Source organism: Photorhabdus tasmaniensis (genome assembly GCF_011189505.1).
GTDB lineage: Bacteria > Pseudomonadota > Gammaproteobacteria > Enterobacterales > Enterobacteriaceae > Photorhabdus > Photorhabdus tasmaniensis.
On record NZ_PUJU01000006.1, the window covers coordinates 67,811 to 125,481 of the forward strand.

Annotated in this window: 49 protein-coding genes and 4 tRNA genes (1 of these 53 cut by a window edge); 17 read left to right on the forward strand and 36 right to left on the reverse strand. The window is 42.5% G+C overall.

Annotated features, from left to right (window positions below; genetic code table 11):
* Window positions 1–2,226: 2,226 nt before the first annotated feature.
* The 5 genes from C5471_RS03930 to recQ all read right to left on the reverse strand — a co-directional run bounded on the left by C5471_RS03930 (window position 2,227) and on the right by recQ (window position 7,279).
* Window positions 2,227–2,412, reverse strand: a complete 186-nt coding sequence (locus tag C5471_RS03930; RefSeq protein ID WP_133813889.1) for a hypothetical protein — start codon at window positions 2,410–2,412, stop codon at window positions 2,227–2,229.
* Between the two features lie 310 nt (window positions 2,413–2,722).
* Window positions 2,723–3,169: an H-NS histone family protein gene (locus C5471_RS03935; protein WP_133813890.1), complete on the reverse strand. Its 447-nt coding sequence runs from the start codon at window positions 3,167–3,169 to the stop codon at window positions 2,723–2,725.
* Between the two features lie 447 nt (window positions 3,170–3,616).
* The gene (gene yigL, locus C5471_RS03940; RefSeq protein WP_133813891.1) at window positions 3,617–4,417 is read right to left on the reverse strand and encodes a sugar/pyridoxal phosphate phosphatase YigL; all 801 of its coding nucleotides are present in this window, start codon (window positions 4,415–4,417) and stop codon (window positions 3,617–3,619) included.
* A gap of 22 nt (window positions 4,418–4,439) precedes the next feature.
* Entirely contained in the window at window positions 4,440–5,438 is a 999-nt protein-coding gene (pldB, locus tag C5471_RS03945; protein WP_133813892.1) for a lysophospholipase L2, read from the reverse strand.
* A gap of 14 nt (window positions 5,439–5,452) precedes the next feature.
* Window positions 5,453–7,279: an ATP-dependent DNA helicase RecQ gene (gene recQ, locus C5471_RS03950; RefSeq protein ID WP_133813893.1), complete on the reverse strand. Its 1,827-nt coding sequence runs from the start codon at window positions 7,277–7,279 to the stop codon at window positions 5,453–5,455.
* A 296-nt stretch (window positions 7,280–7,575) separates the two neighbouring features.
* On the opposite strand from recQ, the gene C5471_RS03955 reads away from it, so the two are divergent.
* The 3 genes from C5471_RS03955 (at window position 7,576) to C5471_RS03965 (ending at window position 9,563) form a co-directional block, all read left to right on the forward strand.
* Window positions 7,576–8,046, forward strand: a complete 471-nt coding sequence (locus C5471_RS03955; RefSeq protein WP_133813894.1) for a thioesterase family protein — start codon at window positions 7,576–7,578, stop codon at window positions 8,044–8,046.
* A gap of 158 nt (window positions 8,047–8,204) precedes the next feature.
* A complete protein-coding gene (gene rarD, locus C5471_RS03960; protein WP_133813895.1) occupies window positions 8,205–9,098 on the forward strand; it encodes an EamA family transporter RarD in 894 nt (297 codons plus the stop codon).
* Window positions 9,099–9,113: 15 nt separating this feature from the next.
* Window positions 9,114–9,563: a GNAT family N-acetyltransferase gene (locus tag C5471_RS03965; protein ID WP_207627171.1), complete on the forward strand. Its 450-nt coding sequence runs from the start codon at window positions 9,114–9,116 to the stop codon at window positions 9,561–9,563.
* A gap of 272 nt (window positions 9,564–9,835) precedes the next feature.
* Here the strand turns inward: C5471_RS03965 and corA are convergent, their stop codons facing one another.
* From corA to lptM, 7 genes are all read right to left on the reverse strand, one after another.
* Window positions 9,836–10,786: a magnesium/cobalt transporter CorA gene (gene corA, locus C5471_RS03970; RefSeq protein ID WP_166295658.1), complete on the reverse strand. Its 951-nt coding sequence runs from the start codon at window positions 10,784–10,786 to the stop codon at window positions 9,836–9,838.
* A gap of 95 nt (window positions 10,787–10,881) precedes the next feature.
* Window positions 10,882–13,044 carry a DNA helicase II gene (gene uvrD, locus C5471_RS03975; protein ID WP_479687632.1) on the reverse strand — a complete coding sequence of 721 codons (2,163 nt, stop codon included), beginning with the start codon at window positions 13,042–13,044 and terminating at the stop codon, window positions 10,882–10,884.
* Between the two features lie 66 nt (window positions 13,045–13,110).
* Entirely contained in the window at window positions 13,111–13,827 is a 717-nt protein-coding gene (gene yigB / locus C5471_RS03980) for a 5-amino-6-(5-phospho-D-ribitylamino)uracil phosphatase YigB (RefSeq protein WP_133813897.1), read from the reverse strand.
* Complete coding sequence (xerC, locus tag C5471_RS03985; protein ID WP_133813898.1) at window positions 13,827–14,738, reverse strand: tyrosine recombinase XerC; 912 nt, start codon at window positions 14,736–14,738, stop codon at window positions 13,827–13,829. The genes yigB and xerC overlap by 1 nt, the downstream gene beginning before the upstream one ends.
* Window positions 14,735–15,439 carry a DUF484 domain-containing protein gene (locus C5471_RS03990; protein WP_133813899.1) on the reverse strand — a complete coding sequence of 235 codons (705 nt, stop codon included), beginning with the start codon at window positions 15,437–15,439 and terminating at the stop codon, window positions 14,735–14,737. The genes xerC and C5471_RS03990 overlap by 4 nt, the downstream gene beginning before the upstream one ends.
* A 33-nt stretch (window positions 15,440–15,472) precedes the next feature.
* Entirely contained in the window at window positions 15,473–16,297 is an 825-nt protein-coding gene (gene dapF / locus C5471_RS03995; RefSeq protein ID WP_133813900.1) for a diaminopimelate epimerase, read from the reverse strand.
* A 47-nt stretch (window positions 16,298–16,344) separates the two neighbouring features.
* Entirely contained in the window at window positions 16,345–16,530 is a 186-nt protein-coding gene (gene lptM, locus C5471_RS25230) for an LPS translocon maturation chaperone LptM (protein WP_133813901.1), read from the reverse strand.
* Window positions 16,531–16,608: 78 nt separating this feature from the next.
* On the opposite strand from lptM, the gene cyaY reads away from it, so the two are divergent.
* Complete coding sequence (gene cyaY, locus C5471_RS04005) at window positions 16,609–16,929, forward strand: iron donor protein CyaY (protein WP_133813902.1); 321 nt, start codon at window positions 16,609–16,611, stop codon at window positions 16,927–16,929.
* 28 nt (window positions 16,930–16,957) lie between these two features.
* On the opposite strand, the gene C5471_RS04010 is transcribed toward cyaY, so the two are convergent.
* Window positions 16,958–19,534 carry a class I adenylate cyclase gene (locus C5471_RS04010; protein WP_133813903.1) on the reverse strand — a complete coding sequence of 859 codons (2,577 nt, stop codon included), beginning with the start codon at window positions 19,532–19,534 and terminating at the stop codon, window positions 16,958–16,960.
* Window positions 19,535–20,126: 592 nt separating this feature from the next.
* Here C5471_RS04010 and hemC point away from each other — a divergent pair.
* From hemC to hemY, 4 genes are read left to right on the forward strand one after another with little or no spacing between them, the layout of a single operon-like run.
* The gene (hemC, locus tag C5471_RS04015; protein ID WP_133813904.1) at window positions 20,127–21,068 is read left to right on the forward strand and encodes a hydroxymethylbilane synthase; all 942 of its coding nucleotides are present in this window, start codon (window positions 20,127–20,129) and stop codon (window positions 21,066–21,068) included.
* On the forward strand, window positions 21,065–21,805 hold the full coding sequence (gene hemD / locus C5471_RS04020; protein ID WP_133813905.1) for a uroporphyrinogen-III synthase: 741 nt from the start codon (window positions 21,065–21,067) through the stop codon (window positions 21,803–21,805). Before hemC ends, hemD begins: the two co-directional genes overlap by 4 nt.
* Before the next feature lie 20 nt (window positions 21,806–21,825).
* Window positions 21,826–22,959 (forward strand): uroporphyrinogen-III C-methyltransferase, encoded by a 1,134-nt coding sequence (hemX, locus tag C5471_RS04025; protein WP_133813906.1) that lies wholly within the window; start codon window positions 21,826–21,828, stop codon window positions 22,957–22,959.
* 3 nt (window positions 22,960–22,962) lie between these two features.
* A complete protein-coding gene (gene hemY / locus C5471_RS04030; protein WP_133813907.1) occupies window positions 22,963–24,171 on the forward strand; it encodes a protoheme IX biogenesis protein HemY in 1,209 nt (402 codons plus the stop codon).
* 104 nt (window positions 24,172–24,275) lie between these two features.
* On the opposite strand, the gene C5471_RS04035 is transcribed toward hemY, so the two are convergent.
* From C5471_RS04035 to trxA, 20 genes are all read right to left on the reverse strand, one after another.
* The gene (locus tag C5471_RS04035) at window positions 24,276–24,578 is read right to left on the reverse strand and encodes a TM2 domain-containing protein (protein WP_133813908.1); all 303 of its coding nucleotides are present in this window, start codon (window positions 24,576–24,578) and stop codon (window positions 24,276–24,278) included.
* 725 nt (window positions 24,579–25,303) lie between these two features.
* Window positions 25,304–25,380 (reverse strand) — tRNA-Pro (locus C5471_RS04040).
* A gap of 17 nt (window positions 25,381–25,397) precedes the next feature.
* Window positions 25,398–25,484: transfer RNA gene (locus C5471_RS04045), tRNA-Leu, on the reverse strand.
* A 15-nt stretch (window positions 25,485–25,499) separates the two neighbouring features.
* Window positions 25,500–25,575, reverse strand: a tRNA-His gene (locus tag C5471_RS04050).
* 67 nt (window positions 25,576–25,642) lie between these two features.
* Window positions 25,643–25,719: transfer RNA gene (locus C5471_RS04055), tRNA-Arg, on the reverse strand.
* 155 nt (window positions 25,720–25,874) lie between these two features.
* Entirely contained in the window at window positions 25,875–27,251 is a 1,377-nt protein-coding gene (gene thrP, locus C5471_RS04060) for a bifunctional threonine/serine APC transporter ThrP (RefSeq protein WP_133813909.1), read from the reverse strand.
* Between the two features lie 241 nt (window positions 27,252–27,492).
* A complete protein-coding gene (gene wecG, locus C5471_RS04065) occupies window positions 27,493–28,230 on the reverse strand; it encodes a lipopolysaccharide N-acetylmannosaminouronosyltransferase (RefSeq protein ID WP_133813910.1) in 738 nt (245 codons plus the stop codon).
* Window positions 28,221–29,600 (reverse strand): ECA oligosaccharide polymerase, encoded by a 1,380-nt coding sequence (wzyE, locus tag C5471_RS04070; protein WP_133813911.1) that lies wholly within the window; start codon window positions 29,598–29,600, stop codon window positions 28,221–28,223. Before wzyE ends, wecG begins: the two co-directional genes overlap by 10 nt.
* Window positions 29,597–30,682, reverse strand: a complete 1,086-nt coding sequence (locus C5471_RS04075; RefSeq protein WP_133813912.1) for a TDP-N-acetylfucosamine:lipid II N-acetylfucosaminyltransferase — start codon at window positions 30,680–30,682, stop codon at window positions 29,597–29,599. The genes wzyE and C5471_RS04075 overlap by 4 nt, the downstream gene beginning before the upstream one ends.
* On the reverse strand, window positions 30,679–31,929 hold the full coding sequence (gene wzxE, locus C5471_RS04080; RefSeq protein ID WP_133813913.1) for a lipid III flippase WzxE: 1,251 nt from the start codon (window positions 31,927–31,929) through the stop codon (window positions 30,679–30,681). The genes C5471_RS04075 and wzxE overlap by 4 nt, the downstream gene beginning before the upstream one ends.
* A 1-nt stretch (window position 31,930) precedes the next feature.
* The gene (rffA, locus tag C5471_RS04085) at window positions 31,931–33,061 is read right to left on the reverse strand and encodes a dTDP-4-amino-4,6-dideoxygalactose transaminase (RefSeq protein ID WP_133813914.1); all 1,131 of its coding nucleotides are present in this window, start codon (window positions 33,059–33,061) and stop codon (window positions 31,931–31,933) included.
* Window positions 33,048–33,785 (reverse strand): dTDP-4-amino-4,6-dideoxy-D-galactose acyltransferase, encoded by a 738-nt coding sequence (rffC, locus tag C5471_RS04090; protein WP_133813915.1) that lies wholly within the window; start codon window positions 33,783–33,785, stop codon window positions 33,048–33,050. Before rffC ends, rffA begins: the two co-directional genes overlap by 14 nt.
* On the reverse strand, window positions 33,763–34,644 hold the full coding sequence (gene rfbA, locus C5471_RS04095; protein ID WP_133813916.1) for a glucose-1-phosphate thymidylyltransferase RfbA: 882 nt from the start codon (window positions 34,642–34,644) through the stop codon (window positions 33,763–33,765). The genes rffC and rfbA overlap by 23 nt, the downstream gene beginning before the upstream one ends.
* 17 nt (window positions 34,645–34,661) lie before the next feature.
* Window positions 34,662–35,732: a dTDP-glucose 4,6-dehydratase gene (gene rffG / locus C5471_RS04100; RefSeq protein WP_133813917.1), complete on the reverse strand. Its 1,071-nt coding sequence runs from the start codon at window positions 35,730–35,732 to the stop codon at window positions 34,662–34,664.
* Window positions 35,729–36,991, reverse strand: coding sequence for a UDP-N-acetyl-D-mannosamine dehydrogenase (gene wecC / locus C5471_RS04105; protein WP_133813918.1), 1,263 nt, complete (start codon window positions 36,989–36,991; stop codon window positions 35,729–35,731). Before wecC ends, rffG begins: the two co-directional genes overlap by 4 nt.
* Window positions 36,992–36,995: 4 nt before the next feature.
* Window positions 36,996–38,117, reverse strand: coding sequence for a non-hydrolyzing UDP-N-acetylglucosamine 2-epimerase (gene wecB, locus C5471_RS04110; RefSeq protein ID WP_133813919.1), 1,122 nt, complete (start codon window positions 38,115–38,117; stop codon window positions 36,996–36,998).
* A 119-nt stretch (window positions 38,118–38,236) separates the two neighbouring features.
* Complete coding sequence (gene wzzE, locus C5471_RS04115; RefSeq protein ID WP_133813920.1) at window positions 38,237–39,292, reverse strand: ECA polysaccharide chain length modulation protein; 1,056 nt, start codon at window positions 39,290–39,292, stop codon at window positions 38,237–38,239.
* 27 nt (window positions 39,293–39,319) lie between these two features.
* On the reverse strand, window positions 39,320–40,390 hold the full coding sequence (gene wecA, locus C5471_RS04120) for a UDP-N-acetylglucosamine--undecaprenyl-phosphate N-acetylglucosaminephosphotransferase (protein ID WP_207627194.1): 1,071 nt from the start codon (window positions 40,388–40,390) through the stop codon (window positions 39,320–39,322).
* Window positions 40,391–40,675: 285 nt separating this feature from the next.
* Window positions 40,676–41,935 carry a transcription termination factor Rho gene (rho, locus tag C5471_RS04125; protein ID WP_023043607.1) on the reverse strand — a complete coding sequence of 420 codons (1,260 nt, stop codon included), beginning with the start codon at window positions 41,933–41,935 and terminating at the stop codon, window positions 40,676–40,678.
* 472 nt (window positions 41,936–42,407) lie between these two features.
* Entirely contained in the window at window positions 42,408–42,734 is a 327-nt protein-coding gene (gene trxA / locus C5471_RS04130; RefSeq protein ID WP_133813922.1) for a thioredoxin TrxA, read from the reverse strand.
* A gap of 118 nt (window positions 42,735–42,852) precedes the next feature.
* Between trxA and rhlB the strand changes: the two genes are divergently transcribed.
* On the forward strand, window positions 42,853–44,139 hold the full coding sequence (gene rhlB, locus C5471_RS04135) for an ATP-dependent RNA helicase RhlB (RefSeq protein WP_133813923.1): 1,287 nt from the start codon (window positions 42,853–42,855) through the stop codon (window positions 44,137–44,139).
* Between the two features lie 8 nt (window positions 44,140–44,147).
* The gene (gene gppA / locus C5471_RS04140; RefSeq protein WP_166295661.1) at window positions 44,148–45,644 is read left to right on the forward strand and encodes a guanosine-5'-triphosphate,3'-diphosphate diphosphatase; all 1,497 of its coding nucleotides are present in this window, start codon (window positions 44,148–44,150) and stop codon (window positions 45,642–45,644) included.
* 57 nt (window positions 45,645–45,701) lie between these two features.
* On the opposite strand, the gene rep is transcribed toward gppA, so the two are convergent.
* Window positions 45,702–47,729: a DNA helicase Rep gene (gene rep, locus C5471_RS04145; protein WP_133813925.1), complete on the reverse strand. Its 2,028-nt coding sequence runs from the start codon at window positions 47,727–47,729 to the stop codon at window positions 45,702–45,704.
* A 221-nt stretch (window positions 47,730–47,950) separates the two neighbouring features.
* Window positions 47,951–49,429 carry a ketol-acid reductoisomerase gene (gene ilvC, locus C5471_RS04150; RefSeq protein ID WP_133813926.1) on the reverse strand — a complete coding sequence of 493 codons (1,479 nt, stop codon included), beginning with the start codon at window positions 49,427–49,429 and terminating at the stop codon, window positions 47,951–47,953.
* 191 nt (window positions 49,430–49,620) lie between these two features.
* On the opposite strand from ilvC, the gene ilvY reads away from it, so the two are divergent.
* Both ilvY and C5471_RS04160 read left to right on the forward strand, forming a co-directional pair.
* Window positions 49,621–50,502 (forward strand): HTH-type transcriptional activator IlvY, encoded by an 882-nt coding sequence (gene ilvY / locus C5471_RS04155; RefSeq protein WP_133813927.1) that lies wholly within the window; start codon window positions 49,621–49,623, stop codon window positions 50,500–50,502.
* Between the two features lie 587 nt (window positions 50,503–51,089).
* On the forward strand, window positions 51,090–51,929 hold the full coding sequence (locus C5471_RS04160) for an AraC family transcriptional regulator (RefSeq protein ID WP_133813928.1): 840 nt from the start codon (window positions 51,090–51,092) through the stop codon (window positions 51,927–51,929).
* Between the two features lie 234 nt (window positions 51,930–52,163).
* Here C5471_RS04160 and C5471_RS04165 read toward each other — a convergent pair whose 3' ends face one another.
* Window positions 52,164–53,249, reverse strand: a complete 1,086-nt coding sequence (locus C5471_RS04165) for a flavin-containing monooxygenase (protein ID WP_133813929.1) — start codon at window positions 53,247–53,249, stop codon at window positions 52,164–52,166.
* Window positions 53,250–53,642: 393 nt separating this feature from the next.
* On the opposite strand from C5471_RS04165, the gene C5471_RS04170 reads away from it, so the two are divergent.
* The 5 genes from C5471_RS04170 to C5471_RS04190 all read left to right on the forward strand — a co-directional run.
* Window positions 53,643–54,812, forward strand: a complete 1,170-nt coding sequence (locus tag C5471_RS04170) for a LuxE/PaaK family acyltransferase (protein WP_133813930.1) — start codon at window positions 53,643–53,645, stop codon at window positions 54,810–54,812.
* Between the two features lie 16 nt (window positions 54,813–54,828).
* Window positions 54,829–55,185 carry an iron-sulfur cluster assembly scaffold protein gene (locus C5471_RS04175; protein ID WP_133813931.1) on the forward strand — a complete coding sequence of 119 codons (357 nt, stop codon included), beginning with the start codon at window positions 54,829–54,831 and terminating at the stop codon, window positions 55,183–55,185.
* Window positions 55,182–56,372 (forward strand): cysteine desulfurase family protein, encoded by a 1,191-nt coding sequence (locus C5471_RS04180; RefSeq protein WP_133813932.1) that lies wholly within the window; start codon window positions 55,182–55,184, stop codon window positions 56,370–56,372. The genes C5471_RS04175 and C5471_RS04180 overlap by 4 nt, the downstream gene beginning before the upstream one ends.
* A gap of 118 nt (window positions 56,373–56,490) precedes the next feature.
* Entirely contained in the window at window positions 56,491–56,727 is a 237-nt protein-coding gene (locus C5471_RS04185; RefSeq protein ID WP_021322826.1) for an acyl carrier protein, read from the forward strand.
* A 154-nt stretch (window positions 56,728–56,881) separates the two neighbouring features.
* Window positions 56,882–57,671, forward strand: partial view of a beta-ketoacyl-[acyl-carrier-protein] synthase family protein gene (locus tag C5471_RS04190; RefSeq protein ID WP_133813933.1) — the 5' portion only. The gene runs 476 nt beyond the window's last position; only the first 790 of its 1,266 coding nucleotides appear in the window; the start codon lies at window positions 56,882–56,884; its stop codon lies off the right edge, out of view.

The following is a 57,671-nucleotide window of genomic DNA, read 5'->3' on the forward strand; positions in this document are numbered from 1 at the left end:
GCCTTTTTCAGGGCTTAAATCCTGCCAAATTAACTGTTTTATCCCTCTTTTTATTGCGTTATCTTTAAGGTTTCCTTCATAAAATAATAACGAGAAAACGCTTAAATACCCATTTATTCGGATAATATTTTTCTACGTGCTGATCTCTTTTCAACTCGCTATTAATGGTTTTCGATTAAATGCAATTAACTCTTTTTCTAAAAAGCCTCACTTATTGAATTAAATCCGCCTCCATTTTTTATATAAAAACTTTACTCTCTCTGCATTCGTGCTTTTAAATGGTTATGGCAGGTTAGGTAAATACAATAACGCGCCAGTTTTAAATATTATTAAAAACCATTGTTTTAACTTAATGGCTTTAATCAGTATAAAGTTTTCACTATTGTTTTTACCACTTTTAATGTCTGCTTTCTATGAAGTTTAATCATCATGGGCTATCGTGTTTTACGTTTAATCAACGTCAATCATACTCACTTTTTTATCTTTACTGACACTGTTTTACCCGCAGTTTTAATCAGCTTTAATAAGTTACCCCTTTTTGTTTTTTCCGATAATCACTGCCTTTTTCAGGGCTTAAATCCTGCCAAATTAACTGTTTTATCCCTCTTTTTATTGCGTTATCTTTAAGGTTTTCTTCATAAAATAATAACGAGAAAGCGCTTAAATACCCATTTATTCGAATAATATTTTTCTACGTGCTGATCTCTTTTCAACTCGCTATTAATAGTTAATGTTTTTCGATTAAATGCAATTAACTCTTTTTCTGAAAATCCTCACTTATTGTGTTAAATCTGCCTCCATTTTTTATATAAAAACTTTACTCTCTCTGCATTCGTGCTTTTAAATGGTTATGGCAGGTTAGGTAAATAAAATAACGCGCCAGTTTTAAACATTATTAAAAACCATTGTTTTAACTTAATGGTTTTAATCAGTATAAAGTTTTCACCGTTGTTTTTACTACTTTTAATGTCTGCTTTTTATGAAGTTTAATCATCATGGGTTATCGTTTTTTATGTTTAACCCGCGTTAATCATACTCACTTTTTTATCTTTACTGACACTGTTTTACTCGCAGTTTTAATCAGCTTTAATAAGTCACCCCTTTTTGTTTTTTCGGATAATCACCGCCTTTTTCAGGGCTTAAATCCTGCCAAATTAACTGTTTTATCCCTCTTTTTATTGCGTTATCTTTAAGGTTTCCTTCATAAAATAATAACGAGAAAACGCTTAAATACCCATTTATTCGGATAATATTTTTCTACGTGCTGATCTCTTTTCAACTCGCTATTAATGGTTAATGGTTTTAGATTAAATGCAATTAACCCTTTTTCTGAAAAGCCTCACTTATTGCGTTAAATCCGCCTCCACTTTTTATATAAAAACTTTACTCTCTCTGCATTCGTGCTTTTAAATGGTTATGGCAGGTTAGGTAAATACAATAACGCGCCAGTTTTAAATATTATTAAAAACCATTGTTTTAACTTAATGGTTTTAATCAGTATAAAGTTTTCACCGTTGTTTTTACCACTTTTAATGTCTGCTTTTTATGAAGTTTAATCATCATGGGTTATCGTTTTTTATGTTTAATCAACGTTAATCATACTCACTTTTTTATCTTTACTGACACTGTTTTACCCGCAGTTTTAATCAGCTTTAATAAGTTACCCCTTTTTGTTTTTTCCGATAATCACCGCCTTTTTCAGGGCTTAAATCCTGCTAAATTAACTGTTTTATCCCTCTTTTTATTGCGTTATCTTTAAGGTTTTCTTCATAAAAGAATAACGAGAAAACGCTTAAATACCCATTTATTCGGATAATATTTTTCTACGTGCTGATTTATTTTCAACTCGCTATTAATGGTTGATGGTTTTCGATTAAATGCAATTAACTCTTTTTCTGAAAAGCCTCACTTATTGCGTTAAATCTGCCTCCATTTTTTATATAAAAACTTTACTCTCTCTGCATTCGTGCTTTTAAATGGTTATGGCTGGTTAGGTAAATACAATAACGCGCCAGTTTTAAATATTATTAAAAACCATTGTTTTAACTTAATGGTTTTAATCAGTATAAAGTTTTCACCGTTGTTTTTACTACTTTTAATGTCTGCTTTTTATGAAGTTTAATCATCATGGATTATCGTTTTTTATGTTTAACCCGCGTCAATCATACTCACTTTTTTATCTTTACTGACACTGTTTTACCCACAATTTTAATCAGCTTTAATAAGTCACCCCCCTTTTTGTTTTTTCGGATAATCACCGCCTTTTTCAGGGCTTAAATCCTGCCAAATTAACTGTTTTACCCCTCTTTTTATTGCATTATCTTTAAGGTTTTCTTCATAAAAAAATAACGAGAAAACGCTTAAATACCCATTTGTTCGGATAATATTTTTTACGTGTTGATTTCTTTTCAACTCACTATTAATGTTGATGATTTTCCTATTAGATGCAATTAATTCTCTTTCTGAAAAGTCGCATCTATTTAGTTAAACCTACTATTTATACAAAACCCTTAATACATCTACATTCACTCTTTTAAATGATCATAGCAGATTAGTTAAATATAAAATAAACCGAGTATGCAATCGCTGATAGATAACTGAATTAATCACCGATAAAAAGAGGCTTGCAATCTCCCCAAGATGGAAATGCAAGCAAAAAGAGAAATCAAGCAATGTTAAAGGATAAGCAATGAGTACAGCAATTCTCATTCCGAGAATTTTCTTATTTTTTAATTAAAAATTCATCTAATAAATGGCCTTCATTGAGCAGTTTTTGTAAACCTAATGGTCTTTTTCCATTTCCTGACCAGTATTTAATCTCTCCATTTTCATTAAACTGATATTTCGGTTTTCTCGTTTTTCCTTTTCCTATATTTGATTTTTTAGGTTTAAAACCAGAGAGGGTAATAGGTATGGTAATGGTATTAATATCAAAGCCCATTTCTTCAATAATTTTTAATACTTCTAAACGTTTTTGTTCTTTTCCTTCTATTTCTAATCTGGCTAATCTAGAGGATTCCCGGCTTTCGTCAACGATTATCTCTAGTTTTTTGTAAACGTCTTCCAGCCAATCAAAATCTTTTGTTTGAGCAAATTTTCTTAATGTGGTTAATCCTGTTAAATATTTTGATACTATTTCATATTCTTGTTCTTTGGTTAATTCTGTCATTTTGTTACCTTGTTAATATATTTAAAATCCGTTGTTCCTAATTTTTTCTCTTTCAATGTCAGTATATCACCGAATTTTCTACCCACTGTTAAAAATCCTTAATCATTTCTGTTGTACCTTTAATAATTAAAGTTTTTATCTGTTTCTTCGTAATAGGCTTGCCTTTTTTTCAAATTCTAAAACCACACTGATTTCGTCTCAAGGTAATAGCCTCACGAATAAATCTAAAACCAACAGCAGTATCGATTTTACGAATCAGATGATTGTGAGAAACAATATTTTCAAGCGATCCCTTTTCAAAAAGAAAAGTTTTTAGCGGGGTATCCTTAACATGGCAGCAAGCTCCGTTTGGTGAACGGAACTTGGTTAACACAAAGTGCCGGATAAATAACCCGCACTTCGTCAGTTATCATTGAGCGCCAATAGCGCTCAATGATAACCGAGCAATTAAACCTGATACATTTTGCATAAATAGCAGGAAACAGCATCATCTGCATTTGAACCTATCACATCCATATCCGGTAAGATATCTTTCAGGCGTTGGTGAGCATCCTGCATAATACAGCCCTTACCAGCCATCGTCAGCATTTCCAGATCGTTCATTCCATCCCCAAAAGCAATGCAATCACTGAGTTTATAACCCATAGATTTAGCTACTTGTTCAAGGGCATGGCCTTTGGAAACGCCACCAGCCATAACTTCCAGACAATTACGTAACGAGAAACTGACATTCACTCTGTCACCCCAACGGGCGTTGATTGACTCCTCCAATGTGAGCAATAGATCATGATCTTCACAGGTAAAGTAAACCTTACATACACCATCCGTCTTAAAATCATCGCGCTTAAAAAGCTGATAATGAAATATTGACTCTTGGAAAAATTCTTCCTGCTCAGGGCTTTCTCGATTCATATACCAGTCATCATGACGGTAATAATTGGTCAGAATATCCGGGTTATCAAACTCCATCAGACACAAGTCATGCACAATATCAGGATCAACATTGTGGCTGAAAACCAGTTCACCCGCCGTATTATGTACCCTGGCTCCATTGGAGGTGATCATATAGGCATCAATACCAAGCCCGTCACGGATTTGGGAAACATCCACATGATGACGGCCAGTAGCAAAAATAAAATGAATGCCTTTGTTTGTGAGTAAATTAAGTGTTTCCTTGGTGTAAGACGTTAATTTGTGATCAGGAGACAGCAAAGTACCGTCTAAATCTGAAGCAACAATGTGATACATAGTTGTAGTTCCTATAATTGAATCAATTTTGGTCAAAAAAGTCACAAATAGCGTTGAGTGCCTGGCTACGTAATTTATCTTTTTCAAATAGGATTTCATGATGTGCCCCCTGAATAATCAAAGGTGACCGCTCTTCAATGAAAGTTCTCTCTTTCCGATGTGATTCACAAAAAGCCCGTAATTGCTGATTATTAACTACTTTATCTTCACTGGCTTTTAAGACCATCAGTGGCGTCTCAATTTTTCCTGCTTTTTCTATCAATATATCGCCAATCCGCATGCTTTCCCGCATCCAATGATATGTCGGACCGCCTATGCGTAATTCCGGGTAATCTACGTAATAACGAAGATAGCGGCTATAACGTTCATAACTGTGTGTCAGAAGATTGATCAAATAAGGCAACGGACGCCATTTTCCAGTCAGTATTGCGTAGTTATTTCGTCTATCCGGTCGCTTTTCTGCCCAATTCACCAGCAAAGCTGCCAACCAGTGTGGCATTGGTAAGTTAATACCAAACATAGGAGCACAAAGGGCCGCTGCATCAAAAATCTGACTGTGACGTAATAAGAATCCCCCTAATATTGCCGCGCCCATTGAATGAGCCAACGCATAACAGTGAGAATAATAACGAGGGAGAATTTCTCTTTCTATAAACGTTTCAACGTCATCAATATAGTCATCAAATTTTTCTACATGCCCTCTTTGTGGATCTTCAAGCATCCTGCCGGATCGCCCCTGTCCACGATGGTCAATGATAAAAACGTCGTAGCCAAGGTGATAAAAGTCAAATGCCACCTCCGGGTATTTGACATAACTTTCACTACGGCCAGGCAAGATAACAACTGCTCTATGATTCTTGGTTGTTGCACAAAAACGGACATAGCGTATCAGCACATTTTCGACACCGATAAACTCATGTTCTTCCCTGCCTTGCCAGAAATCTAACAGAGGCCCGTTAGCAAAAGCAGAAAACTGTATCTCACGATTAAGCCAGCTCTCTTTCAACATTTCGGGCTTCATAAATCATCTCCAAGCTATTCACACTCCTCCAGATGTTTACAGATCAAAGCCATAAAAACGCTACCAAAACGTTCTAGTTTCCGTTGTCCTACCCCGTTGATTAATAACATTTCATCAGCAGTAACCGGGCATTGTTCTGACATTTCAATCAGTGTGACATCGTTAAATACAACAAAAGGCGGGATATTATCTTCGTCAGCAATAGATTTCCGTAATTTACGCAACTTGGCAAATAATTTGCGATCATAATTGCCACTATATGATTTACTTTGCTGACTACGCCCTTTCAGGCTCTGTATCCGTGGAACAGCCAGTTTCAGCGGAACTTCACCACGCAATACTGGCCGTGCAGCTTCTGTTAATTGTAATGCTGAATAATTGGCAATGTTTTGACTGATAAAACCTAGGTGAATAAGCTGCCTCAATACGCTGACCCAGTGCTCCTGGCTTTGATCTTTACCAATGCCGTAAACCGGCAAATGATCATGCCTTATATCGCGGATACGCTGATTATTCGCGCCTCTGAGCACTTCAACAATATAACCGATACCAAAACGCTGACCAACCCGGTAAACACAAGAGAGCGCTTTTTGTGCATCCACCAAGCCATCATAATTTTTCGGTGGATCAAGACAGATGTCACAATTGCCGCAAGCAGTTTGTTGGCTTTCACCAAAATAGTTTAATAACACCAGACGGCGGCAAGTTTGCGCTTCGGCAAAGGCTCCCATCGCATTAAGCTTATGTCGTTCAATATCCTGCTGTGTGTCAGCCGTTTTCTCTTCCAGACAACGGCGAAGCCATACCATATCAGCCGGATCATAGAACAACACCGCTTCCGCAGGTAAACCATCACGCCCGGCACGCCCTGTTTCCTGATAATAGGATTCGATATTACGTGGAATATTAAAATGAACCACGAACCGAACATTGGGTTTATTAATACCCATGCCAAATGCCACTGTCGCTACCACAACCTGCAAATCATCACGTTGAAATGCATCCTGTACCCGCGCGCGTTGGCTATTATCCAACCCGGCATGGTATGGCGCAACACTCAAGCCACGTTTTTGTAAACGTTCTGATATCTCTTCAACTTTATTGCGGCTGTTGCAGTAAACGATGCCGCTTTTGCCTTTTTGACCACGGATAAATAGCCATAATTGATCTAATGGCTTGTATTTCTCTATCAAGGTATAACGAATATTCGGACGATCAAAACTGCTGATATGAATAAGCGGATCATTAAGATTCAGCAGCCGGGCAATATCATTGCGGGTAGTTTCATCCGCAGTCGCCGTCAACGCAATGACAGGTAATGTTGAAAAGCGTTGCCTGAGCTGTCCCAACGCCCGGTATTCAGGCCGGAAATCATGACCCCATTGCGAAATACAATGGGCTTCATCCACAGCCAATATAGCCGGTTGCCATTCCAAAAGCTGTTCAAGGAAGCTATCCATCATCAAGCGTTCAGGAGCGATATACAGCAATTTGATCACGCCCTGACGGCAACGCCGGATCACGTCAATCTGTTGTTCACGCGCCTGAGTTGAATTCAGGCAATCAGCCGCGACACCATTCGCCCGCAGTTGATCCACCTGATCTTTCATTAAAGAGATCAATGGAGAAACGACCAGGGTTAATCCTTCCTGCACCAGCGCCGGGATTTGGTAACACAATGATTTGCCACCACCCGTCGGCATAATGACCAGACAATCACGCCCCTCAAGAATGGTATTGATGACTTGTTGCTGACCAGGCCGGAATTGCAGATAACCAAAGGTTTTCCGCAATACTTGCTCTGCCAGTGATATCGTATTGATGACTTCTGCGGTAGACACGCTTTTCCTCAACCATTAAAAAATCACAGACGCTTAAGCATCTGCGCATTATGTTATCTTACTCTCGCAGTAATTACTTCAACAACAAGCCCGCGACATAATAAACACCGTTGTCATTTATAAAGCACCAAAAAGGCAACACAGGTTATTTTACACACGAACTTTAATTTTGCGCAGATTGTTTCTCGAGACGCCTCGCAAACTGGCAAGATGGGCAATAAAAGCATAATATTAACAATTCATTAACCATGTAAGGTAATATTAATAACACGCACCTTTATTTGGGAATAAATTAAATGTCTACAACGCAAATGACCCTGGAAGAAGCCCGCCAGCTAATCGGTAATTTTTTTATTTACCATATGCCTTTTAACCAGATATTAGGACTTGAACTGCTCCGGTTTGAACAGGATTACGCAGAAATACAGTTCCGTAATCAAAATAAGCTGGTAGGGAATACCGCACAGAAGATTTTACATGGTGGCGTGATTGCATCAGTGCTGGATGTCTGTACCGGATTGGTCTGTGTCGGTAATGCCTTAGCCCGTATAACACCCATTTCGCGAGAAGAATTAGAAAAGCGGTTATCAACAATGGGAACGATTGATTTGCGAGTGGATTATCTACGCCCCGGTCGTGGTGAAGTATTTACCGCCACCAGCAGTATTATCCGCAATGGGAATAAAGTTTCTGTCGCCAGAGCTGAACTGCATAATGAGCAGAGGGCACATATTGCCAGTGTAACGGCGACTTATCTGGTCGGTTAGCAAAAACCGCCCCCCGTCCAGTGTGAAGCCGTTACAAAAGACGGGGAGCAGTCCTATATTAATCCCTTGCGTAATATTCAGCCCGGTGACATATTATTTTTAAGTTAACGAGCTAGAAACCTATTACACCTTTTCCACTTTATTAACATTAGGATAACATGAATAAGCAACAAACCACCAAAGGCGTTCTGTACGCCTTCGGCGCCTGTTTTATCTGGGGAATTGCCCCCGTTTATTTTAAGTATATTCAGCAAGTACCTGCCGACGAAATCCTGACACATCGTATTATTTGGTCATTTTTCTTTATGTTACTGCTGCTAACAGTAACCCGTCACTGGTCACAGGTATCCCATGTTTTTCGTCAACCTAGAAAAGTACTGTTATTGGCCGTGACAGCGACCATTGTTGCCTGTAACTGGCTGATTTATATCTGGGCAGTGAACCACGGTCATATGCTGGAAGCCAGCCTGGGTTACTTCATTAGCCCACTGGTTAACGTTTTGTTTGGTATGCTGTTTCTGAGTGAACGTTTCCGCCGGATGCAATGGGCTGCTGTTGCGCTGGCCTTCACTGGCGTGTTAATCCAGCTATGGCAATTTGGCTCTGTACCTGTTATTGGATTAAGTCTGGCTGTCACTTTCGCTCTGTATGCCCTGCTTCGTAAGAAGATGAATGTTGATGCTCAAACGGGTATGACGATTGAAACATTATGGTTACTGCCTGTTGCAGCTATTTACTTGTTTGGTTTTGCCAACACCCCAACCAGCGATTTAAGTGCCAACTCAATGGCACTGAATTTACTGCTGATTTCCGCAGGCATTATCACCACGGTTCCATTACTGCTATACACTGAAGCCGCTGCCCATCTGCGTCTATCTACGCTGGGTTTCTTCCAGTATGTCGGCCCAACGTTGATGTTCCTGCTAGCAACCTTGGTTTATGGTGAACAAATAGGCATCGACCGGCTGATTACTTTCGGCTTTATCTGGGCTGCATTAGTGCTGTTTACACTGGATGCGCTTTATACACAACGCAGGTTGAAAAAAGAATAGAGCTAAGTTTACTACATGGAAATCACCATCAGACTGGCAAGAATCACAGAACAAGCCGCCCTTGAAGCACTCCAGTTACGTGCATCTCTCATGTGGGAAGAAGATCGAGAATTATTATTAGCCAACCCCCACATGATAGAACTCCCTATAGAACATATTGCCGCGGAATATGTTTATGTTGTAGAACAAGCCGGCGTCATTTTGGGGTTCAGTGTTGTATTGCCACGATCTGATGGAGATGCAGAACTTGATGGATTATTTGTTGAACCCACTGTCTGGCATCAAGGTGTTGGCAGACAGTTAGTAAAAATAGCACTGAATAACGTGCATACAGAAGGAGGAATATCATTGCGGGTGCTGGCTAATCCTCAAGCCGCAGGGTTTTATATTGCTCTTGGCTTTGAACGCCTGGAGGAAGAAAACACGCAATTGGGCACAGCGATTCTTATGATTAAGTACATATGATAAAATGATTAAAATAACAACAGGATTTACGACGAGCAAGGAATGTATTTCTTGTCATTCGAACATATCATGAACATTCATTTTTGTTACTAATTTCTGATTATCTATACCGGATCGATGGCAGGTCGGCCATTATTATGGCAATACAAAGGAACAACTAATTCGCGGATAAATTCGAAATCAATGGCGGCAAGCTCCGTTTGGTAAACAGAACTTGATTAAAACAAAATGCCGGATAAAAAACCAGCATTTTGTCAGTAATCTGTAATACATTACAACCAATTCTTCCGCTTAAAGTAAAGATATGGCGCAAGACCCGCCGCGATCATTAGCCCGATCGCGCCCGGATAACCAAATGGCCAATGCAGCTCCGGCATAAAGTCAAAGTTCATACCATAACTGGAAGCCACCAGCGTTGGCGGCAGGAATATCACAGAGACCACCGAGAAGATTTTGATAATCCGGCTCTGTTCGATATTAATAAAGCCCATTGCTGCCTGCATCAGGAAGTTAACTTTCTGGAACAGGGATTCATTATGTGGCAACAGGGATTCGATATCCCGCAGAATTTCACGGGCCTGCTCGAGCTGATCGCCCGGCAGACGGGCACGCCGCACCAGAAAGTTGAGCGCTCGCTGAGTATCCATAAGACACAAACGCACCTTCCAGCCGATATCTTCCTGTTCAGCAAGGCTGGATAGGGCTATATCAAATTCATCCCCCTGTTTCCCTTCCATAATGACCCGACTCAGGGATTCCAGAACACTGTAAATATTTTCGATAACATCAGCCAACTGTTCGATTTTGGTTTCAAACAGATCCATCAGTACTTCATAGGCATTGCCATCAACCAATGTCTGGTTACGGGCACGCATACGGTACAATCGGAATGCAGGGAGTTCACGCTCTCGCAATGTATAGAGACGACCATCACGAATAGTAAATGCAACGGTTGCGTTGCCAGCATGGTCTTCCGCATCTTCAAAGTAGAAGAACGAGTGAACGTGTATCCCGTCTTCATCTTCAAAAAAACGCGCCGACGCCTCAATGTCATCCAGTTCCGGTCGGGTCGCCAGAATTTGGCCTAGTTCATTTTGAACTTGAAGCCGATCTTGCTCTTCCGGTTCAACCAAATCTACCCACAAGGAATCAGATAACTTTTCTCCCTCTCCAAACTCAAGACGGAGCAGGCGATTATTCTCTAACTTAAATGCGATCAGCATGTATCATAAGTCTCCTTTACTCCCTACGTGATCGTAAGGCGCGAATGTTACGCTTAGAGGAAAAAGCCTGTCAACATTCAACCTGGCTATTATTTTCAGGCCATTTCAAGCCTGGCATAAGCAGCGACTAGCCACTTAATGCCTTCCCCATGAAACGCGATTTGCAGCCGACTATGTTCACCACTCCCCTCCATATTGACAATGGTTCCTTCACCAAATTTAGGGTGACGAACACGTTGTCCAAGGGCATAACCGCTATCATTAGCACTGATTGGTGTACCTAATCGACTATGGTTAACCGGGCGAGATACCGTCGCACGTAACCGTACTTCTTCAATACATTCTGACGGCAGCTCACCAATAAAACGAGATGGACGATGATAAACTTCTTTGCCATATAAGCGACGACTTTCTGCATAAGTGATTGTCAGCTTTTCCATTGCTCGTGTCAGGCCCACATAAGCCAGACGGCGTTCTTCTTCCAAACGCCCACCCTCTTCAATCGACATCTGGCTTGGGAACATGCCTTCTTCCATTCCAACAATAAATACCTGCGGGAATTCCAGCCCTTTGGCGGAATGCAATGTCATCAGTTGCACCGAATCCTGATAAGCATCAGCCTGACCTTCTCCCGATTCCAGCGCCGCATGGGAAAGAAATGCCTGTAATGGCATCAGATCTTGGTCCTCATCCTGATAACTGAACTGGCGAGTCGCCGTGACCAGTTCCTCAAGGTTTTCGATACGGGCCTGGGCTTTTTCACCTTTTTCCTGCTGGTACATTGCACGCAAGCCGGAATCGCGAATAACTCTGTCAGTCTGCACATGTAACGGCATATCACTGGTTTCCGTCGATAATGCCTCTATCAGTTCAATAAAGCGCTGTAAGGAAGATGCTGCTCGCCCAGCCAGTACTTTCTCCTGAAGCAATATTTGACAGCACTCCCACAATGTTTCCTGCCGTTCACGAGCAGCCTGACGCACTATATCCAACGTTCTGTCACCGATGCCACGGGTAGGTGTATTTACCACTCGTTCAAATGCCGCATCATCATTGCGGTTAGCAATCAAGCGCAGGTAAGCTAACGCATCTTTGATTTCCTGGCGTTCAAAGAACCGCTGACCACCATAAATACGATATGGCATTGATGCCTGTAACAACGCTTCTTCCAGTACACGAGACTGGGCATTACTGCGGTAAAGTATGGCGCAGCTTTTCAGTGCACCGCCATTTTCAAGCCAGCTTTTGATCCGGTTGACCACATAACGGGCTTCATCCAGTTCGTTAAATGCACAATACAGGGAAATCGGTTCACCTTCTATACCATCAGTCCACAGATTTTTGCCCAAGCGATCACTGTTATTGGCAATCAGTGTATTGGCAACTTTTAGAATATTACTGGTGGAACGGTAATTTTGCTCCAAACGAATAGTTTCAGCACCGGAGAAATCTTTCAGGAAGCGCTGAATATTCTCAACCTGCGCCCCACGCCAGCCATAAATAGATTGATCATCATCCCCGACAATCATCACTTTGCCCGTTTCCCCCGCCAACAGATGGATCCAGGCATATTGAATGCTGTTGGTGTCCTGAAACTCGTCCACCAGAATATTGGTAAAGCGACCACGGTAGTGTTGCAGGATCTGCGGTTTATTCAACCACAATTCATGAGCCCGTAGCAGAAGCTCTGCAAAATCGACCAATCCCGCGCGATCACACGCCTCTTGGTAAGCCTGGTAAATTTTCTGCCATGTCCCTTCAACAGGGTTACCATAACTTTCAATATGCTGTGGCCGTAACCCCTCATCTTTTTTACCGTTGATGTACCACATCCCCTGACGAGCCGGCCATTGTTTATCATCCAGATTCATTGCCTTGATAATGCGTTTGAGCAGACGATGCTGATCTTCGCTGTCAAGAATCTGAAAATCCTGCGGCAAGTTGGCATCCAAGTGATGTGCCCGTAACAAACGATGAGCCAGGCCATGGAACGTACCAATCCACATTCCTCCCTGGCTGGTACCGATCAAGTTTTCAATCCGGTGGCGCATTTCCGCCGCCGCCTTATTGGTAAAGGTCACTGCCATGATGGAAAATGGCGAAGCATTTTCCACAGATAATAACCACGCAATTCGGTGCACCAGAACCCGGGTTTTACCACTCCCTGCTCCGGCCAATACCAACATGTTTGTCCGCGGAGCAGCTACGGCTTCACGTTGTTTGTCATTCAAACTTTCGAGCAGATAGGAGATATCCATAGTTACCATCAGTTGATTAAACAGCGACCACAGCCTGCTGTGTTTTTATACAGAATAATTTCATGATTATATCAATGCTGTCAAAGAAGCCAAATCGTAAATCTCAATATGCGGCAACAGGCGGCTCTCAATCGTCTGCAATAGTTCTTTATTTTCTGTATTAATCCAGCAAGCCTGCATACCACTACGAAGTGCCCCTTCCACATCAGTATTCAGGTCATCACCAATATGCAGAATTTTCCCAAGTGGTAAACCCAGGCGTTCTGCTGCCAGACGGTACATATCACTGTGAGGTTTTGCGCGCCCATCAGGGCCTGCTTTCAGCACAAATTTAAAATAAGGAGCAAGACCACAGGCCGCAGGTTCTGCATTACCGTTAGTAATGGCGACCAATGGCATCTGTTTAGCAAGGGCAGCAAGGGTTTTATGTGTTGATTCCGGCACATCAATCCGGCTGCGCCAGTGTGTGAAATGGGCCATGATATCATCCGCACCCCGGCAGGCATCTTCACGGCTAAAACCGTAATGGCAAAACATCAGCTTTGCAGACTGCCAACGCCACAAGGTCATGTCATGGCAGATTGCAGGATCTTGCTCAAATATCACTTCACGGAAAGCATACAGATCCTGACGATCAAGGTGACTGAACTTAGGATCATATCGCTGTATAAAATTCAGTACCTCTTGTTCCGTCTTATCTAGCACTGGACGATTGTCATAAAGGGTATCATCCAGATCAAATGTCATTGCTGAGACTGGCGCAAGAGGCCGGTAAAAACGCATTACGATTTCCCCCGTTTGGCTCTGGGATGGGCCACATCATACACTTTTGTCAAATGCTGGAAATCCAGATGGGTATAGACTTGTGTGCTGGATAAGCTGGCGTGACCAAGCAGTTCCTGAACTGCGCGCAAATCACCACTGGATTCCAGAATATGTGTGGCAAAAGAGTGACGCAATTTATGAGGATGGATATGGCTGTTTACCCCCTGACGTATGCCCCATTGCGCAAATCGTTTCTGTACATTACGGGTTGATATCCGCCGCCCGCTGTTTGAGATAAAAACCGCATTATCCTCCGGTTCGAACAGTTCCCTCATCTCCAGCCAGCGATTAAGCCATTCAACAGCAGTTTTCCCCAAAGGGACCTTCCGCTCTTTACTGCCTTTACCTGAAACCCAGACTTCCCCACTTTCAAGATCCAGATGCTGGCAATCAAGCCCCACCAGCTCTGACAAACGCAACCCGGCACCGTACATGACTTCCAGCATAGTCCGGTCACGCACTGATAATGGATCATTGAAATTGATGTTCAGCAGTTGATTCACTTCATCCACATCAATATTTTTCGGTAAATGTCGCTTGGTTCCCGGCGTACTGATGGTCTTTGCCGGATTAACGGCAATCCCGCCCTGAGTAACCAGCCAATCCAAAAAACTGCGCAGAGAAGATAAGCGTAAAGCCAAGTTAGCCGACTGTAAGCCAGCACGACGACTACGTGTTACCAACATTCTGATTTTCGCAGGATCAAGATCTTTCCATTGCCTGACACCGATGACTAAAACCATCTCAGCCAATATGGCAAGATGACGCCGGTAATTAGTGATAGTCACCAGACTTAGCCGGCGCTCTACCCTGAGATACCGCAAAAATGCCTCAACCGGCTCCAGTAACAGGTCAATTTCTTGCATCATATCCGTTTAATCCAACGAGACAGTATATCCGGCAGTAATTTCGCCAGATGATCAAGCATGTCTGTTCCCATGCCATCTTGATAATGCTGATAATTACGACTGTTAAATATCACGGTACCCAGTTCTCCCCTCGTTCCCAGCAGAGATACAGCAACCGAACCGACATGACGAACCCGTGGCAACAACAATAAAATTTCCGGCCCGTTCAACATACCGAGATAGTGGTTACTATTACCAAAACGATGAATGCGGATTGGCTCAAAAGCATTGCGGGAAAGTGCTAAATCAGGTGCATTAAGCGGCGCACCAATATGCCATTTATCACTGAAAAGACGGATGTTGGCGCTATTTAACCCCAGATTCTTAGCCCATAAATTCAACCGACTAAGCATATCTTGCAAACTCTCCGCCGCCGCTAAATCAACAAGTAATTTAAGCAACTGTTCGAACAGTTGCTCATTCACTCTAGCCTGCTCCATGAGCAGGGTGATATTTTCTTCCAGATAAGCAATACGTGTTCTCTGGCGGCTCATATACCATTCAACCAAAGAAACCGTCTCTCTTACCGGGTGAGGAACCCGTATCTGTTCAACGACACATGCATTGCGGATAAAGAAATTGGGGTTTTCCAACAAATAATCCACAACAGTTTGATCATCGAATGTACCACTGATGTTTAACTGCTCTTCTTTTTTCTCCATCTTCCGATGCCCCGCAGTTCAAAACAAAATCGATTACAGATGAATTGTGCCATCATAAACATGCGTCGCCGGCCCAGTCATATAGAGAGGATTTCCCGGCCCTTCCCAACAGATAAACAATGAACCTCCCGGCAAGTCTACCTGAACATGACTGTCGAGCAGTTGCTGCTGAATGCCAACTACTACCGCAGCACAAGCCCCACTACCACAAGCCTGAGTTTCCCCAACACCACGTTCATAAACCCGTAAGCGAATATGACCACGGTTTAAAATTTGCATGAAACCAATATTAGCCCGTTCAGGAAATCTTTCATGGCTTTCCAGCGCGGGCCCCAGAATTCCCACTTCGGCAGTTTCTACATCGGCTACCTGAATCACACAATGAGGATTCCCCATAGAAACCACACCACAGAGAACCGTTCTTTCTACCACTCTTAAAATATAGGTTTTTTCTGCCTTTAACGCGCGAAATGGCACATGATGTGGCTCAAATTCAGGTTCCCCCATATTAACGCAAACCTGATCATCATTGGTGATACTCAATACCATACGTCCCGATTGCGTACTGACTTTAATATCACGCTTATTTATCAACCCTTTAAGGCGGACAAAACGGGCAAAACAACGCGCCCCATTGCCACACTGCGCCACTTCACTGCCGTTAGCATTAAAAATGCGATAGTGAAAATCTAGATCCGGATCATAAGGCGCTTCAACAACTAATAACTGATCAAAGCCCACACCAGTATGCCTGTCGGCCAAACGGCAGATCAGTTCTGGTGAAAAATAAACATTTTGGGTCACAGCATCAACGACCATAAAGTCATTACCAAGACCATGCATTTTGGAGAACTGCATATAATGCTCCACCGTAAGCCGCAGTACTAACTACCAGCTTATCTCGCTTATTTCTGAGTGGCGCTATCCACTTTATGCCCTTGCTGCACAGTCTTCACGGGAGTTTGAACTGCGGTTGTCGTCTTCTCTACCGAGGGTTGTTCTGGAGGAAAATAGAGCGGGCCTTTTAGGCCACAGCCGGAAAGTACAAATATAGTTATGATAGCCAGAAACCCGCGTAATTTTTTCTTCATTGCATTAATGCCTGTAATTCATACGTCAATATTCTCTATAATCGCAGTTAGGCCCCGAAAAGCAAATAGGAATTGAAGATGAACGACAGTGAATTTCATCAGTTAGCTGACCAACTGATGCTTTATATCGAAGAGCAACTGGATAATTATGATGGCAATGCTGATATCGACTGTGAAACCAATGGCGGTGTCATGACCTTGAGCTTTGATAATGACAGCAAAATTATTATCAATCGTCAGGAACCTTTCCATCAAATCTGGCTGGCAACCAAAAACGGTGGTTATCATTTTAGCTATAAAGATAGCCAGTGGATTTGTGACCGTAGCGGTGGCAATTTCCTGACCATGTTGGCGCAATCCATCACACAACAGAGTGGTGAGCCATTCAATTTTTTATGATTGAACCTACCCCGCGTAGCGGGGTAAATCAGTAATGCGACACAGAACGATAAAGTTCTTGCTGCTCTTCTCCGCCTGTTTCCACATCATCAGTCACACACAAATGTGAAAAAGAGGATCCACTGAATGGAATCACCTGAATCTGGTCTTTCATTTGAACAATCTGATAAAACTGTGGCAGGTTAAAGTTGATAAAACTTGATCCATAAGTAAACCGATCATGCGATGAAGAATAAAACCGACTGACGTCACGTACCAATTCTTCCTTACTTCCCTCACAATGAGAGTAAATTTCCACCCGGTTGGTTTCATCCAGGATATAAATATTAAAGCTTTTATTATCTTGAGTATTTTCGAAGAAAAATTGGATGATACCCTCGCTGGCAAAACCATCAACCACAGCAGGCAAATGTGTCTCTTTGGTATTAATTTTCACCGGCAACCCCTGTAGTTTGTTATTAGAAATTGCCCCATAAAATTCCACGGCATTCTCCAATTTCTGCACAGAGACGTTAAGACGTTCAAAGAATAGCCCCCACGTCTGGCCCGCAATGCGCAGTGCTTTAAAGCGGCCCGGATCATGACGATTGCTGGATAAACGCAACTCAATACATTCAGATACCAGTTGCTGGATTCGGGTGCGGATAAGCCCACGTAAATGTTCGCTATAACAGAAGACTTCAACAGCCGTCGGCGGTGCAGCATCTTGATGCATTTTACCCAATATGGTTTTCAATGCTTCCAGAACAGATTGCTCGCCACTAAAATGTAACGTTCTCACTTCATTCCATGAATTGCGGTAAAGCAAGTCGATGCTTCCCACCAAGCACTGTTGCGATTCTCCAAAGCTGAATACATCAAGTTTGCGGAAATCAAAATGCACAACCTGATTAGAAAACGCAGCTGTCGGATCTTTCTCCAGATTAACAATAATCGCCAAATGGCGGATTTCACACGGACTATAGAGCGCTTTTGGCGTCGGTGCGGGTAAACGGATAGGAAAATGAAGGGAAATATCGTTAATCAATTCATGCAACTTCAGTTCATCACACTGGGCTTCACCATTATGAATATGAATACAGGATTTTTCTGTCAATAAGCCGTTAAAATAAGTCCACGACACCAGTTTATTGAGGTAACGATTATATTCCAGAGGCTGATGGCCGATAATTGATTTAATTATCGGTGCCTGATTGTAAAGATACCAGCCGCTGCGATTTGCGCGTCCTTGGGGCACATAAATAAATGTTAAATGTTTCTCTGACAAGTCCGGTGAGATCTGTGGATTAACCAGCGTCACCTTACCCGGCAACGCTTCAAATGCAGCGTAGAGTTTACGGGTCAGCACACCAATATCCTGTGGGCTGGCACTGACACTCAGATTATTACGGCGGGCAAAACGGATAAGGTTACGGTAACTCTGCATCATGGTATCAAGCAGTTCATTATGGGCATCACGAACCTGTGCAATTTTCCATGAGTTGCGGTTATCCAAAATTCCCAACCGCTCTGTATCCCACTTCCACTCATATACCAACTGAGTCAAAACCTGACGTCGCCAACCGGTACAACCTTCATCATCCTGGTTTAGAGAGAGCTTTTCACAAACTTTTAAATAGAAGCATCGACGTATTAAATCTAAGCGAGTCGTATCATTAATTTCTATCAGATAGCGGGTAACACGCTCAAGCATCATGCTGTATGCATCAAGGCCAAATGAAACTATTTCACCCGCATGCAGACGCTGTTTCATCTCCATTGCCAGTAACTTACCATTGGGATATTCCCAGGAATATGCCTCCAGCAACAAGCTTTTCAATACGGCTTTATAAGGCGAGTCGATACTTTTATAAAGTTGCCATAAGCTGGCGCCAAAGTATTCTTCAGCAGATAGTTCACCTAATCCACCAAGATCAAGCCACTCATTCGGCGTCAAAACACCTTGCGCATAAAGCGATAAAACGTATTCGTCATAATGACGCTCTTCTTCTACAGGCACCATTTCCCATAACAAACGCTTACCTGCCATACGCACAGCAGTACGGTAAAATTCATCAAGTAACAGAATATGCTGAGTAGAACCGCAATCCTCACCGCCAAGACTACCACTGGCATTATGGCGGAAGCGGTTTTCATCAATAAGAAAAAAATTGACTTCGATACCAAGCGCTGATGCCCATTGTTCAATAAGCGTACACTTACGTTGCAGCAGGAGGCGCTCATCATTATCAAGCCATGACTGATGACATACCCAAATATCCAAATCAGAACAACCGCTTTGCCCGATTGACGAAGTACTCCCCATTGAGTAAATACCGGTAATAGGAAGCTGACCATTGGCAGGCTGTTCTATGGCGTGTTCTAATTTACTTTCTAAATCATCAAGATAAGATTTTTGTGATTCATCATGCACGAAAAAACATACGCCATAGGGAACATTACCATTAATGTAACCTGGCATCATCGGATGATGATAATGCAATAATACTGGCAGTAAACTGTATACCTGTTTAAATTCCGCACTCATGGCGGTAGAGGCGCGTTCTAACCTGAGTTGGTTTATCGCATCCAGTCTCTGCTTCAGTGTTTCGATATAAAGGTACAAGACGTCTCGCCCGATTGAGTTCCAGTGCCCAGATAAATCCCCCGCTTCCGGCTGTTATAACTTAATGGAATTCTTTAGAATGATTTTTACCAATTTATTACCGGAAACGTGATCAATTTAACATCTTGTAGATAAACCGTAAAGTCAGTAAAGCAATTGAATTGCGATGTGACACCCGTTGAAAAACCAAATAACATATTGTTATATATATGAATAATCATAAAAACCATACTTTTTATACTTTCTTTTATGAAGGAAATTTTCTCTGCCCATTTTTCAAGTAATGTATCTAATGTTTTTTTATCAGTAACCTTATGAAAATTACCCATTGGCTATATTTTAGTGCGTCATTCTTTTCATTCAGGATTTTATAATTACAGAAATAATTTACTGAAAAAGTTAATTCATATTTAAATCGATCTACTTATAGCGATATAAAATAATTTAAAAATTAAAATTTATTTTATACTTTAACCTAATCTGTCTACTTTCTTCTCTGGCCTTAACTGGAAAAAAAACGGCTGAAGTGTTAAAACAAGTGCTAGTTTTTCATTTATATGACGGCTGAAAAGTCTGAGAAATACCAACATCTATGTCAACAAAAACTATCCGTATCGCAACCCGTCAAAGCCCTCTGGCTATGTGGCAGGCACTTTATGTTCAACAAAAATTACAACAACATCACCCAGATCTGGAAGTTCAGCTGGTTCCGATGGTAACCAAAGGCGATATCATTCTGGATACCCCTCTGGCAAAAGTGGGCGGAAAAGGTCTATTTGTCAAAGAGTTAGAACTGGCTTTACTTGGAGGCCAAGCCGATATCGCTGTTCATTCAATGAAAGATGTGCCCATCTCTTTCCCTGAAGGATTGGGCTTGGTCACTATTTGTGAACGTGAAGATCCGCGTGATGCTTTTGTTTCTATCAAATATAACTCTCTTAATGAATTACCAGTAGGCAGCATTGTTGGCACATCAAGTTTACGCCGTCAGTGTCAACTCCGTGAGTTACGTCCCGACCTGATTATCCGTGACCTTCGGGGTAATGTCGGCACCCGCTTGAATAAACTGGATAATGGTCATTACGATGCCATCATTCTCGCTGTTGCAGGGTTAAAAAGGTTAAAACTGCATGAACGTATCAATACGCCATTGTCTGTAGAACAATCATTACCTGCCGTTGGTCAAGGTGCCGTGGGGATTGAGTGCCGCCTTGATGACCAGCAAACACAAGCTCTGCTGGTGCCATTAAATCATCATGATACAGAAATCTGTGTTCTTGCCGAACGAGCAATGAATACCCGTCTGGAAGGAGGCTGCCAAGTACCCATAGGCAGTTATGCCATCTGGCAGGATGGAAAAATCTGGCTACGGGCATTGGTTGGCGCACCTGATGGCAGCATGGTTATCCGTGGTGAGAAAACAGCCTTACCAAAGGATGCCTGCCAGGCAGGCGTTAAGCTGGCAGAAGAGTTGCTGGAACGGGGAGCGAGAGCAATTCTGACCGAAGTTTATCGAGGAAATCCCCCTACATGAGCATTCTGGTAACGCGCCCCTCTCCTGCCGGAGAGGAATTAGTCAGAAAATTACAAGCAGCGGGGAAAACTGCTTTCAGCACACCTTTAATCAATATTCACCCTGGCTCAGAGTTGCCACTACTGGCTGACAAACTCAGTCAGCTGAATACCGGTGATATGGTATTTCTGCTGTCAAAAAATGCAGTTCATTATGCAAATTCACAGTTAAATAAAATTAACCTGTCATGGCCTGACAAGCTGATTTATTATGCTATTGGCAGATCAACCGCACTGGCTTTTCATCAATTGACTGATATAAATACTATCTGGTCATTAGAGGGTGAAACCAGCGAAATCCTGCTGGAACTACCATCATTACATCAGGTTGAAAATAAACAGGCTTTGCTGCTCAGAGGAAATAGCGGACGTGAACTTATTGCCCGCACGCTGACAGAAAGAGGGGCCTCAGTTAGTTATTGTGAATGTTATCTTCGCCAGCCAGTAGACTATCCGGCAGCAGAATTCAGTGCCCACTGGCAAAAATATGGAGTACAGACTTTAATTGTAACCAGTGGCGAAATACTGCAACTGTTATATAACTTAATACCCGAAAGCGATCGAAATAGATGGTTATTAAATTGCCGCCTTGTTGTGGTAAGCGAGCGTCTTGCACACACCGCCCAGAGCCTAGGCTGGCAAGATGTTAAAGTTGCAAAAAGTGCAGACAACGATGCCTTAATTGAGGCACTAGAATAAACTGACATGGGATGCCCACTATGACGGAACAAAAACAGTCCGCCGAGACGGTTGAAAAAACAATAAATACGGTTGAAAACGCGCAACAGCCCGAAACCACGCCTCAAAAACAAGAACGTTCTGGCACTCTGAGAAGTATCATTACTATTGCAATTATTCTGGCAATCGGTGGTGGTCTTTATTACTACGGACAACAACAAAGCCATCTACTAAGCGCGGAAAACCGTGAACTACGCCAACAATTGGAGTCATTGAAGCAACAACAGTCACAAGATAAACAACGTATTGAAATTCTGTTCAAAGAACAATCGCAAGCTTTAAACCATTTTGCCGCCCAAGCTGCACAAAATAATCAACTGGATAATCGCCTGCAAGAGTTACAAGCCAGAATCTCTTCGTTATCCAGTTCTGACGTAAAAAGCTGGCTACTGGCGCAAGCTGATTTTTTGGTCAAAATGGCTGGCCGGAAACTATGGAATGATCAAGATGTCGTCACCGCCGTAGCCCTACTAAAAAATGCAGATGCCAGTCTCGCTGAAATGAATGATCCAAGCCTGATTGAAATCCGTCGTGCTATTACACAGGACATCAGCGCATTATCTGCTATCAATCAAGTTGATTTTGATGGTGCCATCCTGCGGGTTAATCAACTCTCTAACCAGGTAGATAACCTGCGTCTGGCTGACAACACTATTGATGGTTTACCTATGGATGAAGACAATGATGAATTAACCGGCTCATTATCTGAATGGCGTCAGAATCTGAATAAAAGCTGGAACAGCTTTATGGATAATTTTATTACTATCCGTCGCCGCGATACCACAGCAGAACCATTACTGGCGCCAAATCAGGATATCTATCTACGAGAGAATATCCGTGCCCGTCTGTTGATTGCCGCTCAAGCAATACCGCGTCATCAAGGTGAAGTTTTTAAGCAGTCACTGGAAACGGTTTCAACTTGGGTCAGAGCTTACTTTGATATCAACGATCCAAATACCAAAGCATTCCTGGAGGAGATTGACTCACTAAGTCAACAACCTGTTTCCATGACGGTACCCGATCATCTTTCAAGTCAACCTTTACTGGAAAAACTGATGCAAACCCGGGTTCGCAACTTGCTGTCCCAATCTTCTGAAACCCATCAGGAGGGCTAAGTTATGCTGAAAGTTTTGTTCCTGTTTGTTGTGCTGATTGTTGGTATTGTGCTTGGGCCAATCGTTGCGGGTCATCAGGGATATGTTCTGATCCAGACGGACAACTACAACATTGAAACCAGTGTTACCGGCCTGTTCATTATATTTGTTCTTTTGCAATTGCTCCTCTGCTTGCTTGGCTGGTGCTACCGCAGAGTTATGCGCACAAGTTCCCGTACCCGTGGTTGGTTCCTCGGACGCAAACGCAGCCGCGCTCACGCTCAAACAAAAAAAGCGTTAATTAAACTAGCCGAAGGTGATTTTAAACAAGTTGAGCAATTACTGACCCGTAATGCTGATCATGCAGAACAACCTGTAGTCAACTACTTGCTGGCAGCCGAAGCAGCTCAACAACGTGGAGATGAATTCCGTACCAATCAGTATCTGGAACGTGCAGCAGAAGTCGCAGACAATAATCAGTTACCTGTGGATATTACCCGTGCACGTATTCAACTGGCACAAGGTGAAATTCATGCTGCTCGCCACGGCATAGACAAACTTCTGAATCAAGCTCCACGCCATCCGGAAGTTTTGCGCCTGGCCGAACAAGCTTATACCAGATCAGGGGCTTACCAATCACTGATTGATATACTGCCGATAATGGCAAAGACCCATCTGCATGATGAGTCACAAATTCATAAACTGCGCCAACAAGCCTATATCGGTCTGATGAATCAGTATATGGCAGAACAAGGCAGTGAAGGTTTAAAACGCTGGTGGCATGATCAAAACCGTAAAATTCGTCATGATGTGGCTTTGCAAATTGCAATATCTGAGCATTTGATTGAATGTGACGACCATGAGACCGCACAAAAGATCATCTTGGAAAGTTTAAAACGTCAATACAATGAACGTTTGCTGCTGTTGATCCCTCGGTTAAAAAGCGAAGATCCACAGCCGGTACAAAAAGCGCTGGACCATCAATTAAAGCAACATGGAGCAACCCCTCTGCTAAACAGTACTCTTGGACAGGTTGCTTTACGTCACGGAGAATGGGAAAAAGCAACAAAAGATTTTAAAGCCGCATTAGCTCAACGCCCTGATGCTCATGATTATGCCTGGTTAGCAGACGCGTTGGATAAGTTACGTAAACCAGAAGAAGCGGCACAAATTCGCCGTGAAGGATTAGTGCTAACTTTAAAGCGCGAGAGTGATGTAGCTAATAGCCAATAGTGTCAATTAACATTTAACACCAGAGTCTTATGATCTATCGATCACTATTCCTTTACACGTTATTCATGCCATTGATTAAAAATGCCCTCCATGAGGGCATTTTTCTAGCCATATTTTCTGGCAAAATCTTCATCAGAAGTGCAAAGATAAATAATAAATTCAATAAATGAGATCAACGAAGGGATAAATGTCCAGAAAAATAACAGGTATAAAATCCCCATGCCAATTTTACCCAGATAAAATTTATGAGCACCAAAACCGCCAAGAAAAAATGCCAGTAATGCAGCAACAATTCTGCTTTTACTGCCAGAAGAATATGCCTTTATCACCGCACCACAATGCGGGCATGATTGCGCAGATTCATGCAACATTTGTCCACAACCAAGGCACCCGATCATTTTTGACATCTATATTTCCTTTAAATAAGTTAGGAAGAAGTACTGTAAGTAACTGCTCCCCGCCCAATCGAGGGTTTACGGGGCAATTGCTAAACAGCATATAAATCTATCAGAGATATCCCTAACGATAACAAAAAAACACCTACCTTAAAATAAAGATAGGTGTACAAATAATACAATCAGGTCTACAGACGGATAGTGCCTCACTCAACGTTAAGCCCGGTCGGCGATGAAAATACTCATCTGTGACATGGACAATAGGCACTGATAATCGGCTCTGCATCATCCCTGGGTTTATGAAGCATATGCTGTCATAAGAAATAGGATGAGCATCTACCCTTGCGATAATGCATTTAACATGCCAACTTTTATCCGGATGATCAGTCGCTTCGACTCATCGGTTATTTCTCTATTTATTACAACAAGAAAGCAAATCATCACAAAATCCACTTCATTAACTGTCTCTTATTTGAGACAACGTATAACAAATTTATTATTTTTCACTTTAATTCAATATGTTACAAGTCTCTTATTTGAGACAGCTAATATATCAATCGTCGTCAAAATACAACAAGATAAAAAATTATTATATAAAACAATTCGTTAATGTCAGGAAAATAATTCACTGAATTAAAATCGAATAAAGTACACACTGCGAGTAATAGACGGGAGAGGAAACAAAAAATAGGAAGGGAGAAAGCAAAAAACCCTGCATCACAGGGTTCTTCAGAATTTGGTCGGCGAGAGAGGATTCGAACCTCCGACCCACTGGTCCCAAACCAGTTGCGCTACCAAGCTGCGCTACTCGCCGAAATTTTATCTTTTTTATGGTGCGAAGGGGGGGACTTGAACCCCCACGTCCGTAAGGACACTAACACCTGAAGCTAGCGCGTCTACCAATTCCGCCACCCTCGCGTGTCATAAAAAAGATGGGGTGGCTAATGGGACTCGAACCCACGACAACTGGAATCACAATCCAGGGCTCTACCAACTGAGCTATAGCCACCATAACAGCTATTTTACTACTACATACTTACAACAAAAACATCACCGCAGCTCTTGCACGCAAATAATGGCGCGCCCGACAGGATTCGAACCTGAGACCTCTGCCTCCGGAGGGCAGCGCTCTATCCAGCTGAGCTACGGGCGCTTAACGCCGTTGCGGATGGGGATAGTACGGATTTAATGATATACTGTCCAGTGCTTTTTTAAAGAAATGATGCATTTGATTACACCTTGCTCACTTAGTTGATAAAGCCAACGCTTATTCCCCACCCACTACCGCTGTAACCGCAAATCAGTCCATCAGGATTTTAGTTTTTTACTGCCAAAAAACCTCACTAACCAATAAATCAGCGACACTATCAGCAGAAAACCTCCACCTACCAGTAATGAGAAACGCGTATCTGGATTAATTGCCATGCCTACCAGCACACAGCATAAAAATGCTAGTGTCAGGTAATTTACATAGGGGAACAGGATAGATTTAAAACTATGTTGTTTCAGTGCCTCTTGATGGTACTGACGAAAACGCAACTGGCTCACCAGAATAACAAACCACGGAACCATTCCCGGCAATACACTGGCACTGTAGACATAAACAAAAACGGCCTGTGGATTTGGGATCAGGTAATTTAAACTGGAACCTATCAGCAAACACAGAATTGTAATAGCAATACAGATTACCGGTACGCCATTCTTTGACAATTTCGTCAGCGCTGGAGGTAACTGACGGTTTTGCGCTAACGCATAGAGCATCCGTCCACCACTGTACATGCCACTGTTACAACCAGAAAGCGCAGCGGTCAAGACAACAAAGTTAATCACGGCTGCCGCTGAAGTGATGCCCACTTTGGTAAATGTCATCACAAACGGGCTGCCCTGCGAACCAACCTCTATCCACGGAAACAAAGTCACAACAATAAAGATCGCACCCACGTAGAAAATCAGAATACGCCAAAGAATATTGTTAATCGCTTTTTTCAATGTCACTTGTGGATTTTTAGCTTCACCCGCAGTGATGCCTACCAGTTCCACCCCCTGATAAGATGCAACAACAATACAAAGCGCAAACAGAAACCCTTGCCAACCACCGACAAAGAAACCGCCATGTGCAGTCAGATTATCCAATCCAATGGGTTGCCATTGATTGCCGAAACCGAAAAATATCAGCCCCAGACCAATCAGGATCATGACGATAATGGTGGTCACTTTAATCATGGCAAACCAAAATTCCAGCTCACCATAAAGACGTACTGCCGCAAGGTTCGCTAAAGCGACTAATGCCACCGCAATCAATGCTGATACCCATTGAGGAAGTTCAGGAAACCAGAACTCGGCATAAACGCCAATAGCCGTTATTTCTGATATCCCTACCGCCACCCACATAAACCAATACCCCCAAGCCGTCAGGCACCCCCAGTATGGACTGAGATATTTATGCCCAAAAGAAGCAAAAGAGCCTGTGACAGGTTCAAGAAACAGCATTTCGCCCATAGATCGCATGATGAAGAAAACAAAAATTCCGGCAATAATGTAAGCCAGCAAAACAGAAGGACCAGCCCATTTCAGTGTGCTGGCTGACCCCATAAACAGGCCAACACCAATAGTGCCGCCTAATGCAATTAGCTCTATATGACGGGCTTCTAAACCCCGTTGCAGGCTCTGTTGTTGATCAGCCATAAATTCCCTGTCCATTGTTATGTGTTGTAATTTGCAATAAAAAATATACAAGACCGATTTCAATCAGCCATAAAAAAGGTCCGGATCAAAACATGTTTTTCTACTCAGTGGAATAAAAAATTACCCAATAATTAGTATAGATGACAAAAGCTCGGCAGGATCAAACGGTTATATAGAGGCTGAAAAATGAATTTTTTGTGCGGCCTGCCGCAAACTGCTATACGACAGGCAGGAAACATATTTACAGACGATTGCCGTAGTAATATCCCAAAAACTTCAATAATTTGAACTGACGACCAATGCGGCTTGGTTGTGATAACAGACGATAAAGCCATTCAAGCCCCAGGTTCTGCCATACTTTTGGCGCACGTTTTACATGACCGGTGAATACATCATAAGTCCCCCCAACGCCCATATAAAGCGCATCAAGATGAACCTTACGGCAGTCACGCATAAAAACTTCCTGCTTAGGCGATCCCATCGCAACTGTCACAATTGCTGCTCCGCTAGCATGGAGCCGAGCGAAAACCGCGTTACGCTCTTCTGGCGTGAAATAACCATTCTGGCTGCCAACAATATTGACGTTCCACTGAGCCCGCAGTTTGTTTTCTGTCTGTTCCAATATCTCTGGTTTACCCCCAACCAGAAAAACAGGTGTACCTTCTTTGCCAGCACGCTCCATGATAGCTTCCCACAGATCAGCACCCGCTACGCGAGAAACTTCAGCGCCAGAGTATTTACGACGGATAGCACGTACAATGCTGATACCATCGGCATACAGGTATTCTGCGTCGCCCAGCAATGTGCTCAACGCATTATCTTGCTCTGCTGTCAGAACTTTTTCCGCATTAATCGCCACCAAAGTACCCGTCTTTACCCGCCCACGCTGAAAAAGATGGTCAAGAAAGTGTGCCATATCGCGGAAACCCCAAATATTCAAACCACGAATACTATATTTGGGAATATTGTTTAGCTCCATTTTCTTTCCTTACATTGCAACGGACGTTTTTGCGATACAACCAGGTTGCTGGTCAGGTATTTTCTAATAAGCCCTGCACTCTCAAATAGCCAATACAACAACTTAGCAACTACCAAACATAAACCAAAAATAATACAGAAAAATACCACACGGGAAACAAATGCATCTAATCCTTCACGAGCCAGCACGATGATGTTAAAGATCGCGCCAAAGCAGAATGCCTGCAAAATAGCGGCTTTATAACGATTAGTCTCCTGTTTACCTAACTCATAAATCCAGTCAAACCATTTAATTATCAACCCAACAACAATCGCACCAACCGGAACAAACAGCACCCCACCCATAACAACCAGGGAACCTATCAACGTCGGAGAAATTGCCAAACCAGAGTGGTTATCCAACACCTCCCAGGTAAAGTAATTCGCAGAATTCAACACAACATCAGGGCGCCCAGGCCAGAGCCAGCTTGGAATAAAAACATAGAAATCACGGATAATCGGTGCCAGCCCCTGAAAATCGATTTTGTCGTAGTTATTCAGCAATAACGCAAGATTTTCCCACGGCGAAAAAGTATCCCTAGTGAGGTAGAGAAAAGTATAAAATGCTTCTGCACCATTAACATCCAGGCTATAACGTTTGAGCGCCAACCAGAACATGCCAACAATTCCCATTGCGCCCGCAGTCATCAGCATCCACAAGGTTATCCAGCCACGAACAATGCCGATAAACAGGAATAACGCAAACGCAATGATAATATTCGCCCTGGTTCCCCCAACAATGACATAAGTCAGAATCCCAAAAGCAACAGTGCTCATCAGAAAAAATAGCCAGCGTAATTGTGTCGGTTTCAGGAAATAAACCACTAACATGGCGGGGATAAAGAAGTAAAAGAACCGTTTCAGAGCAACACCGGAAACCTGACTGGAAAAAATCTGACTGTACGACTGTAACTTAAACAATAGAAAACCGTTTTGCATAAAGAACAGCCCAACTGTCACCGCCGCAACTAATACCAGCAATAACCATGTGAAGTTAGTTTCCACCCGGTTCATGGTGAATACGGGTGTTTTAGGCTGCATAGACGGCTTTCTTAGCCGGGTTTTATAACTGACGTAATAAATTCCATAAAAACCTGTTGAAGCCAGTAGAGCATGTAATAAGGCATCTACAGGTACCACCTCAACATCAAATTGAAAAACCAACAAACATGTCAGTGGGAAACCAAAATAAAATGTCAGCAAATAAAGCAATGAGAAAAACACATTAAAATTAAAACGTACACGCCGAAATTCCTGATAAGTCAACGTCAGGATAAAAACCAGTGATATCAGATAAACAACAAATAATCCGCCAAATTGCGTTAAAGTCATTGCTGATCTCCTGCCACTTTTACTAACGCCTGCCGCCAGCCATCAACAAAATTCGGGCTGAAAAAGGATATTGCATTTCTGTCCAGAGAAAGTATTTGTCGTTGTGCTTCTGTAATGAGTTGGTTATCCAGAGGATCACCGAAGAAAAATACCGGAACCTGCTGTTCTGTTAAATCCTGCCAAAAAAGATTCTGACGACTAATCACAAGCGGCACACCAAATTGTATCAACAGACAAATTGTTCCAATCCCCTGCTGGCGGTTAAAAATGAAATACCCTAAATCACAACCACGCAGCAATGCCAGATAATCATCAAATGCCATATTTTGCTTAAGAATTGTTAAATTTTCCGGCCGGAACAACGATAGAGCAGATTGCTCAACCTGCTCAATATAAGCCTGATTATTTTCCGGATAACCCATTGGGATGACTATTTGTACCTTATCACCAAACTGCTTATGAATAGCTTTCAGTGCAGCAATATGACGGTTTGATCGATCACCGGAGTTCCCCAACAAAATTGTCATCTTGCCATCATCAGAAGGTTTTTTTTCTGTAATCGTCAAAGCTGGGTCCATTCTGGTTGGGAAATAGAGCAATGACGTTGGTACTTTCGGATGATGTTGAGAATAAAAATAGAGATCTCCACGAACCGCAAATACATGCCCTACCCGACGCTGCGCCAGACGACGCAGAAAATAAAACAGACGGAATGTTAACTGACAAGAGTCTTCATAAAGATCAGCACCCCAAGCATGCCACCAGAATTGATTGCGTTTGATTTTTCCTGATAACAACGCTAACCACAAACCCGCATTAAATTGCCCATGAAAAAAAAATCGGCAATTCCTGTCTGACTGCGCTTTAGCAACCACAGCTTGAGACAGAGATTTTTTACTGTCGAAAAATGTTATATCCAATGCCAGGCAATCATCCAATGAAGCGCGATCCCTAGCCACTACCATAAACTCCGGTTTGGCTGAAAAACCAATTTCTTGCGCTAAAACGTCATTAAAAAAGCGCAATACCGTTCGATTATGATGGGGGATATCAGATCCCAGAACGTGAATTAGGGTTGTCATGCTCGCCTGCGATAAATAAGAAATGCACCACAACAAAGGGTGAAATAAACAACATAAGTTGCCATATAAGCTTGCGCTGCACCTAACGCTCCATTAGCAGGAATCAGCCAGTGGGCAAAACCAGTAAGCAGCAAAAACTGGCTGACTTCAGCCAGCACATAAAAACGCAACGCCGCTTTGGCAATCACCAGATAACCAAAAACATAAGCGCCCACTTTCAAGACATCACCAATCAATTGCCAAGCAAACAAATCGCGCATAGCAGTAAATTTGTCAGAAAATAGCAACCAGATAGCAAAATCGCGCAACAACCATACGGTAAAACTTGCAAATGCCACCGCAGGCAAAACAAATTTCAGCGCCTTAACTATCTCATTTGATATTTCACCCTTACCCTGCAATCGTGAAAGCGTTGGCAACAAATAAACACTGAAAGAAGCAGTGATAAATTGCAGGTAAGCATCGGAAATACTGCTTACACCTTGCCAAATACCCACATCATCCCAGCTATAATGCGCTGCCAGCAGGTTTCGCATCATAATGTAAGCAACCGGCAAGGTAATGGAAGTCAACAGAGCCATCAGGGTAAATTTGCCAAGCTGGCTAGCCAGTACCGTATCCCACATGGGCTTAAGATATGAGAATGAAATCTCTTTGCGACGCCAAAGCATCAATCCCGCTGGAAATATTATCAGTGCCGGCACCAAGGCCAGACCAGCCAAAGCACCTTCATACCCACCAAGGGTGAAACAGAGATAATAGGCAATCACGCCTATCAAACTACCAAGAATAATCGCCAGCGCATTCCCCTGAGCATCCCGGTATCCTTTCAAAATAGCCAGAAAATAGTTGGCACAAGCAATACCCATTTGAATAAATGAGAGCGCCTGCACAACTGGCTCATAATCCCTATGACCAAATAACCCAATACTGATCGGCCCGCTAAACAACAGAAAAATCACGGCCAGTAGAGTGGAAAACCCTAGAATAATGGCAGAAGAAGTCCCCAGTACCACACGCAACCTTTCCGGCTGCTGTTGATACTCAGCAACATATTTAGTCACACCATTAAAAATACCGCCGCCAGCCAACACCCCAAGGACAGTGATCAGTTGACGGAAATTACCCGCCTGCCCAACCCCGCTGGGGCCGAAAGTAACCGCCAGTAATTTAACGATTAAAAGCCCCGCGCCGATTTTTATCAGTGTAGAGCCGGCAGTCCATATTGATGTTTTAGCCAATGACATATCAGGCGAAGTATTCTCTGATATGCTCGATAACAATCTGCTGTTCAGCATCCGTTATGTTGTAAAACATTGGCAAACGTACCAAGCGATCACTTTCGCTGGTAGTGAAGCGATCCTCTCCGTGGAAACGGCCAAATTTTTCACCACCCGGGCTGATGTGCAGAGAAACATAATGAAATACCGTCAGTACGCCAGCATCTTTCATATAGCTATTGAATGCAGAGCGTTCTTCAACATCTTTCAGTTTGATATAGAACATATGCGCATTATGCTCCAATCCTTCCGGTACTATAGGTAATGTTAGGTAACCAGCATCAGCCAGCGGTTTTAATGCCTGATAATAGGTATCCCACAAAGCAAGACGACGCTCATTGATTTTCTTAGCTTCTTCGAGTTGTGCCCACAAATAAGCCGCTTGAAGATCTGACATCAGATAACTGGAACCAATATCGCGCCAAGTGTATTTATCAACTTGACCACGGAAAAACTGGCTACGATTAGTTCCTTTTTCACGGACGATTTCCGCACGGGAGATCAATGCTTCGTCATTGATCAGTGCTGCACCACCTTCACCACCAGAAGAGTAGTTTTTGGTTTCATGGAAACTGTAGCAACCAATGTGTCCGATAGTTCCTAGTGCGCGCCCCTTATAAGTAGACATTACCCCCTGGGCTGCATCTTCCACGACAAATAGATTATATTTCTCTGCCAAAGCCATGATGGTATCCATTTCACAAGCCACGCCAGCGTAATGAACCGGAACAATCACTCGTGTTTTAGCTGTAATAGCCGCTTCGATTTTGGTTTCATCAATATTCATGGTATCTGGACGGATATCCACGAAAACAACAGTTGCCCCGCGCAGTACAAACGCATTAGAACTGGAAACGAAAGTGAAACTCGGCATAATCACTTCATCACCGGGCTGGATATTCAGCAAAATAGCCGCCATTTCCAGAGAAGCTGTGCAGGATGGTGTCAGCAACACTTTCGGGCAGCCGAAATGTTGTTCCATCCACTCTTCACAACGTTTGGTAAAACCACCGTCCCCGCAAAGCTTACCGCTCTCCATTGCCTGCTTCATGTAATCTAATTCAGTGCCGACTACTGGTGGTCTGTTAAATGGAATCATTTCGTCCCCTATATAACCAATAAGCAGTGTTTTCAATAAATGCACCACTGCGTGTATAAAGGCGCAAAGCAGCGATGTTGCTGGTTTGTGTCGCAATTCTTAATTGCTGTATTTGATGGTGTTGACACCACTGTTGCGCCACCGACATTAATTTTGAACCAACCCCACGGCCGGTATTTCCTGGAAATACTGCCAGCAACCCCATACGAGCCTTACCATTCCCTAAATCCCGCAAAGTAACAAACCCTGCGGGCTGCCCGTTATCTCCGTTTACCAGTAAACATTGATGATCAAATGTCCCTAATACCGCTTTCTCAACCCAAGTAGCATAGAAACGGCCACTATCCTGCGGCTGATACCACGGGGCACGGAAACGGCTTAAAGAAAATATTTTGGCAGCTACCTCTTTCAGCATCGGGATATCCCGCTGTTCCGCCGGGATCAGCACATTCTGAGTGTTGTTACTATAAGCAATATAAGCATTTTCTATGCCAATCCTTAAGGAAAGATCGATTTCTCCCTCCACCAGCGAAAAACCCAACGCGGATAACCCATCAATAAGATCTAATCGCTGTGCGGGCACTTTGGCCTGCACCAAAGCATACTGTTTTAACTGAGGTAAAGTTAACAACCTGGCATCAGGTGTGAAATCAAGACGAGCAGTAGGCAGCCCGAAGTAGTGGCTATCCCACTCTAATGGTTCAATACTGGCGCGAACGGACATGAAGCAGATCCAGCAGATATTGACCGTAGCCCGTTTTTGACAAGGATTTTGCTGTCTTTCTTAACTGTTCATCATCCAACCAACCATTACGCCAAGCAATTTCTTCAAGACAAGCGATTTTAAAACCCTGACGTTTCTCAACAGTCTGCACAAAAGTGCTAGCCTCAATCAAGCTGTCATGAGTACCCGTATCCAGCCAGGCAAAACCTCGCCCTAACAGTTCAACATTCAACTCACCACGTTCCAAATACATCTGGTTAATACTAGTAATTTCCAACTCACCTCGTGCAGAAGGTTTTACCTGCCTGGCAAAATCCACAACCTGACTATCATAGAAATAGAGACCGGTTACCGCCCAGTTTGATTTTGGTTTTGCTGGTTTTTCCTCAATGGAAAGAACATGGAACTCGTCATCAAACTCCACCACACCAAATCGCTCAGGATCCATCACCTGATAACCAAAAATGGTCGCCCCTTTTCTACGGGAAACCACCTTCTTCAGTTTTGGGCTAAACGCTTGTCCAAAGTAGATATTATCTCCCAATACCAGACAACTGGGTTCCCCGTTAATAAACTCTTCACCAATCAAAAAAGCCTGAGCTAAACCATCTGGTGATGGCTGTTCTTTATAACTCAAGCGAATACCAAATTCGTCACCATTGCCAAACAGGCGGCGGAAAGAAGGTAAATCTTCTGGCGTGGAGATAATCAGAACATCACGTATCCCAGCCAGCATCAGTACTGACAAAGGATAGTAAATCATCGGTTTATCATAAATTGGCAGTAGTTGCTTGGAAACACCTCGTGTTATCGGATGCAACCGGGTACCTGAGCCCCCTGCCAGAATAATACCTTTCATGTTACCTCCAGAGTAGCTTAGTTTTCACCCAACCCAAGACGTTCACCAGCATAAGATCCATCCTGAACTCTACGCCACCAATTTTCATTTTCCAGATACCATTGAACTGTTTTGCGGATCCCGGATTCGAAGGTTTCCTGTGGTTTCCAACCCAGCTCATGCTCAATTTTCGCAGCGTCAATGGCATAACGCATATCATGGCCAGGACGATCTGCGACATGAGTAATCAAATCACGATAATAAGCCGTACCTGCTGGCTTCTCAGAGCAAAACTCTTCCAAAAGCTCACAAATGGCACAAACCACATCAATATTTTTGCGTTCATTATGACCGCCAATATTATAGGTTTTACCCGGTTCTGCTTCTGTTACAACCAAATAAAGCGCTCTGGCGTGATCTTCCACGTACAGCCAATCACGGATTTGCTTCCCTTCGCCGTATACCGGCAAAGATTTGCCTGCTAATGCATTCAAAATCATTAATGGGATCAATTTTTCCGGGAAGTGGTAAGGACCATAGTTATTTGAACAATTGGTAATAACTGCCGGTAAACCATAAGTACGGTACCATGCTCTTACCAGATGGTCACTGGATGCCTTGGACGCTGAATATGGACTGCTTGGCGCATAAGGTGTCGTTTCAGTAAAGAAACCATCCTCACTATGCAAATCACCATACACTTCATCCGTTGAAATATGATGAAAACGAAAGGCAGTTTGTTTCTCTTTACTCAGTTTCTGCCAAAAAACCCGGGCAACTTCCAATAAAGTATAGGTACCAACAATGTTGGTTTCGATAAATGCCGCAGGGCTATCAATAGAGCGATCTACATGGCTTTCTGCCGCAAGATGCATCACACAATCCGGCTGATACTGTTCAAAAACCTGATCCAGCGCTTCACGCTGACAGATATCAATCTGTTCAAACGCATAGCGTGTGCTATCCGCAACAGAGTCAAGAGACTCTAGATTACCAGCATAAGTCAGGCTATCAACAACAACCACGCTGTCTTCTGTATGATCAATGATATGCCGCACAACAGCGGAGCCAATAAAACCTGCTCCACCTGTGATTAGAATACGTCTCAACGCCAGACTCCTTTTGTATCCACAATCCATTTCTGTTTAATTTCACAACCACTTACAGCTTTAAACTGATTATGATCCACCAGCATCAACAAGATATCAGCTTCTTCCAACGCTTTTTCCAGGTTAACCAATCGCGTCATTCCTTTCAAGGAAGCGGGTAATTCATGGACATTAGGCTCTACAGCCAATGTCTCCCCTGCATGCCATTGAGCAATCATACGAGTGATATGTACCGCTGGACTCTCACGTAAATCATCAATATTTGGTTTAAATGCCAGGCCAAAGCAGGCGATTTTCACTTCGCTTGCACGCTTTCCACTTTCAGCCAAACAATCCGCAACCGCCGCTTTTACTTGATCCACAACCCACAATGGCTTGCCATCATTAACCAGACGTGCTGTATGGATAAGACGTGATTGTTCCGGGTTTTGAGAAACAATGAACCACGGGTCAACAGCAATACAATGCCCCCCCACTCCAGGGCCGGGCTGAAGAATATTTACTCGGGGATGACGGTTTGCCAGACGGATAAGTTCCCACACATTGATGCCTTGTTCAGCACAAATCAGAGAAAGTTCATTGGCGAATGCAATATTCACATCCCGGAAACTGTTTTCTGTCAGCTTACACATTTCTGCTGTTCTTGAGTTAGTGATAACACATTCACCTTCAAGGAAGATTTTATACAGTTCACTGGCTCTGGCCGAAGATTTTGACGTCATACCGCCAATAACGCGGTCATTCTTAATCAGCTCGACCATAACCTGTCCCGGTAATACACGTTCAGGACAGTAAGCAATATTAATATCAGATTCCTCTCCCACCTGTTGTGGGAAAGTCAGATCAGGGCGCGCTGCTGCTAACCATTCTGCCATCTGCTCTGTCGCGCCCACTGGTGAGGTAGATTCCAGAATAACCAAATCGCCTTTTTTTAGCACCAGCGCCACAGATTCAGCGGCGGAACGGACATATATCATATCCGGCTCATGATCACCTTTAAAAGGCGTTGGAACAGCTATCAGAAAAGCATCTGCGGGTAACGGAGAAACCACTGCTTTCAGGTAACCATCTTCCACAGCAATTTTCACCACTTTGTCCAGATCTGGTTCTACAATATGAATTGCGCCTCGGTTAATAGTTTCTACCGCATATGGGTTAACATCTACCCCGATGACTTTCTTATTGCGGGATGCAAACGCTGCCGCAGTTGGCAAACCAATATAACCAAGACCGATAACTGATATAGTTTCAAAACTCATAGTGTCACCTGATTTTTTTCAAAGCGTCGAGAATACGTCGACAGGCATCGCCATCCCCGTAAGGATTATGAGCGCGGCTCATTTGCTGATAGGCAGCATCGTCTGTCAACAATCGAGTCACCTCCTCCACAATAGTTCTTGTTTCTGTTCCTACCAGACGTACCGTTCCCGCATCCACCGCTTCTGGCCGTTCAGTAGTATTACGCATCACCAGCACCGGTTTTCCTAAAGAAGGTGCTTCTTCCTGAATACCACCGGAATCCGTCAGGATCATATAGGCATGGTTCATCAAATAGACGAATGGTAAATAGTCCTGTGGTTCGATGAGAATGATGTTATCAATATCATGCAAAATACGCTTTACCGGCTCACTGACATTCGGGTTTAGATGGACCGGGTAGACTACCTGTACGTCTGGATGGACGCGGGCTATCTGTGCCAATGCTTCACAAATTCGCACAAATCCGCCACCAAAACTTTCACGACGATGACCCGTTACCAAAATCATTTTTTTATTAGTATCAATAAACGGGTAATGTTTCGCCAATTTATTCCGCATAGCTTCATCATTCATTATTCGATCACGTACCCACAACAACGCATCGATCACCGTATTACCCGTGACAAAAACTCGATTATCTGCAATGGATTCTTTCTGTAAATTCTTGCGGGAGTTTTCCGTCGGAGCAAAATGATACATTGCCAAATGCCCGGCAATCTTACGGTTTGCCTCTTCCGGCCAAGGGGAATAGAGATCACCGGTTCTTAGTCCAGCTTCAATATGACCAACAGGGATACGCTGGTAGAACGCAGCCAAACTGGTCGCCATCGTTGTTGTGGTATCTCCATGAACTAATACAACATCAGGCTTAAATTCTGTCAAAACGGGCTTCAACCCTTCCAGAATACGGCATGTAATATCCGTTAAATCCTGCCCTGATTTCATAATATTGAGATCAAAATCGGGAGTAATCTCAAAAAGATGTAACACCTGATCCAACATTTCGCGGTGTTGGGCGGTGACACATACTTTTGCTTCGAAGGCTTCATCCCTTGCCAATGCGTGTACCAAAGGTGCCATCTTGATAGCTTCCGGCCGGGTACCAAACACAGTCAACACTTTCACAGTGACTCTCTTATTGGTCAGTAACTTGCAGGCTTTCCTGCAAAAAATACTCTTTGATGCTACTTATTCCTGCTTTTGGAATTGCAGAAAATATCTCTGAGAAGCCGTTCTTCATATAATTATTTACGCGAACGTTGTACCAATGCCACACCGGCACCAACCAAAGCACCAACCGCTCCCCACATGATCATCAAAAACATTCTGCGAGGACTGTCTCTGGTAACAGGTTCCTCGGGTGTTCTCAAATAGCGGTAAGTCTGGAATTGATCCTGTAATGTCGGGCCAACATTTAACGTCGCTAACATTGCAATATTTTGGTCATAGTCCACATTATAGTCAGGGCCCGTCACTTCCAGAGTTTCAAGTTGAGCCTGTAACAGCGGCGCTCCTAACATAAACATTTTTGAATCAGGTAATTGATCCATCGGAGTATCAGTTTGGTTACGCCGAATCCCTTGTTTTTCTGCAACTTTCAACGATTGCTGTAACACATTCATTTCGCGGTTATAAACCGCTTTAGCGACCATTTCCTGGCGCTTAACCAATGCTGCCATAGATTGAGTGCGAGTAGCCCATGCACTTTTTACTTCATTATTCAAATGAGTGCTGGCGCGACGGTTAGCAAAAGCAATGTACTGGCGCAGGAGTTGATTTGCTTGTGCAGAAGACTCTGCTGTCAGTTTAATACTGTCATTCAACACTTTTTTATCATCATGAGGAATGAACTGAATATTGTTGACTAATTCATCTAATAAGACCGCATCAACCCTAGTGTTACCTTCCTGATGCTGCTTGTAATAATCAGATTTTGACCAGAATTCACGACGAGTATCATATGCCGCGACCTGAGTAACGAATTCCTTATAAGCTTCTTCCTGAATAGACGGTAACTGAGTTTCCGGTGAAATGTTAATGTGAGTATCCAGATTGCGCAAAAACTGCTGCTGAGAGTAATAGCTCCCCAAATGACGAGTGGTAGGCAGGTCAGTAGTGGCCGTTGCACTCCATTTTTGTTGCATCAGATATGTCACACCAAGCGCTATAGCAGCGAAAATAACTGCCAGTACGACAATCCATATCTTTCCGCGCCATAAAGCACTGCATAAAGCTCTGATATCCAGCTCATGTTCCAGAGCTTGTTCATCCTGAATGGATTTCGTTTCTGATTTTATCACTGCACAAAACCTCTGTTAGATAGATGTTTAATGGTTAACTGAACGGCGCATACGACGTTTTTGCCGTTTGATGAAACGAGCCACCCTCCATGCATGCTTGATGCAATAGCCATACAACATAAATGCAAGCAAAAAAAGTGCCAACATTACCCATTCAGGCACAAACTCCAGCCATTCCCCGGTAATTCCAATAGCAGCGAATAAAGCAGCAGCAACAGTAATCAAGATAAATGCCTGACGTGATGAGAATCCAGCCCGCATAATCAGATGATGGATATGTTGTCTGTCAGGAGAAAATGGACTCATCCCTTTACGTAATCGACGGTACATAATGGCAACCATATCCATTAATGGAATGGCAATAATCCATAATGCAGTCACTGGATTAACAGGGCGCTCATTCCCCTGAGTAGATTCAATAAGCAACCAGATAATGGTAAAACCAATCAATGTACTGCCTGCGTCCCCCATAAACACTTTGAAACGCTGGCTTAATAAACCAAGATTAAAAATAATATAAGGGAGAATGGCAGCAATAAATGCAAAACACCATAATGCCAGTGCAGTGTTACCACTTTGATATAGTAAAATCCCTAAGGCTCCGAAAGAGACGCAGGATAACCCACCCAATAATCCATCTATTCCATCAACCATATTGAATGCATTGATGGCAGCCCAGACAGCAAATAAAGTCACAACATAACTGAACGGCCCAAGTGTCATGTCCCAAGGGCCAAAAGCATAACCAAGACTATTTAATTTCAGGCCAGCAAAATACATCATCGCAATACCAACCAGAGCCTGGATAGTTGCCCGAATCTTAACGCTGATGTCAAAACGGTCATCCAATGCACCGATAAATACCAGCACACCGGCACAAACCAAATATAACCACTTGTGAGGAATAAATTCTTTAGTGATAACAAAAGCAAAACAAACCCCGGTAAATACTGATATTCCTCCAACCAGAGGCACCAATCCCTGATGACACTTACGATAATTGGGTTTATCAACGAGACCGATTTTCTTTGCTACTTTGCGCGCTATAAACAAAAACGCAAATGAAAACAAAAAAACGCAAAAAACTTCGATATCCATGCTGAAAATATTCACGATAACAACTCTCTGTAAGAATAAAGACACCCTGATTATTTATTGTCCAAAACCCAATTCCACAGGCACCCCAGCTTGCGAAGACACTGCTTCATTATGGAAAAATTAATGGCCTTTATATCATTTTTGTGACATTTAATTTTAAATAGACGGCAGTATATGAAATGTTTGCAAAATACATACCATATTTACATAACACCATAATCGTGGATGCAAAAAACGCCACGAAATCGTGGCGCTTACTAAAATCATCGTAAACTGAGTTAAAAACTACGAACGTTTCATCATGTCAAAGAAATCGTCGTTTGTTTTGCTCATAGCCAACTTATTGATAAGGAATTCCATCGCATCAATTTCTCCCATCGGGTGAATAATTTTGCGCAGAATCCACATCTTCTGTAGCTCTTCAGTCGTGGTGAGTAGATTTTCTTTACGTGTGCCAGAACGGTTGTAATCGATAGCCGGGAAGACACGTTTTTCAGCAATTTTACGGGAGAGGAGCAGCTCCATGTTACCAGTGCCTTTGAACTCTTCGTAAATCACTTCATCCATCTTAGAGCCCGTATCCACCAACGCAGTCGCAATAATGGTCAGACTTCCACCCTCTTCCACATTACGTGCAGCACCGAAGAAACGTTTTGGACGATGTAATGCATTAGCATCTACACCACCGGTCAGTACCTTACCGGATGCAGGGACAACCGTGTTATAAGCACGAGCCAAGCGGGTAATAGAATCAAGCAGGATAATAACGTCTTTTTTATGTTCAACCAGACGTTTTGCTTTCTCAATGACCATTTCTGCCACCTGAACGTGACGGGAAGCAGGCTCATCAAAAGTAGAGGCAATAACTTCACCTTTCACCAGACGTTGCATTTCAGTGACTTCTTCTGGACGTTCATCAATCAGAAGTACCATCAATACACAATCTGGATGATTGTGAGCAATGTTAGCAGCAATATTTTGCAGCAACATAGTCTTACCCGCTTTTGGTGGAGCGACGATAAGACCACGTTGTCCACGGCCAATCGGTGCAGCCAGATCCAGAACACGGGCAGTCAGATCCTCAGTGGAACCATTACCACGCTCCATACGCAGGCGATTATTAGCATGCAGAGGAGTTAAGTTTTCAAAAAGGATTTTACTACGGGCATTTTCTGGTTTATCAAAGTTAACTTCGTTAACTTTCAACAGTGCAAAATAGCGTTCACCTTCTTTAGGTGGACGGATTTTACCTGAAATTGTGTCACCGGTACGGAGGTTAAAACGGCGGATTTGGCTGGGAGAAACGTAGATATCATCGGGACCGGCAAGGTAGGAGCTGTCTGCTGAACGGAGAAATCCAAATCCATCCTGCAAGATCTCCAGCACACCGTCACCGAAGATATCTTCTCCACTTTTCGCATGCTGCTTAAGGATAGAGAAGATAATATCTTGTTTACGCATACGGGCCAGGCTTTCCAGCCCCATCTTTTCGCCGAGTGTAATCAGTTCAGATACCGGCGTATTCTTTAATTCGGTAAGATTCATAATGGTGGGTTCTTAAACTCGGGGTATATCTCGAACTATGAACGTGAATAGTATGGCAGCGTCATCGATGCCTGTTTATTTTGTACAAAAAACAAATAAGACCTTTAATACATTATTCATATAAAAAGGTAGTAATTTGAAGTACTAAGATTGAGCTCAAATAAGACTGACAGGCTGTCAAAAACGCTGTTGAGATAATGCTGAAACATTACTGATTTCTATAAAAACTATCTCAACGTAACGAGCTATACGCCAGATTTTTCCCGTATAACCCATTGGATACTTTAGACTATCCAGAGATAACAGACTTATCAGACACTACAGATTGTTCAGTATGCAACATACGCCTAACAGATGTATGTGATACAAGCAGTGGCGCTAACTTATCACGCTTCTTTACGGACGTCTAGCGGTCAATGAAATAAATAATAGTATACGCTAAACGTCCGGTATTAATGTGATCTTACTTCAATCAGAGATTAGCATCCAAAAATTCTTTCAATTGAGTTTTTGACAGTGCTCCCACTTTGGTAGCGGCAACCTGACCGTCTTTAAACAGTAACAGTGTAGGAATACCACGGATACCAAACTTAGGAGCCGTTGCCGGATTATCATCAATGTTCAGTTTAGCAATCGTCAGTTTACCTGAATATTCTGGGGCAATTTCATCTAAGATAGGTGCAATCATTTTACATGGTCCACACCATGCAGCCCAAAAATCGACAAGAACCGGGCCAGCGGCTTTAAGCACATCAATATCAAAGCTAGCATCACTCAAATGAATAATTTTATCGCTCATTTTTTACTCCAAAGAATAATTTTTTACCATGCTAGTGTAACATTACTGACATAAGCTTGCCTTTATTTCAGTGGATACACTTTCGTAAAACAATGGTTAACTGATATTCTACCACACTATGAGTAAAACACACTTGACAGAAAAGAAGTTTTCCGACTTCGCCTTGCACCCCAAGGTCATAGAAGCTCTTGATAACAAGGGTTTTTCTAATTGTACGCCGATACAGGCACTGACATTACCTTTCACTGTCGAAGGTCGTGATGTCGCGGGGCAAGCGCAAACCGGTACTGGGAAGACGTTAGCATTTTTAGCGTCTGCTTTTCATTATTTACTGACTCATCCCGCAGCGAAGGAGCGTCAGACCAATCAGCCAAGAGCGCTGATTATGGCTCCTACCCGCGAACTGGCTGTACAGATTTATTCTGATGCAGAAGATCTGGCACAGGCAACCGGATTAAGGATGGGCCTTGCCTATGGCGGTGATGGTTACGACAAGCAGCTGAAAGTGCTGGGATCCGGTGTTGATATTCTTATCGGCACAACCGGACGTTTGATTGACTATGCCAAACAAGAGTATATCAACCTGAATGCAATTCAGGTTGTCGTTCTTGATGAAGCTGATCGTATGTACGATCTGGGTTTTATCAAAGATATTCGCTGGCTATTCCGCCGGATGCCTCCCGCAAATGAGCGTATGAACCTGCTGTTTTCTGCCACCCTCTCTTACCGGGTCCGGGAACTGGCATTTGAGCAAATGAATCATGCAGAATATGTAGAGGTGGAACCGTTACAGAAAACAGGACACCGCATCCGCGAAGAGTTGTTTTATCCCTCTAATGAAGAGAAGATGCGTCTGCTTCAAACGTTATTGGAAGAAGAGTGGCCTGATCGCTGCATTATTTTCGCCAATACCAAACATCGTTGTGAAGATATCTGGGCTCATCTGGCTGCTGACGGACATCGAGTTGGTCTGCTAACCGGTGATGTGGCACAGAAAAAACGATTACGCATTCTGGAAGAATTCAGCAACGGCAATATTGATATTTTAGTTGCAACTGATGTAGCAGCCCGCGGATTGCATATTCCTTCCGTAACCCATGTTTTTAACTATGACTTACCCGATGACTGCGAAGATTATGTTCACCGCATTGGCCGTACTGGTCGTGCAGGTGAAAGTGGTCACTCAATCAGCCTAGCCTGTGAAGAATATGCTCTGAACCTGCCTGCGATTGAAGATTATATTCAGCACAACATTCCTGTCAGCAAATATAACAGTCATGCATTGCTGAAAGATTTACCGGTTCCTAAACGCCGCCACCGCTCGCGTTCAGGGAACCATCAGCGCCGTAATAATTTATCGCATCGCAATAATACACCACGTAATAACCGTAAACGTTCAGGCTGAATTAAATGATGCTGAGTTCTTCTTCGCTCTATGCGGCTATCGACTTGGGTTCAAACAGTTTCCATATGCTGGTTGTGCGCGAAATATCTGGCAGTATCCAGATACTGGCACGAATCAAACGTAAAGTAAGACTGGCCACAGGACTGGATAAAAATAACCACCTATCTCAACAGGCAATGGAGAGAGGTTGGCAATGTCTCAGGATTTTTTCTGAACGTTTACAGGATATACCGCCATCACAAATCCGCGTTGTTGCTACAGCAACTTTGCGTATCGCCGAAAATTCAGGTGAATTTGTGAAAAAAGCATCAGAAATCCTGGGTTGCCCGGTTACCGTAATCAGCGGCGAAGATGAAGCTCGGCTTATTTATCAAGGTGTTGCTCACACGACCGGAGGCCCTGAAAAACGTTTAGTTGTAGATATTGGCGGGGCAAGTACCGAACTGGTCACTGGGAATGGTGCAAAAGCCACCCAGTTATCCAGCCTGAGTATGGGTTGTGTTACCTGGCTTGAATGCTATTTTCATGACCGTAGCTTAACGGAAGAAAATTTTGCCAAAGCCGAAGCGGCCGCACATGAAACGCTGAAACCTATTGCTTCAAAGCTTATCAAACAAGGCTGGCAAATTTGTGTCGGAGCTTCCGGTACCGTTCAGGCTCTGCAAGAAATCATGATTGCTCAGGGTATGGATGAGCTGATCACTTTGCCAAAACTCCAGGAACTCAAACATAAAGCAATTAAATGCGGTAAGCTGGAAGAGCTGGAAATAGAAGGATTGACGCTGGAGCGGGCTCTGGTTTTCCCAAGTGGTCTTGCTATCTTGATAGCTATTTTTCAGGCATTAAATATTGAAAGTATGATCCTTGCGGGCGGCGCTCTACGCGAAGGTCTTGTCTACGGCATGCTGGATTTACCGATAGAACAAGATATTCGCACCAGAACCCTACGTAATATCCAACGCCGTTTTCAGTTGGATGCTGAACAGTCTCAACGAGTCAAACAATTAGCTGAACACTTCTTACAACAAATTGCTAAACCTTGGGAGCTGGATAGCCGATGTCATGAATTATTACAGAGTGCTTGTTTGATACATGAAATTGGGCTGAGTGTTGATTTCCATCAAGCCCCATCACACGCAGCCTACCTTATCAATTACCTCGATCTCCCCGGCTATACTCCAGCACAGAAAAAACTATTAGCCACATTGCTGAAAAACCAAAGTGGCACGATTGATTTGATTTCTTTCAGTCAACAAAACGCTTTGCCTCTGAGACAAATTCAACGTTTATGCCGCCTGTTGCGGTTAGCTATCATATTCACCAGCCGTCGCCGAAATGACACACTCCCTGCTCTGGTTTTAAAAGTGAGCGGAGAAGCGCTGGTGGTAATACTGCCTCATGGCTGGCTAATGCAACACCCTTTGCGGGCGGAATCTTTACAGCAGGAAATTCAGTGGCAAAGTCATGTTCAATGGCCACTTGTTTTGGAAGAACAGATTAACTAAAACCTAAACTCAATCATTTTCCCTGTATCTCTGTGATACAGGGAGTCTTTAATATACTTACTGCTTATTTTTTTGCCCAAGACCTAAACGCGACTTGATATCCGCAATACGCGACTGCCCTTTTTGCATTCTCTCCTCAGCAGTAACGATTTTTTTATCTTGCGGCCAATGTAAGTCGTCTTGGGGCAACTCATGTAAAAAACGGCTTGGTTCAGGACGGATTAATTCACCATATTGGCGACGCTCTTTACATAAAGTAAAAAATAACTCCCGTTGGGCACGAGTGATCCCCACATAAGCCAATCGTCGTTCTTCATCAATATTCTCTTCATCAATACTGCTCTGATGAGGTAACAGGCCTTCTTCCATACCGACCAAAAATACATAGGGAAACTCTAATCCTTTAGAGGCATGCAGAGTCATCAATTGCACCTGATCAAACTCTTCACCCTCTTCACCCCGCTCCAGCATATCCCGCAATGTGAAACGCGTGACTACCTGAGATAACGTCATTGGTTCGTTCAGTTCATCACCCTCCAGCATTTCACTCATCCAAGTAAATAGCTGATTAATATTTTTCATCCGCATTTCAGCAGCTTTTGGGCTTGGTGATGTTTCGTACAGCCAACTTTCATAATCCATACCATGCAGCAAATCACGTACTGCCAGCAAAGGTTCCTGCTCAACCTGACGGGCTATCTCATCCATCCAGTGGGTAAAACGCTGTAGTGCTGCCAACCCACGACCAGTCAGACTTTGTTCCAAACCAAGGTCAAAACTGGCCTGATAGAGGCTTTTATTACGCTGATTAGCCCATTCACCCAGTTTTTGAATAGTCGCGGCACCAATTTCACGCCTTGGCGTATTAACAATCCGCAGAAATGCACTGTCATCCTCAGGATTAGTCAACACCCGCAAATAAGCCAGTAGATCCTTAATTTCAGGGCGGGCAAAGAAAGAAGTACCGCCAGAAATCCGGTAAGGAATGCGGTTTTGCATCAGCATTTTTTCAAACACCCGGGATTGATGATTTCCCCGATAGAGAATAGCGTAGTCTTGATATTGAGTTTTATTGATAAAGTGATGTGCAATCAGCTCCCCGACAACTTTTTCCGCTTCATGCTCTTCATTATTAGCCATAATGACTTTCAGCGGATCACCATAACCCAGTTCAGAAAAAAGCCGCTTTTCAAACACATGAGGATTATTAGCAATCAAAATATTAGCCGCTTTCAGAATACAACCGGAAGAACGGTAGTTTTGCTCTAGTTTGATCACATTAAGCTTCGGGAAATCCTCTTTCAGTAACACCAGATTTTGTGGTTTTGCGCCGCGCCACGAATAGATCGACTGGTCATCATCACCCACCACCATAAAACGGGCCCTTTGTCCCACCAGCAATTTAACCAGTTGATATTGACTGGTATTGGTATCCTGATATTCATCTACCAGCAAATAACGGATACGATTTTGCCAACGTTCCCTTACCTCTTCATCACGCTGCATCAGCAATGTCGGTTTGGTAATCAGATCGTCAAAATCCAAGACATTACAGCTCGCCAGGTGCAAATCATAACGGCGATAACATTCAGCAAACTGATGCTCTTGAGCAGAACGAGCCAATGCCGTGGCTTGTTGTGGGGAAAGCAGATCATTTTTCCAATTTGAAATGGAAGAGATTAATTTTTGTAGTAAATCTTTATCTTCTTCCAGTAAATCGGCTGTCAAATCTTTCAGCAGAGCCATTTGGTCCTGATCATCAAACAATGAGAAATTGCTTTTCATCCCCAACGCTTTGTACTCGCGCTTAATGATCTCCAATCCCAACGTATGGAAAGTAGAAATCATTAACCCCTTAGCCTCTTTGCGTCCCAAAGTTTGTGCTACACGCTCTTTCATTTCCCGGGCTGCTTTATTAGTAAAAGTAACAGCAGCGATATGACGAGGCTGATAACCACAAATACGGATAAGATGGGCAATCTTATTCGTGATCACTCTGGTTTTGCCGGAACCTGCCCCCGCCAGAACCAGACAAGGGCCGGTAACAAATTCAACTGCTTGTTGTTGGCTGGGATTTAATCGCATGATGTTCAATGAGTTATATCAGGACAGTGCTTCGGGGCTGGAATTGTAGCAGAAAGAGGGAGAAGAAACGCCGTTTTCTTTAATTAAGGAGCAGAAACCCTACAGGTTGATAATAATCACTTACTACTCAGCACTTGGTACATCTTTCATCTCAGCAACTATTTGTCATTAAATTTAAAGGGGAAAATTTCTTCCCCCTTTATCTTTAACTCAATCTGATATTAACCACCAACAGAAATACGTTTCATATCTGTCATGTAACCACGTAATACACGACCAACGACTTCAATGGGATGGTTACGAATAGCTTCGTTAACATCACGTAACTGGGCGTTATAAATACCGTTATCAGCAACAGGCTTACCTAAATCACCTGCCTGTAGTGAATCCATAAATTTCTCTTTCAGTAATGGAACCGCAACATGGGAGAACAGATAGTTACCATATTCGGCAGTATCAGAAATAACTACGTTCATTTCATACAGACGCTTACGAGAGATTGTATTCGCAATCAACGGTAATTCATGCAGAGATTCATAATAAGCAGATTCCGCAATAACACCGGTATCAACCATAATTTCGAATGCCAGTTCAACCCCGGCTTTCACCATAGCAACCATCAAAACGCCATGATCAAAGTATTCCTGTTCACTGATTTTGCCATCATATTGCGGTGAATTTTCAAACTGCGTGTTCCCGGTTTCCTCACGCCAACCTAACAGGTTCTTATCATCATTAGCCCAGTCAGCCATCATACCGGAAGAGAATTCACCCGAAATGATGTCATCCATATGTTTCTGAAACAGTGGCGTCATGATCTCTTTCAACTGTTCAGACAACGCATATGCCCGCAATTTTGCCGGATTAGACAAACGATCCATCATCAGGGTAATACCGCCTTGCTTTAGTGCTTCCGTGATGGTTTCCCAACCAAACTGGATCAGCTTTCCTGCATAACCTGATTCAGCGCCGTCTGCTATCAGCTTGTCATAACACAACAGTGAACCCGCCTGTAGCATACCGCACAAAATAGTTTGTTCACCCATCAAGTCAGATTTCACTTCCGCAACGAAAGAAGACTCCAAAACGCCAGCACGATGACCGCCTGTTGCCGCTGCCCATGCCTTAGCGATCGCCATACCCTCACCTTTCGGATCGTTTTCCGGGTGAACCGCGATCAAGGTAGGAACGCCAAAACCACGTTTGTATTCTTCACGAACTTCCGTACCAGGACACTTGGGCGCTGCCATTACAACCGTGATGTCTTTACGGATTTGCTCACCCACTTCAACAATATTGAAACCGTGAGAGTAGCCCAGTGCAGCACCTTCTTTCATCAACGGCTGAACTGCGCGAACAACAGAAGAGTGTTGTTTATCTGGCGTCAAGTTAATAACCAAATCAGCCTGCGGGATCAGCTCTTCATAAGTACCAACCTGAAAACCATTTTCAGTTGCTTTACGCCATGAAGCTCGTTTTTCTTCAATCGCCTCTTTACGCAAGGCATAAGCGATATCCAAACCGGAGTCACGCATGTTCAGGCCCTGATTCAACCCCTGCGCACCGCAACCGACGATGACTATTTTTTTACCTTTTAAATATCCTGCCTCATCAACAAACTCTTCCCGCGCCATAAAACGACATTTACCTAACTGTGCCAACTGCTGACGCAAGTTCAGCGTATTAAAATAATTAGCCATTAGTGACTCCGTTATCATGTTGTGTTCAGCAATCAAGTGCTGCGACTATTTTTTAGATTTCCCCACCTGATTAGGTGGTTGCATATTTTCAATATATGACATGAAAGGCATTGCTTAAATTGATATATTAACAATACTACATTGCATTTTATGCAACACTGATTATTAGGCAGGAATAAGGTGAATAGACTATGGATATACGTGATCTCAAACTGTTTCTGCATCTGGCTGAAAGCTGTCATTTTGGCCGCACAGCAAAAGCAATGCACGTCAGTCCATCCACCCTATCCCGCCAAGTCCAGCGTATTGAAGATATATTGGGGCATTCATTACTCTTACGGGATAATCGCACCGTAAAGCTAACGTTTGCCGGCGAGCAATTTAAACAGTTCTCCCAACAAACGCTGTTACAATATCAGCAACTACAGCACTCATTAAATCAACAAAATCCTTCTCTAAGTGGCGAATTACGCCTGTTTTGTTCAGTGACTGCGGCTTACAGTCACTTACCACAGATCCTTGATCGTTTCCGTGCAGAACATCCTCTGGTTGAAATCAAACTCACTACCGGTGATGCCGCAGATGCGGTCAATAAGATACAGTCTAATGATGCCGATTTAGGCATCGCCGGTAAGCCGGAAAAATTGCCAGATAATGTCAGTTTCACCAAAATCGGTGAAGTTCCGTTGATACTGATCGCGCCTTCCCTTCCCTGTACTGTACGGGCACTCGCCACACAAGAGAGCCCCGACTGGAATAACATTCCCTTTATTTTGCCGGAACACGGTCCTTCACGTAAGCGCATTGAGTTCTGGTTTCGCCACCATAAAATTAACAACCCATTGATTTACGCTACAGTGTCCGGTCACGAAGCCATTGTTTCTATGGTTGCATTGGGTTGTGGCATTGCATTAATTCCCAACGTAGTGGTAGAGAACAGCCCCGAACCAGTACGCAATCGCATATCGTTACTGAACAATATTTCTCTGGTGGAGCCATTCGAATTGGGTATATGTGTACAGAGAAAACGACTGAATGAACCCTTGATTAAAGCGTTTTGGGGGTTGTTATAAGGAACTGCATTAGCAGGTGTTTTTGTTCATTACAAGTCTGATATCACCCACTTTTGGCATTATGCCAATATACTTATGATTCATGTGACATAATTCACAAAGAACATAAAAAAATAACCATATTGTTTTCATGATAATATGTTTAATATAAGTTATAAGTAATCAATAATAATTATATGAAAAGATTAGTCCTCATTAAATTTTTGGTCATTAATTATGTTACTAAAGAAAATACTTTTAATTATATCAATTGAATAATAGCCATTTAACTCTGAGAAATTCAGGCGTTGTTGAAATTGGCTAGTAAAAACAACAATATTGAATATTCCACCGTCTGAAAACACAGTGGGAAGTGATTCTTTTTCCATGTCATAACAATATCTTATAATAATGAAATAATTTCTTTCCGGATATTACAGGAGGTATTTTTAATTTCAGAGAAAACATTTAATAATATTTCCATGATATAGTTATCAATAATAATCACTTAAGATTTAATTTAATTGAAAAATAATATCATTAATTTATCATAACTAAATAAAACAATTAATTCAAACACACAAAATGATTTAATAAAGGACAATATTATGTTACATAAAATAGACAAAGCGCCATATTTTATTAAATTCTATAAATTCCACCTACAAGATCTCGTTTTCTCTTATAATATGAACACAGAGTGGCATCACCATCCTTGTATACAATTAAGTGTATCACCACATAATTCACTCATGAGGATTGACACTGAAAATGAATCGAAACAAGCGCATGGATTCATTATTTCTTCTAATATTAAACATAAATTACATTCAGAAGGACAACTCTGTTTTAATTTACTGATAGATCCAGCCAATCCTCTATGCCATCTCTTATCACATCAGATGATGGGTTCAGATATAATATATTTAAGTCAAGAATCATCCGATTTGATAGCAAATTATTTTATTAATTGTTTACAATCAGAAACGGCTCCAGATATTTTTATCCTAAATAACCTATTAGGTGAAATAGAAGACTGTCATTGTTATCAGGATAAACGGATCATGAAAGCAGCCTCTCTTATCACTGAATTACCTGTTAAATGTATATCTTCCCGTGAAATATCAGATCAGCTCTATTTATCTGAAAGTCGGTTCTTACATCTATTTCGGGAAAAAATGGGGACTAATTTCCGTAGTTATCTATTATGGAAACGCCTACATCATGCTATTAACCAGATACATTTATCGGACTCACTGACTTTATTAGCTTGTAATAGCGGATTTTCCGACAGTGCACATTTCAGTCGTACCTGCATGATGCTATATGGGTTAAGGCCTTCTGAATTAAAAAATGCCAGTATGAATAAAACGCAACAAGCACAAAGAAAACAATCCAATTTACCATCAGTGTTAGCAGGTTTAAATTTTCCAAAGCAGAATATCTGACTCACGAATAAATAGTATTTTTGATAAATTATCCAAAATAAATAAATTCTATTTATATTTGTCATTATCAAATCCAATATGTTAGCGATTCTGTATCATTCTATTCCTAATATTATGCAATTTTAGTAATGATACAGAATTCAGGATAGCGCCATAGCAATACCATCCAATAATTCATGAATTCACAACAAATAAAACATACAGAGTGAAATATCACTATCCTGTATTAATTATTCATTTTAATGATACATGCTCTTTTAAATAATTTTCTACCCATTTAGCTACTCGACTTGTGTCTTTATAAGCACCTAACATAAGTTCAGAACCACGGCTACTCAACCATTTCCGCCCGACGATAAATAACCCAGGATAAGGTGTTTTCCCACCTTCTTCATGCCCATTTTTACAAACGAATCCATTGGCATCCGCAGCACCGGGAAGAGTTAACCACACCGTATTGTCTTTATACCCCAAACACCAGATAACAGTATCGACCTCATATTGATTGCCAGACAAATCACATAATTTATTATCTTTTATATCAACTAATCTATTCGCTATTTTTATACCAAAAGCGGCTAATCGGTGGTTTTTCAGCTCTCCACAAGGAATGGGATTACGCCGCCGCATGATTTTCCCTACCAGACTGTAATAATTGGCAAACAACAGACCGCTTTTACTTAACCACCAAAAGATATCTTTACCCATTATTCTATTAGGTAAGAGAGGACGGGAAGAACCACAAAATAACGTCACCTTCGCCGTCGCCGCTAAATCTTTGGCAATCTGGCGACCACTGGCACCATCACCAACAATAGCGACTCTGCTGCCTGCTTTAATTTGTTTAGGTTCCTGATATTGATCCGCCCCAATTTGTTGTATATCAGTAGACAGTTGCTCAGAAAGTCCCGGAATATCAGCTAATTGATTAGCACCTGTTGCATTAACCAGACAAAGTGCATTAAATATTTTCCCATCTTTTGTTTTAACGCTATAGCCACTTTTATCATGTTTCACTTCAATCACTTCAGTTTGAGTATGTATCGTTAGATTATGGTGTGAAGCATAACGCTCAAGGTAATCAGCAACTTCATGCTTATCTGGATAGCCATCTTCAATTCCAGGAAACGGCAAGCCATGAAGCTGAGTCATACCACGTGAAGTGAATAACAGCATATTATCAGGGCGTCTGCGCCACACATCACCAATACGCGCCTCTCGCTCTAATATGCAGACATTAATATTCTTAGCCGCGAGAATAGCAGCTAAACTTAATCCGGCTTGACCGGCACCCACAATTAAGCAATCCATTTTCATCATACGTACTCGTTTTTAATTCGGCATTTATCTATATTTTATTTTTATCACTATCTCAATCTTAGGACAATGAAAAAATCCACAAAAAAACATTCAATAGATCAAAAAACAACGAACTTCACAAAAATATAAAACACAATGAAAGAAATCACTTGAATTAACTGGTCATATTCGTATTGAAATGGTCATTTTGAATAAACCAGCTGTTTTTATCATAATTTTAACAAAATTAACAAAGCCATATAATGATCGGAACAATAATATAGCCAATTTATTCAATAAAATGTAATTATTAATCACTATCCTTTTTCCCTACGTAATTTATGCTTTATTGCTATAACTTATAATAAACAAAGATGAGTTTATCGACTCTTTACCCGTACCGGAGATGAAAAAATGGAAAATATCAAAAATATATATGATGGTATAAAATCCCGTGGAGGCAATCCGCTGAAATGGTTAATGGCAGATGTCGACTTTCTCTATAAGCTGTCCAAAGAAGAGCAACAAGAGTTAAAAACCTGCCTGCTTAAGGATGCGTTTGACTTTCATTATCACAATAACCCTTACTATAGAGATATTTGTGAGAAACAAAGTATTAAGCCAGAAAATATCCAGAGTTATAATGACTTAGTTCGCATCCCACTGATACCTGTTGCAACTTATAAATCAGCCGAAAGTCATCGTTTATTAAGCAAACCACTCTCTGAAATCGAACATGAAATGCGTTCAACCGGTACGAGTGGAATTCCCAGCGTTTATCGTCGTTGCCACGATACAATGGACCACACAGTACTGGCTGTTTATTCTAATTATCGCAGCATGTTCAAATTATCTGGTGGTGCAGGCCTATGCTTATGCCCTTCAACAGAAGATATTCCAGAAATGGCGCTGGTCAAGATCTTTAATTTCCTGACAGGTTTGTTAGATACCCGACGCTATATGATTAATCAGGATCGTTTTTCCCCAGAAGACGCACTGAATCAATTAATCCAATGGAAAGGCAAATTCACCCGGCATTTAATTGGCCCTCCATTCATGATCCATCGTTTTATTACTTTCTTAAAAGAGAATAACACCAAACTCACTTTAGATCGCGATAGCATGGTAATTACGATGGGAGGATGGAAACGTTTTTCCGGAGATATGATCTCCCGCAGCGAATTAAATGCAGATATCGAAGAATGGATGGGAATTCCAGTATCCCGAACTCGTGATATGTATGGTCTGGTTGAAGCAAACGTTCTCGCCATAGAAGATGAATATAACCATAAACATGTTCCTCCTTATATTCATTTCTCCGTCCGTGATCCTAATGATTTATCACGCGAACTACCTGATGGTGAAACAGGGCAATTGGTGATCCTGGATCCACTTTCTGTTTCCACCCCAGGTATGTTACTGACAGAAGATTTGGTCTACTTGCGTACCGACCCTAACAAATCCTGGCGTAATTCTCAGCGGATTCAGTTTGTTATGCGTACTGCTGCTGCTAAAGAGTTTGGTTGCTGTGCAGTCAATCTTGAGAGAAAAATGTCAGACGATGAAACTACACCCGCTGTATAAATAGCAAGGTGGAATTATGTTTAACAACATCATTATTGACAACTTTTGCAATCCTGACTGCCAAGGGACGTTATCCAGCCCCACAATTAAACTGGCGTTAGGCAATCCTGTCTGTGGTGACAAGGTTGATATCGACCTGACACTGGATAGCCAAGGACGGGTAAATAATGCCTGTTTCCGCGCATGGGGATGCACAGCATCCCTGGCAATGTCAAACCAGTTTTGTCGCCACGCTAAAGGTAAGACTCTCGAAGAATTGAACGCATTATCATCTGAGGGTATTAATGCGTTATTAGGCGAGTTAGAACCCGCCCAACAGCACTGCCTTGATATGTTGCATAAACTATTTGAGCAGCTAAAGGGAAAAATATGACCAGCCTATACTTTGACTACAACGCCACGACACCGCTCAGTGTTAAAGCCCAGTTGGCGATTAAAGATGCTTTGTCTGTTTTTGCTAATCCGTCCAGCCACTACAGTTTAAGCAACATGGCTAAAAACTTGCTCGCTGACGCCAGAAGCTCTATAGCGTCATTAATGGGCACGGTACCAGAACAAGTCCTGTTTACATCTGGAGGAACCGAAAGTAATAACCAAGCAGTATCCAGTTTGTTAGCCACGCTTCCCGGTTCGGATCTGTCTGCACATCATGTTATTAGCTCTTCTATTGAGCATCCGTCTGTCCTGGCACCGTTACTCTGGTACCAGCAACGCGGGCTGCAACTGACGCTGATCGATCCTGATAATCAAGGGCGGATATGTGTACAAAGCATCCGGGAAAACCTGCGGCCACAAACCCGCCTGATCACATTGATGGCGATTAACAACGAAACCGGTGTAATACAGCCCTATGAAGCTGTCGCCTCTTTAGCAAAAGAGGCCGGTATCTATTTACACATAGATGCAGTACAGGCTATTGGTAAACTTCCTTTTAGCTGTGACACGCTTTCTGGCATAACGACGGTCTCTTTCTCCGGCCATAAGTTTAATGGCCCTAAAGGTATTGGTGGGCTCTATCATGCTCCAGGTATTCAATTAAACCCCTTGCTGCACGGTGGCGGCCAAGAACAAGGAATACGCAGCGGCACTGAAAACACTCTGGGCCTTGCAGGACTGGCGGCGGCAGCTAAAGAATCACTGAATGGATTGCAAGAACATTTCAATACTTGCAAAACGCGCAGAGAAACCTTGCTATCTCTGCTGGAACAGCACCATGTTAACTACTTGATTAATGGCAATATAAATCCAGAATTTCAGGCTCCGTGGACACTGAATTTAAGTTTCCCTGGGGTCCGTGCTGAATCATTAGCCAGCAGACTGGATTTATGTCACGGAGTCTCTTTATCTTTAGGATCAGCCTGTAGCAATAACAAATCAACACAACGTTCTCATGTTCTGGCGGCAATGGGGCTACCTAATGATCGTATCGATAGCGCAGTACGTATCAGCTTTGGGTATACCACCAGCCAAAATGATATTGAGATGCTGGCTAGCGCGATCAAACAAGAAACTGATAACTTGCTGAAAATTTCAGGGAAACTTTTAAACTCTCAGGAATAACAGCAAAACTGTATTTAAAAGACGGTGTAGCAGAAATAACTTATTTATTCATCATGAATACCGATATTACTGCATTTAATCTCCGCCAACATTTTTTAGCTTTTAAGGGGATATTAATATGAAACTATTCGAATTACTGCAATCTCAAATTACCGAATTAACTGATATCGAACCAGAGGATATTACTCTTGACACCCTGCTTGATGATATTCACCTAGTCAGTCTGGATTTTGTCTCTATTCAGGTTGCTTTAAAAAGAGAAATGGGTATTCAGCTAAATTTCGATAAGTTCCAGCGAAATGAAACAACGACAATCGGTGATTTTGTCAATTATGTCCGTGAATTAACAAAATAATCATTATTAATGTATTTGGATGTTAGCTGTCTATGACATATCACAGCATGGCTAACATTCATTTTTGTGATGCTTTTATCTACCAACCCCATTATTTGGTTGTATTAAAAAATAAAGCATGTCACCAGGAACTGACCTTTGGAGATAATGTTTCATGAATTTTCAAACTGGCTACCACCGCGTTGTTATCACAGGCTATGGCTCTATCTGTTCTCTTGGGCAAAATACCCAAGAAATTTGGGATGCAATCCTAAACTATCGTGTAGGCTACAAAAAGGAAGTTCACCCAGATACTTCTGTCGTAGCAAAATTCTTCGGCAACATCCCTTTTCCTCCTGATGTATCACGGTTTTCCAAAAAGCTGCTAAAGAACCTGCCCAAATTCAGCAAACTTGGGCTGATTGCTGCCGATGAAGCCATCAAAATGGCATTTGGTCACGATAAAGCCGCTCTTGATGAAAGCTATTCCCCTTTTGAACGAGGTGTCATTTTTGGTACTGGCTGGGGAGGAGAAGATGCAACCGTCGAAAACAGCAATTCCTACGCTGACCAAGGTATTGCCTCACCCATGACAAATATTATGTCTATGCACAGCGTAGGTACGGCGGCTATTTCAATGAACTGGAATCTACGGGGATATCAGAATACCCCGGTGGCAGCTTGTGCAACAGGCAGTATGGCAATAGGTGATGCTTTTGAACTTATCCGTAACGGACGCACTAAAATGATGCTGGCAGGGGGCGGTGAAAGTATCAGAGATCCCTTCATCGTCTGGAGCATTGATATCCTTGGCGCACTGAGCAAAGAACAGGAATCTGTCGAAAAAGCTTGCTGTCCGTTCAGCAAAGATCGCAGTGGCTTTGTGATGTCAGAAGGTGCAGCAATATTATGTCTTGAAGATTATGACAGTGCTGTTGCCAGAGGAGCCAAAATATTGGCAGAAG

Coding starts and splice junctions, on each gene's coding strand:
- C5471_RS04175 (WP_133813931.1), top strand. CDS start 54,829: ATGTTTAACAACATCATTATTGACAACTTTTGCAATCCTGACTGCCAA.
- corA (WP_166295658.1), bottom strand. CDS start 10,786: ATGCTGATCGCATTTAAGTTAGAGAATAATCGCCTGCTCCGTCTTGAG.
- hemY (WP_133813907.1), top strand. CDS start 22,963: ATGCTGAAAGTTTTGTTCCTGTTTGTTGTGCTGATTGTTGGTATTGTG.
- C5471_RS04035 (WP_133813908.1), bottom strand. CDS start 24,578: ATGTCAAAAATGATCGGGTGCCTTGGTTGTGGACAAATGTTGCATGAA.
- C5471_RS04170 (WP_133813930.1), top strand. CDS start 53,643: ATGGAAAATATCAAAAATATATATGATGGTATAAAATCCCGTGGAGGC.
- C5471_RS04180 (WP_133813932.1), top strand. CDS start 55,182: ATGACCAGCCTATACTTTGACTACAACGCCACGACACCGCTCAGTGTT.
- lptM (WP_133813901.1), bottom strand. CDS start 16,530: ATGAAGAAAAAATTACGCGGGTTTCTGGCTATCATAACTATATTTGTA.
- wzyE (WP_133813911.1), bottom strand. CDS start 29,600: ATGACTTTAACGCAATTTGGCGGATTATTTGTTGTTTATCTGATATCA.
- wecG (WP_133813910.1), bottom strand. CDS start 28,230: ATGGAGCTAAACAATATTCCCAAATATAGTATTCGTGGTTTGAATATT.
- rffA (WP_133813914.1), bottom strand. CDS start 33,061: ATGATTCCATTTAACAGACCACCAGTAGTCGGCACTGAATTAGATTAC.
- yigB (WP_133813897.1), bottom strand. CDS start 13,827: ATGCGTTTTTACCGGCCTCTTGCGCCAGTCTCAGCAATGACATTTGAT.
- C5471_RS03935 (WP_133813890.1), bottom strand. CDS start 3,169: ATGACAGAATTAACCAAAGAACAAGAATATGAAATAGTATCAAAATAT.
- ilvC (WP_133813926.1), bottom strand. CDS start 49,429: ATGGCTAATTATTTTAATACGCTGAACTTGCGTCAGCAGTTGGCACAG.
- wzxE (WP_133813913.1), bottom strand. CDS start 31,929: ATGTCATTGGCTAAAACATCAATATGGACTGCCGGCTCTACACTGATA.
- rhlB (WP_133813923.1), top strand. CDS start 42,853: ATGAGTAAAACACACTTGACAGAAAAGAAGTTTTCCGACTTCGCCTTG.
- dapF (WP_133813900.1), bottom strand. CDS start 16,297: ATGCAGTTCTCCAAAATGCATGGTCTTGGTAATGACTTTATGGTCGTT.
- hemC (WP_133813904.1), top strand. CDS start 20,127: ATGTCAACAAAAACTATCCGTATCGCAACCCGTCAAAGCCCTCTGGCT.
- pldB (WP_133813892.1), bottom strand. CDS start 5,438: ATGAAGCCCGAAATGTTGAAAGAGAGCTGGCTTAATCGTGAGATACAG.
- rarD (WP_133813895.1), top strand. CDS start 8,205: ATGAATAAGCAACAAACCACCAAAGGCGTTCTGTACGCCTTCGGCGCC.
- hemX (WP_133813906.1), top strand. CDS start 21,826: ATGACGGAACAAAAACAGTCCGCCGAGACGGTTGAAAAAACAATAAAT.
- cyaY (WP_133813902.1), top strand. CDS start 16,609: ATGAACGACAGTGAATTTCATCAGTTAGCTGACCAACTGATGCTTTAT.
- rffC (WP_133813915.1), bottom strand. CDS start 33,785: ATGTCCGTTCGCGCCAGTATTGAACCATTAGAGTGGGATAGCCACTAC.
- xerC (WP_133813898.1), bottom strand. CDS start 14,738: ATGATGCAAGAAATTGACCTGTTACTGGAGCCGGTTGAGGCATTTTTG.
- rep (WP_133813925.1), bottom strand. CDS start 47,729: ATGCGATTAAATCCCAGCCAACAACAAGCAGTTGAATTTGTTACCGGC.
- trxA (WP_133813922.1), bottom strand. CDS start 42,734: ATGAGCGATAAAATTATTCATTTGAGTGATGCTAGCTTTGATATTGAT.
- wecA (WP_207627194.1), bottom strand. CDS start 40,390: ATGGATATCGAAGTTTTTTGCGTTTTTTTGTTTTCATTTGCGTTTTTG.
- C5471_RS04185 (WP_021322826.1), top strand. CDS start 56,491: ATGAAACTATTCGAATTACTGCAATCTCAAATTACCGAATTAACTGAT.
- wecC (WP_133813918.1), bottom strand. CDS start 36,991: ATGAGTTTTGAAACTATATCAGTTATCGGTCTTGGTTATATTGGTTTG.
- gppA (WP_166295661.1), top strand. CDS start 44,148: ATGCTGAGTTCTTCTTCGCTCTATGCGGCTATCGACTTGGGTTCAAAC.
- ilvY (WP_133813927.1), top strand. CDS start 49,621: ATGGATATACGTGATCTCAAACTGTTTCTGCATCTGGCTGAAAGCTGT.
- hemD (WP_133813905.1), top strand. CDS start 21,065: ATGAGCATTCTGGTAACGCGCCCCTCTCCTGCCGGAGAGGAATTAGTC.
- yigL (WP_133813891.1), bottom strand. CDS start 4,417: ATGTATCACATTGTTGCTTCAGATTTAGACGGTACTTTGCTGTCTCCT.
- rfbA (WP_133813916.1), bottom strand. CDS start 34,644: ATGAAAGGTATTATTCTGGCAGGGGGCTCAGGTACCCGGTTGCATCCG.
- uvrD (WP_479687632.1), bottom strand. CDS start 13,044: ATGGATATCTCCTATCTGCTCGAAAGTTTGAATGACAAACAACGTGAA.
- C5471_RS04160 (WP_133813928.1), top strand. CDS start 51,090: ATGTTACATAAAATAGACAAAGCGCCATATTTTATTAAATTCTATAAA.
- C5471_RS04165 (WP_133813929.1), bottom strand. CDS start 53,249: ATGATGAAAATGGATTGCTTAATTGTGGGTGCCGGTCAAGCCGGATTA.
- C5471_RS04075 (WP_133813912.1), bottom strand. CDS start 30,682: ATGACAACCCTAATTCACGTTCTGGGATCTGATATCCCCCATCATAAT.
- thrP (WP_133813909.1), bottom strand. CDS start 27,251: ATGGCTGATCAACAACAGAGCCTGCAACGGGGTTTAGAAGCCCGTCAT.
- C5471_RS03965 (WP_207627171.1), top strand. CDS start 9,114: ATGGAAATCACCATCAGACTGGCAAGAATCACAGAACAAGCCGCCCTT.
- rho (WP_023043607.1), bottom strand. CDS start 41,935: ATGAATCTTACCGAATTAAAGAATACGCCGGTATCTGAACTGATTACA.
- C5471_RS03990 (WP_133813899.1), bottom strand. CDS start 15,439: ATGGAGAAAAAAGAAGAGCAGTTAAACATCAGTGGTACATTCGATGAT.
- C5471_RS03955 (WP_133813894.1), top strand. CDS start 7,576: ATGTCTACAACGCAAATGACCCTGGAAGAAGCCCGCCAGCTAATCGGT.